Source organism: Actinomadura sp. (assembly GCF_044508335.1).
Lineage (GTDB): Bacteria > Actinomycetota > Actinomycetes > Streptosporangiales > Streptosporangiaceae > Spirillospora.
Map to the genome: position 1 here is coordinate 1 of NZ_JBIQHY010000025.1, position 55,788 is coordinate 55,788.

The window sequence follows — 55,788 nt, forward strand, 5'->3', positions numbered from 1 at the left end:
CCATGACAGCGATCACGCTCGGGCCGAATCAGACCAGCAGACCTGAATAGTCACCCTCGAGTGTCGCCTCGCCTTCCAGATCCATTCCGAGTTCGGCGAAGAAGGCCACGGCGGCTGCGAGGTCGTCGACGACGATGGCTACGTTGTCCATCCGCTGGATCGTTCCGCGCCCAGATCGGCGGCTGCGCTGGCCGGTGTCGCTCATGGGGGTCTCCTTACGAGTCGGCCGCGGGATTCGGGGACGTGTCCGGATCAGATGCGGGACGGTTTCTCAGTCGCGGTGCTGTTGTCTCGCTCAGCGTCCCCGCATCGCTCATTCGTCCGATGACAAAGCTCTGGCCGATTCGTTCATACCGTTGCGCACGCAGGATGTCCCGCCGTTTACGGGATCTTGTGGCGACCGCCGCGGAGCCTCTTCAGCTCCGCCGCGACATCGCCGCCGATCAGTGCTGAACGCCCGCCGATCCGCCGGCGAGCAGGCGACAGCGCCCGCATGGGCGGCGTCGAGCCGGGCATCGCGCCGGGCGGCCGAAGGACGTTGGCACCCCTGGCGCCGGGACGTTGGGCACTGCCCTCGCCGCTCCGCGCAGACCAATGCTGAAGACCGGAGCCGAATCGATGGAGGAGGTGCGCTATGCGAGCGCTGGTGTACCACGGGCCTGGAAGCAAGGCGTGGGAGGAGGTGCCCAAGCCGCGGATCGTCGAGGACGGCGACGCGATCGTGCGCGTGGACGCGGTGACCATCTGCGGGACGGACCTGCACATTCTCAAGGGCGACGTCCCGGCGGTGACCGACGGGCGGATCCTCGGGCACGAGGCGGTCGGGACGGTCGAGGCGGTCGGTGCGGGCGTGCGGACGGTCAAGCCCGGCGACCAGGTGCTGGTGTCGTGCATCACCGCGTGCGGGACGTGCCGGTTCTGCCGCGAGGGCCGCTACGGGCTGTGCGCGGGCGGCGGCGGCTGGATCCTCGGCCACAAGATCGACGGGACGCAGGCCGAGTACGTGCGGGTGCCGTTCGCCGACACCTCGGTGCACCCGCTGCCGGACGGGGTGCCCGCGCAGGACGTGCTGATGCTGGCCGACATCCTGCCGACCGGCTACGAGGTCGGCGTGCTCAACGGCGCCGTGCGCCCCGGCGACACGGTCGCGGTCGTGGGCGCCGGGCCGATCGGGCTGGCGGCGATCATGGGGGCGCGGCTGTTCAGCCCCAGCCGGATCATCGCGATCGACCTGGCCGACAGCCGCCTGGAGGCGGCCGAGCGCTTCGGCGCCGACACCACCGTCAACAACTCCCGCCAGGACCCGCTGGCGGCGGTGCGGGAGCTCACCGGCGGGCTGGGCGCGGACGTGGCCATCGAGGCGGTCGGCGTGCCCGCGACGTTCGAGGCGGCGGTTGCCCTGGCCCGGCCGGGCGGGCGCATCGCCAACATCGGCGTGCACGGCGGCCCCGCCACGCTGCACCTGGAAGAGCAGTGGATCCGCGGCATCACGATCACCACGGGGCTGGTGGACACCTACTCCACGCCGACCCTGCTGCGGCTGGTCGCCGGCGGGCAACTGGACGCGGGGCGGTTCGCCACCCACCACTTCCCGATGGAGGAGTTCATCAAGGCCTACGAGGTCTTCGGCGACGCCGCGCAGTCCGGCGCGCTCAAGGTGGTCCTGACCCGCTGACCCCGCGAACGCGAGGCCGCGGCCCGGAGCGGGGCCGCGGCCTCCGGCCGTGCCCGGGCCGGTGACCGTCGTCCCACGGCCGGCGGGACCTTTGGCCGCTGAATGCCGGAAAGGCGCGGCCTAGCGTCGAAGGTGAACCGAACGGCTCCCCGGGAGGGATGGACGATGCGGACTCCGATCGTCGTGGGAATTGACGGCTCCGCGCACGCGTGGCGGGCGCTGGACTGGGCGGCGGACCGCGCCGTGCGCCATCGGCTGCCGCTGCTCCTCGTGCACGGCTCCCGCGCCCTCCTGGACGACGGGTCGATCCCGCCGGACGCGCTGCGCCGCCTCACCGGGGAGCGGGAGGACCTGCTCGCCGAGGCCCGCCAGTACGCGCTGAAGCTCCATCCGGGGCTGGACGTCGAGACGCGCCTCGTGCCGGCCGATCCGGGCCGGGCGCTGGTGGGGGAGAGCGAGCACGCGGACCTGGTGACGGTCGGGTCGCGCGGGCAGGGCGGCTTCGAGGGCCTGCTGTTCGGCTCCGTCGGCCTGTACACCGCCGCGCACGCCCGCTGCCCGGTGCTGGTGGTGTCGCGGTCGGCGCCGTACCCCACCGACGCGCCGCGGCAGATCGTGATCGGGATCGAGGGGCTGGACGACGAGCGCTCCTTCATCGAATGGGCGTTCGGGGAGGCCGCGTCCCGCGGCGCCAAGATCCTCGCCCTGCACGCGGTGGGCGGGGAGTTCTCCCCGCGCCGCCGGGTGATCGAGCAGCTTGAGCTGTCGGAGTCCCTGGCCGGTTACGGGGAACGGTACCCGGACGTGACGGTTGAGCGGCTGGTGTCCGACCGGACTCCCGCCCAGGCGCTGGTGGAGGCGTCGGGGAACGCGGCACTGGTCGTGGTCGGCGCTCGCCGCCGGCGCGCGCCCCTGGCCGGGATGGCGCTGGGCCGGGTCAACCACACGGTGCTGCACCACGCGCACTGCCCCGTGGTCGTCGTCCCGGACCGGTGAGCCGGGGGACGCCCCAGGAAGAGCGAGAAGAGGAGCTGGCCATGTCCGACCCGATCGTCGTCGGCGCCGACGGCTCGGCGCCGTCCGAGCACGCCGTGGCCTGGGCGGCCGATGAGGCCGCCCGCTACAAGCGCGGTCTGAAGATCGTGCACGCCATAGAGAAATGGCCGTTCGACATCCCGTTGACCCTCGCGCCCGGCGAGGCGGGATCGCTGTCCCGCAGGGGCGGCGAGGTGCTCGCGGGCGCCGAGCGCGTCGCGCACGCCCGCCGGCCCGAGGTTCCGGTGAGCGTCGAACTGGCCTCCGGACGCACCGTCCAGGTGCTGGCCGAGCAGTCCAGGGAGTCGTTCGAGCTGGTGGTGGGGCACCGCGGCCTGGGCGGCTTCGCCGGGCTCCTGCTCGGGTCGGTCGGGCTCGGGGTCGTCCGCAGCGCCGCGTCCCCGGTGGTGCTGGTCCGCGGCGAGCCGAAGGCCGACCGGTCGGAGATCGCCGTGGGCATCGGCCTCGGAGACGATTCCGCGGCCCTGGAGTACGCGTTCGGGGCCGCCGCGGCGCGCAACGCCAGGCTGCGGGTCGTGCACGCCTGGCGGTTCCCCGAGGCGCTGGAGGAGCCCGGAGCGGGAGCCGACCTGAAGCGGATCGAGGAGCGGGCGCGGTGGCGCGTCATCGAGGCGCACGCCCCGATGCGCAAGCGCTACCCGGGCGTGGACGTGGTCGAGGACATCGTCCAGGACAACCCCGCCGCCGCCCTCGTCACCGCGTCCCGCGACGCCGACCTGGTGATCGCGGGCACGCGCCCGCGCACGGGGCTGCCGGTCCCGCGCAGCCACGCGGTGACCCACGCGCTGATCCACCACGCGCACTGCCCGGTCGCGGTCGTCCCCGCCGCGTCCGAGAACGAGACCGAGAGATAGAGAACGAGAGAGATAGAGAACGAGAGAGATAGAGAACGAGAGAGATAGAGAACGAGACCGAGGGATGGCGGTATGCGGAAGAGGCCCGGTCCACCGGGCCTCTTCCGGCGCGTTCACAATATGTCGCTACTTCTCGATGGCGATCCGCTTGGATTCGGCCTTGGCGGCCTCGGGCATCGGCACGCGGACGGTGAGGATGCCCTTGTCGTAGCTCGCCTTGATGTCGTCGACGTCAACGTCGGCGGGGAGAGTGAAGGAGCGGGTGAAGGAGCCGTAGTGGAACTCCGACCGGTGGGCCTCCTTCTTCTCCTCGTGGCGCTCGGCGTGGATCCGCAGGACGCCGCCGGTCACGGTGATCTCGACGTCCTTGTCGGGATCGATGCCGGGCAGCTCGGCGCGGATCACGTGGTCGCCGTTGTCGATGTAGTTCTCGACCCGCATCGTCTGGCCGTTCCCGGTGCGGAACATGGAGAACGGCGACTCGAACCAGTCGAACAGCTCGGGGAAGATGCTGCGCGGCTCGCGCCGCTCCAGTGCGCTCATGATGCCTCCCTTAACCGGATCTGAGCGGCACCCTCCGTAGGGGACGTGGCCGATGCGGATGGCTCCGTTCCCCCAGCGGCGGAGTGCCACCCTTCACGTTTCCTCTGGAACGCACTGCCCCTACGGCCATGGATCACACGTTGCCGAGGCCAAAGACATCCCGGTTTTCCCTCAGTCGGGCGGCAAGGCGCTGTGCCCCGGGTGGGCCTGCGGGGTGCGGGGCAGTACAGGCTCGATCCGGTAAAGGGACGGCATGCCGCCGCTGGGCGGGGCGGCCTCGCGCTCCAGCCCGGCGAGCACGCCGATCAGGTCCCGTGCGGTGATCAGGCCCACCAGGACGCCGCGGTCGTCGGTCACCGGCACGTAGTCGGTGTTCGAATCGAGCATGGCGCGCGCCGCCTCGCGGACGGTGGCCGACGGCCGCACCGCGGCGGGCGGCCGGGGCGGCAGGAGGCTCGTCACGGGCCGGCGGGCGTGCTGCGGGCCGGCCGCGCTCCATGTCGAGGTCAGGGTCTGCGCGTCGACGACGCCCAGGAAGCCGCCCTCGTCGTCGGTGACGGGCAGATGATGCACCTCGGCCTTGCACATCAGCTCCCAGGCCATCAGCACCGACTCGCTCGCGGCGATGGTGAGCAGGTCCCGGGTCATCAGGCCGGCGGCGGGGCGCCCTTCCAGCGGCGGGTGCGCTGTCATGCTCGTTCCTCCCGGTGGTCTCGCCTTCATCGGGCCCGCACGCCGGGTCGCCGCGGCGGCGGTGCGGGTCAGACGCGGACGTCGTGTTCGCGCAGCTTGGCCAGCCGCTCGTCGTACTCCTCGGTGCTGATCTCACCGCGCGCGTAGCGCTCGGCGAGGATCTCGCGGGCGCGGTCCGGCCGCGCCGCGCCGGGGGCCGGCGGGCGCGTGCGGTGCGGCGTCGCGGCACGGGCGACCAGCCATGCCGCCGCACCGATCACGATGACCCAGAACAGCACCATCGCCGCCCCCCACAGCCACATCCAGCCGGACCAGCCGCCGTTTCCCATGTGCCCCCAGCCATCGCCGGGCGCGGCGGCCACGAGGGCGTATCCGATGTCCATGACCGCACCTCCTTCTCATCTCCAGCTTGCGATCGCCCGCCGCGCGCACCCAGGGCCGAAGGTCCTGTGCGCGGGTGGACCCATGCCCCTGCATGCGGTCCCTCCGATAGGTGAGGCTCGAAACCAGGAGGTGACCTCCCATGGACGGATCTGCTGTTCTGGTGGGGTTCGATGCCTCGCCGGCCGCTGAACGGGCAGTGCGCTGGGCGGCCGCCGAGGCGTCCCTGCGGCAGGTTCCCCTGGTGGTCTGCCACGCCTGGACGTGGCCCTACCCGCTGACTCCGCGGGACGCCGACGCGCTGGAGATCGTCCGGCGCATGGGCGCCATGGCCCTCGACGACGGCGCCCGGCTCGCCCGGAAGTCCGCGCCGGGCCTGGACGTCCGGCCGCTGCTGATGAGGGGCACGCCGCCCGGGGCGCTGCTGGACGCCTCGGCGGACGCGGCGCTGATCGTGATCGGCGCCCGCGGCGCGGGCGGCTTCGACAAGCTGCCGATCGGCTCCACCGCCGTGCACGTTCCCGCGCACGCCGATCGCCCGGTGGTCGTGGTGCCCGCCCGCGAACCGCGGCGGACCGCGAAGCGGATCGTGGTGGGCGTCGACGGTTCGCCGGCGAGCGAGGCCGCGCTGCGTTTCGCCCTGCGGGAGGCCCGGAGCCGGGACGCCGCGGTGACGCTCGTGTGCGCGTGGTGGGACCCCGCCGCGCTGCCCGGCCCCGACCGGCTGCCCTTCACCGACCCCGGCGCCGTCCGGAAGCAGGCCGAGGCGTGGTTCGCCGCCGCGGTGGAGCCGTGCCTCGCCGCCCATCCCGGTGTCGCCGCGGAGCGCAGGTTCGTCGTCGAACGCGCCCACCGCGTCCTGGCCGCCGAGGCCGAGGAGGCGATGCTGCTCGTGGTCGGCGACCGCGGCATCGGATCGTCCCCCAGAACCCTGCTCGGCGCGGTCACCCGTGCCGTCCTGCACGAGGCGCCGTGTCCGGTCGCGGTCGTCCACGAGCGCGACCCCAAGATCGAGGAGCCGTCATGATCCGAGTACTGGTGGCGTACGCCTCCGAACGCGGGGGGACCGCCGAGATCGCCGACTGGGTCGGCGCCGCGCTGCGCCGCGAGGGCGTGGAGGCCGAGGTGCGTCCGGCCGGGGACGTCCCCGGGCTGGACGGGTACGACGCCGTCGTCGTCGGCGGCGCCCTGTACGGGGGGCGCTGGCACCGGGAGGCGCGCCGCTTCGTCCGGCGCCACGCCGCCGGGCTGGCGCACCGGCCGGTATGGCTGTTCAGCAGCGGCCCGCTGGACGACACCGCCCGCGAACGCGCCATCGAACCCGTCCCGGGCGTCGCCAAGGCCGCCGCGCGGCTGCACGCCCGCGGACACGCCACCTTCGGCGGGCGCCTCGCCCCGGACGCCGGGGGCTTCCTGGCGTCCAGGATCGCCAAGCGGATGAGCGGCGACCACCGCGACCGCGGGCAGGTGGCGGAGTGGGCCGCCGGCATCGCCCGGGAGCTGCGGAGGGTGCCGGTGTGAACAGGAGCGCCGTGAACAGGATCGTCGTCGGGGCGGACGGGTCGGAGCCGAGCCTGCTCGCGATCGGCTGGGCCGCCGACGAGGCCGCCCGGAGAGGGGCGTCGCTGCACGTCGTGTACGCCGTGGCGCCGTGGCTGTTCGACGCCCCGGACGACCCGGGCGCCGCGCAGGTCAGGGAGCGGATGCTGCGCGACGGCCAGGGCATCGTCGACGCCGCCGTGGCGCGCGCCCGCGAACGGGCGCCCGGCCTGGAGGTCACGGGGGAGCAGACCGGCGGGCAGGCCGCCGAGGTGCTCGTCGAGCGGGCCCGGGACGCGCTCATGCTGGTGGCCGGCTCGCGCGGCGCGGGGGGCCTCGCCGGGCTCGTCCTGGGGTCGGTGGCGATGCAGGTCGCCACGTACGCGCCGTGCCCCGTGGTCGTCGTCCGCGCCGCCGAGCCGTCCGGGCACGGCGAGGTCGTGGTCGGCGTCGACGGGTCGCCGGCCGGAGCCGGCGCCGTCGGGTTCGCCTTCGAGGAGGCGTCCGTGCGCGGGGTCCGGCTGCGCGCCCTGCTGGCCTGGCTGCACCCCGTCTCGGCCGGGCCCGGCGACATGGTCCCGCTGGTCTACGACCGCGAGATCCTCGCCGCCGGCGAGCGGCGCCTGCTCGCCGAGTCGCTCGCCGGATGGCGGGCGAAGTACCCCGACGTCGAGGTCGTGGCCGAGGCCGTCCGCGGCAGGGCCGCCCGCGTCCTGGCCGAGGCGTCCGTGCACGCCGGCCTGCTGGTCGTGGGCTCGCGCGGGCGCGGCGGGTTCGCCGGGCTGCTGCTGGGGTCGGTCGGCCACGCGATGCTGCTGCGCGCGCACTGCCCGGTGGCCATCGTCCCCGGACGCCCCTGAGCGCCCTGCCCGCGAGCGGGTCCGGAGCGGGCGGCACGGAGGTCCCGGCCGCCGCAGACCTTCGCCCCTGCAGGTCGTCCGGTTTTCGGGGGATGACTGGTGACAGGAGACCCGGGAGGGAGCGACCATGCGACACGACAATGCGGCGGGTCCGTCCGAACAGGTGGCGGCCGACGCCCGCGGGGCCGTCGAGGACGCGCTGTGGGCCCCCTCGGTGCACAACACCCAGCCGTGGCGGTTCGTCCTGCACGGGACCCGGATCAGCCTGAGCGCCGACATCGACCGCCGCCTGGACGTGGCGGATCCGGACGGCCGCGAGATGCTGATCAGCTGCGGCGCCGCGCTCTACAACCTGCGCTGCTCGCTGCGCGCGGCGGGATACGCGCCGCGGGTGCGCCTGCTGCCCGACCCCGATCGCCCGTACCTGCTGGCCGACATCGACCTGGAGCCGGGGGAGGACCCCGACCAGCGGACGCTGCGGGAGCACGCGCAGATCCGGCGCCGCCGCACCCACCGGGGCGGCTTCCGCCCGGACCCGGTGCCCGCCGGGGTCCTGTCGGCCATGCGGCACGACGCCGAGCGCGAGGGGGCCCGGCTGGTCGAGGCCGTGGACGCCCACGTCAAGGGGGCGCTGGCGGCCCTGACCGAGGCGGCCGAGCACCTCCAGCAGCGCACGCCCGCGCACAGGGCGGAGATCGCCCGCTGGGCGCCGTCGCCCCGCACATCCCGGGCGGACGGGGTCCAGGAGAGCGCCTACCCGCGGCAGGTCCCGCAGACCACGCCGCACTTCCCGGCCCGCGACTTCGCACGCGGCCACGGATGGGGCGCGCCCCCCGCGCACGGCGCGCCGGACGGCGGGACGGCGCTGGCCGGGTTGACGCTGCTGCTGGTCTCCGGCGGCGACGAGCCCGCCGACTGGCTGCGGGCGGGGCAGGCGATGCAGCGCGTCCTGCTGCTGGCCGCGGAACGCGACCTTGCCGCGGCCTTCCACACCCAGGCCCTTGAGGTCCCCGAGCTGCGCGCCTTCATCAAGGCCCGCTTCTGCAACGGCGCCTACCCGCAGATGCTCCTGCGCCTGGGCGTCCCCGAGGGGGAGGAACTGGAAACGGTCCGCCGCCCCGTCGAAGAGGTGTTCGAGGAGATGTGACCGGCTGGTCGCGCGCGGTGCTACCCGAGCTCGGGGCCGTGCGGCCGGACGACGCCGAGCGCCTGCTCGACGGCGTCGTCCAGCTCCCCGCTCGTGTCGATCGGATGCGACTCGGGCCACGGCGCCGCGTGCGCGCGCATCGCGGCGGCGACGGCGGCGTCCGCGTCGGAGGCGCCTGGCGCGCGGTCGCGGATCCGCTCCGCGGCGAGGGCCTGCGGGGCCTCGCAGCGCAGGGACGTCAGCGGAGCGTGCTCGTGCTCGGCCACCACGGCGGCGAGGTCCCGCTGCTCCTTCGACGTCCAGGACGCGTCCAGGATGACCGTCTCGCCGAGCCGGAGCAGCCTCGCGGCGCGGTCGGCGAGCTCCCGGTAGGTGCGGCGGCTCCATTCCTCGGTGTAGAGGCCGGTGCCGTAGGGTGCGGCGGCGGAGTCGAGGGGAGCGAGCCCGGCGAGCTCCTTGCGGACGCGGTCGCTGCTGAGGACCGCGCAGCCGAGCCGGTCGGCCAGGGCGCCGGCCAGCGTGGACTTGCCGGTGCCGGGCAGGCCGCCCACCAGGATCAGCCCGACCCGTCCGGCGCGCAGGTGGCGCAGGGCGACGCCGGCGTAGGCGCGGGCCTCGGCGGCGGCGTCGGGGCCGTCCTGGGCGTGGCGCAGGCAGGCGACCTTGGCGCGCACGAAGGCCCGGTAGGCGATGTAGTGGTGGCGCAGCGAGGACGGCGCGGGGTCCGCGGCGAAGTCGGTGTAGGTGCGGAGGAAGTAGTCGGCCAGCTCGGGTGCGCCGAGGCGTTCCAGGTCCATGGCCAGGAACGAGGCGTCGTCGAGCCCGTCCAGGCTGCGCAGCGCCCGGTCGAACTCCAGGCAGTCCAGGATGCGGGGGCCGTCGTCCAGGCAGAAGATGTCGCCGGCCAGCAGGTCGCCGTGCCCGTCGAGGACGCGTCCGTCGGCGATGCGCGCGTCGAACAGGGCCTCGCGGCCGTCGAGGAACTCGTCGGTGAGCTCCTCGGTCTCGGCCGCCGCCGCGGCGTCGATCACCTCGCCGTGGAACGGGCGCACCTGGTCGAAGCTGTCGTGCCAGCGGGCCTGGACGGCGTCCCGGGTGCCGTGGGCGCTGATCTCCGGGCCGCGCGGGGCCTGGGCGTGCCAGGCCGCCAGGATGCGCGCGGTGTCGCGCAGCGCGTCCCGGACGGGGGCGCCGGCCCCGACCAGGGCGGCCAGGCGGCGGTCGGCGGGCATCCGGCGCATGACGACCAGGTGGTCGCAGACGCCGCCGCCGGGACCGTGCACATCGGCGACCCCGAGGTAGACGTCGGGGGCGAACCGCCGGTTGAGCCGGACCTCCTCGTGGCAGGCGCGCTCGCGCAGCTCCCGGGTGCTGAAGTCGAGGAAGCCCAGGCTCACCGGCTTCTTGATCTTGTAGGCGCGGTCTCCGGCGAAGAAGACGACACCGATGTGGGTCTCGCTGACGGCGGCGTTGTCCACGGGCCTCACGCTCTCGGATACGGGGCAGGACGTGTGTCGTCGTGGTCGTACCCGAGAGCGTGGACGACATCCACGACGCCTTCGGTGGCGGCGGTCAGCCGGACGATGATGGGGATGAGGCTCTTCTGCTCCACCCGCCCGGTGAGGTGGACGACCCCGTCCTCGACGCGGACGTCGACGTCGGCGGGGTCCTGCCAGAGCTTGGTGATCAGGACGTCGTCGACGATCTCGTCGCGGATCTCGGCGTCGGAGCGCTGGAAGACGCGCAGCAGGTCGCGCCGCGCCACGATGCCGGCGAGCCGCCCGTCGTCGTCCACGACGGGCAGGGCCTTGAACCCGTGGCCGTTCAGCAGCCGCGCGGCCTGGGCGATCGAGGTGTTCGGGGCGACGGAGACGACCGGCGCGCTCATCAGCCCGCGCGCGTCGACGGCGGCGGCCTTGGCCTCCGCTTCGCCGCGGCGCCGGATCCTGTCCAGCACCGGCCTGCGGGCGCCGCCGTCCTTGTACTCCTGCTTGCGGAGCAGGTCGGCCTCGGTGACCATGCCGGTGACGCGGCCCGCGGCGTCCAGGACGGGCACCCCGCTGATGCGGTGCTCGGCCATCGTCTCGGCGATCTCGGCGAACGGGGCGTCCTCGTTCACGGTGACGACCCGTTCGGTCATGACGTCCTGGACCGTCCGGCGTTTCATGTTCTCCTCCTGGGGCTTTCTCCCGGGGCTCACGGAGCCTCGGACGCGGTTCTGTGGTCGGCGCAGATCACGATCGGGCAGCGTGCGAGCTCGCGCACGACCGGGACCGTGTCCCCGCCGAGGGGGTTGCCGTGCTCGGAGTGCAGCCGGGCGCCGACGACCAGCAGTTCCGCGTGCTCCGCCGCCTCGGCGAGCGCCCGGCCGGGCGCGCCGCGGACGACCCGGAGCCGGGTGTTCAGGTGCTGGGCCCGCGGGACGGCGCCGGCGACCAGGCGGCGCAGCCGCAGCCACTCGCGCGCGGTGCGCAGGGGCCGGGGCGCCGCTCCGCCGTCCGCCTCGAGGACGCGGACGACGTCGAGCCGCGCGCGGCGTTCGAGCGCCTCGCGGGCGGCCCGGCGCAGCGCGGCCATGGAGTTGGGGGAACCGTCCACGCCGACGACGACTGAGCGGTGCTCGGGCATGACCCACATCGGCGACCTCCCTGAGTCACCTCCACCATCGCCCCCGGCCGGGCCGGTGATCAGAGGCGACCGTCCCCGCGGGCGCGGGACCTTCGGCCCGTCCGCGCCCGGCCCGGCGCGCCAGGCTCCGTCCGCGTCCGGCGGCGGGAGGTCCCGGGAAAGGGGGTCCTTCGGCCCTGTGCCGGGCAGGTGTCCGGAGATGGGATGGAGCCGGACGACATGAGGAGGCGTCATGAGCCATGTGATCGCGGGCTACGACGGGAGCAGCGAGAGCGAGCGGGCTCTGCGGTGGGCGGTCATGGAGGCGCGGCTGCGGCGGGTGCCGCTGACCGTGTGCCACGCATGGCGCTGGCCGTACCCCATCAGCTACATCGACCACGAGGGCGTGGCCATCGTCCGCCGGATGGGCGAGCACATCCTCGATCAGGGCGCCGCGCTGGCGCGGGATCTGGCGCCCGGCCTGACGGTGCGCAAGCGGCTGAAGGACGGCAGCGCGGCCCCGGCGCTGCTGAGCGAGGCCGTGGACGCCGAGGTGATCGTGGTCGGCTCGCACGCGCCGGAGGAGCTGCCCGCCGGGTCGACGGCGCTGCGGGTGCCGGCCCATGCCGACCGTCCCGTGGTGGTCGTCCGGTCGCCCGCCCCGCGCGACGGCCTGGTCGTCGTCGGCGTGGACGGCTCCGCCGGCGCGGACGCGGCGCTGTCGTTCGGGTTCGAGGAGGCGGCGCTGCGCGGCTGGCGGCTGCGCGCGGTGTACGGCTGCTGGGAGCCGGGCGCGGCCCCCGGCGGGGACCTGTCGCTGTTCGGCGACGAGGACGAGCTGCGCCGCGTGTGCGGCGCCGTGCTGGAGCGCGCCGTGGCGCCCTGGCGGGTGAAGTACCCGCAGGTGCAGGCCACGACCTCGCTGGTGCTCAAGTCGCCGCGCGAGGCGCTGTTCGAGGCGGCCGAGGAGGCGACGCTGGCGGTGGTGGGCGCGCGCGGCACGGGGGTCGTGGAGTCGCTGACCCTCGGGGCGACGAGCGACGCGCTGCTCAAGCACGCTCCGTGCACGGTGGCCGTCGTCCCGGACCGGACCCGGTGAACGCGATCCGGCGGCCCGTGACGACCTCCGGGCGGACGCGGATGTAGGTGTCCCGCTCCACCGGCGCCCATGTGCGCAGCGGCAGGGCGTCCAGCACGGTGATCTCGCGCGGGTCGGTGACGCGCCTGGCGCGGCCGACGGCGACCACGGACCAGCCGGTCCCGGCCCCGGCGTCGTAGTCGTCGATCTCGAACGCCACGACGGTGCCCGCGGCGGCCGTCGCCAGCCGGGACGCCCGCGACACCTTGATCACGATGTCGCCGCCGCTGAGGACGAAGTTGACCGGCTGCACCGCCGGGAGCGCCCGGTGGGTGAAGACGATCCGCCCGACCGCCGCGCCCGCGAGGAGGGCGCGGCACTCGTCCTCGTCCAGGACCTGCGGGCGGCTCTGCTCGGGTTCCATGGCTACGGGTCCGTCCGCGGGTTCGCGGCGATCTTCATCGGTGCCCCTTCAGACGGCCGGTGAGCAGCGCGTACAGGACGGCCTGGACGGCCGGCAGCCGGTTGGCGGCCTGCCGGAAGGCCAGGGAGCGGCCGCCGTCGATGACGCCCGGCGCGACCTCTTCGCCGCGGCGGGCGGGCAGGCAGTGCATGAAGACGGCGTCGCCGCCGGCGAGCGCCATGAGGTGCTCGTCGACCCGGTAGGGGACGAGCGCCTTCCGCCGCCGGGCCCGGTCGTCCTTCGGGCCGCCCGCCGGCGGCCGGCCGCCGGTGTAGACGACGTCGGCGCCCCTGACCGCCTCGACGGGGTCGGTGGTGAGGACGAAGCAGCCGCCGTTCCGGTCGGCCTCGGTGGCGGCGAAGGCGATGGCCTCGTCCGGGGGCTCGTAGCCGAGCGGGGTCGCGGCGGCGATGTGCATGCCGGTGAGCGCCGCCGCCTCCATCAGGCTGCGCGCGACGCTGCCGCCGCCGCCCACGTAGGCGACGCGGCGCCCGCGCAGGTCCCCGAAGTGCTCCTGGACGGTGAGCAGGTCGGCGACGGCCTGCAGCGGATGGTGCCCGTCGGTCAGCGCGTTCACGACCGGGACCGGCGCCGCCGACGCCGCCTCCCGGACGTCGGCGTCGGCGGGCGTGCGGATCACGATCGCGGCGGAGTAGGAGCCCATCACCCGCGCGGTGTCGGCGATCGGCTCGCCGTGCCGCACGTGCAGCTCGTCCGGCCCGACGGTGACGGGGGTCCCGCCGAGCCTGGTCACCGCCGCCGCGGTCGACAGCCGGGTCCGGGTGGAGGGCGTGGCGAAGTACATCGGCACCATGCGGTGGGCGAGCAGGTGGCCCGCCGATCCGGGGTCGTCCTGGAAGCCGGTGGCCAGCTCCAGCAGCAGGGCCAGGTCGTCCGAGGTCAGGTCGGTGATCTGCAGGAGGTCTTTCACAGGGGCACCCGCGGTCACTCGTAGGGGCGGACGACCGCGACGGGGCAGCGGGCGTGGTGGACCGCGCCGTGGCTCACCGAGCCGAGCGGGAACGACCGCCCCCGGGAGCCGACGACGACCAGGCCCGCGCCGGCCGAAGCCCGGCCGAGCGCCTCGACCGGGTGGCCGATGACGACGTCCTCGGCGACCTCGACGCCCGGGTGCCGGCCGCGCCAGGGCGCCAGCGCGGCGGCCAGCCGCTCGCGCAGGGCGTCGGCGGCGATCCGCAGGTCCGCGCCCGATTCGAGGGCGAGCGGCGCGGGACGCCAGGCGTGCAGCGCCCGCAGGCGCGTGCCGCGCGCGGCCGCCGCGGCGAACGCGTAGCCGAGGGCGGCGCCGGGCTCCTCGTCGAGGTCCAGCCCGACCACGACCTCGCCGGCCCCGTCCTCCGCCTGATCGCGGACGACGATCACCGGGCCGGGGTAGTGCCCGGTCAGGCGCAGGGCGGTGGAGCCGAGCAGCAGCCCGGCGAAACCGCCCCGCCCGCGGTGCCCGACCACGATCTCGACGGCGTCGCCGGAGTACTGCCGGAGCCCGGCCGGCACGTTGCGGTCGTGCACGAGCATGGTCTCGACGGTGAGCTCCGGCCGCCGCCGCAGCGCGCGGTCGCGCCCCTCCCGCAGGATCCGGTCCCCCTCGCGGACGAGCTCTTCGGAGATCCCGTCGGTCGTCCGACCCGGCAGGTCCAGGGTGGCGGTCTCCACGACATGGACGAGGTTCAGGTCCTTCCCGAACCGCGCGGCCTCGTCGGCGGCCCAGGTGATGGCGTGGTCGGAAGCGGCCGAGCCGTCGATTCCGGCGAGGACCGTCGCTCGTTCGGCGGACATGTGCGTCTCCTCGGGGTGGGGACCCGTCAATGCGGGTGGTGGCCCGGCGTCAGCGGCGGCAGCAGGAGCAGCTCGTGTGCGCGCCGCGCCGCCGGCGTCCGGTCGTCGTCGGGGGAGTCGAGGGGAGTGCCCTCCAGAGCGGACGCCAGCAGGCGGGCGGCCTCCGTCAGGGCTGCGACCTGGCCTTCCAGGACCGCGACACGCTGCTCCAGCGCCGGGATGGAGGAACCGGGGCCGATCTGCCTCGCCATGGCGGAGCTCCTTCGTGTCGGCGCGCCGCCCGATGGCGGACGCGGGGTGGACGGTTGCGGCGTCAGTGCGGGGCCCGCCGCGGAGCCGGGGCGGCCGCCGCGGCGGCCCGGCGGGTCTCCCAGTACTTGGCCAGGTGCTCCGTCCGGGCGCGCAGGCGCGCGGCGGCCAGCGCGACGGCGTCGGACATCGCGGCCGCCGACGCGTACGCGCTCACCGGGATCCCGTCGAGGTCGATCCGGAGGGAGACCAGGTTCGGTCGCGGCGCGGCGGGGTCCGGCAGGACGTTCAGCGTGGCCGCGGCGTAGTGCACCGGACGCGGCGCGTGCGCCAGCACCCGGCTGACGGCTTCGCGGGCGCGCCGCACGTCGGCCTGCGGAACGTTGCGGACGGTGGTGACCTTCACATCGATCTGGTTGGCGACTGTGCCGGGCAATCTCGACCTCCTACCGCGAAAGGACCAACGCCTCCAGCGTTCTTCGCGGCGGGCGCCGGGAACAGGGACGTTGGTCATCACCGGCGCAGCCATTCGGCCCGCGTTCGCGCATGCATTCCGGCGATGCCGGGCATCCGGGATGCGGCCCTCCGCCGGGGGACGAAGGTCCCGGCCGCTCCGGACCGATGCCCCTCTCGATGGCGAGTCGCCGGAGCGAGGCTGGTGATGGACGGGCCCCAGGGGTACGCATAGGCCGGGGGGTAGACATGAGCACAGGAGCGATCACCGGCGTCGTCGCAGGCTACGACGGTTCGCAGAACGGCATGCGGGCCCTGGACTGGGCCGCCGGCGAGGCGCGGGCCCGCGGCCTGCCGCTGACCGTGATCCACGTGTGGCAGCCCTACATCGGCGGCTCGACGGCCATGCCGATGGTGGACCTGGGGTCCCTGGCGCAGCAGACCTTGGACGTCGGCGTCGAGCACGTCCGCAAGAACGCGCCCGACGTGCCGGTGCAAGGCGTCCTCGAACGAGGGCAGCCGGCCGCCAAGCTGATCGAGGCGGGGGAGAGCGCCGCCCTGATCGTGCTGGGACCGCGGGGCCTCGGCGGGTTCGCCGGCCTCGTGCTCGGATCGGTCGGCGCCCAGGTGGTCGCGCACGCCTCGTGCCCCGTGGTGATCGCCCGGGGCGACCAGGACCAGCGGCCGGGGGCGGAACCGGGACGCGTCGTGGTCGGCGTGGACGGTTCGGCGGCGTCGCGGGCCACCCTGGAGACGGCGTTCGCCGAGGCCGGGCTGCACGGCTGGTCCGTGCACGCGGTGGTGGCCTGGGAGTCGGTGCCGGAGGAGGAGCTCCCTCCGCTGGCCGATGAGGCCGGCATGCGCAAGGCGGCCCTGGCCCGGCTGGACCAGCTGATGATGCCCCTGCGGGAGCTCCACCCCGAGGTGGAGGCACGGGGCGAGATCGTGATCGGCCCGCCCCGCGAAGTCCTGCTGGACGCCGCGCGGGACGCGCGCCTGCTCGTCGTCGGCTCCCGGGGGCTGGGCGGCTTCCGCGGCCTGCTGCTCGGATCGGTCAGCCACGCCCTGGTCCAGCACGCGCCCTGCCCGGTGGCGGTCGTCCACCCGCCGCAGAAGCCCGGCGACTAGCGCGCCGCGGCATCGGCCAGACTGGGGGCGTGTCCGATGCTTGGAGGCGGTATGGGCGGTCCTCGGCGTTTGCCCCGGCGGATCTACGAGCGCGAACTGAGGCGGCTGCAGGAGCAGCTGATGGTGCTGCAGGAGTGGGTGCGCGCGGAGGGCGCGCGCGTCGCCGTGGTGTTCGAAGGGCGGGACGCCGCCGGCAAGGGCAGCACCATCAAGCGCGTCACCGAGTACCTCAACCCCCGCGTCGCGCGGATCGCGGCGCTGCCGGCGCCGAGCGACCGGGAGCGGACCCAGTGGTACTTCCAGCGGTACGTCGAGCACCTGCCCGCCGCCGGCGAGATCGTCCTGTTCGACCGGTCCTGGTACAACCGCGCGGGAGTCGAGCGGGTCATGGGGTTCTGCACGGGGCAGGAGTACCGGCGCTTCCTGCACCAGTGCCCGATCTTCGAGCGGCTGCTGGTCGAGGACGGCGTCCTGCTCCGCAAGTACTGGTTCTCCGTCAGCGACGCCGAGCAGGAGCGCCGCTTCCGCAGCCGGCTGGACGACCCGATGCGGCGGTGGAAACTGTCCGCCATGGACTTGGAGTCGATCTCCCGCTGGGAGGACTATTCGCGCGCCAAGGACGAGATGTTCGTCCACACCGACATCCCCGAGGCCCCGTGGTACGTGGTCGAAAGCGACGACAAGCGCAGTGCCCGCATCAACATGATCTCCCACCTGCTGTCGACCATCCCCTACCGCGAAGTGGAGCGCCCGCCGCTCCGGCTGCCGCAGCGCCCGCCTTCCAAGGGATACGAGCGGCCCCCGCGAGACGTGCAGAACTACGTCCCGGACCACGCGGCGACCTTGCAGAAGTGACGCCGCGGCATGAGCCCGCCGCACCCCATCGCCGCGGCGCCGTCGCCCGCGGCAAGGGACCATGGTCCCGATCGGCGGTGACCTTGGGGCGCTGATTTGCGGCCCGTCCCGTCAGACGCTTGAGCCATGACAGAGGGGCTTTCCGGCGGGCGGGCGTTCGCGCTGCTGACCGACGGCACGCAGATCGAGATCAGGCGGATCGGGCCGGCGGACCTGGACGCGGTCCGCAAGCTCCACGAGGGGCTGTGCGAGGAGAGCCTCTACCTGCGGTTCTTCGGGCTCAACCGGGCCATGGCGGGCGAGGTTGCCGCACGGGTCTGCCGGGCGGACGGCGACGACCACGCGGCGCTCGGCGCCTGGCTGCACGGCGACCTGGTCGGCGTCGCGGAGTACGAGCCGACCGGGGTGCCGGGGGAGGCCGAGATCGCGATGGCGGTCGCCGACCGGATGCACCACCGCGGCGTCGGGACCCTGCTGCTGGAGCACCTCGGGTCGCTGGCCCGCGCGAACGGGGTGGTGGCCTTCCGGGCGGACACGCTGCCGGAGAACAGCGCGATGCTGCGCGTGTTCGCCGACGCCGGGCTGCCGGCCCGGCAGCGGACCTCGCGCGGCGTGGTGGAGCTGACGATCCCGCTGGTCTGCGACGACGGGTACCTGGACGCGGTGGCGGAGCGGGAGCGGCGGGCGGACGTGGCGAGCCTGGAACCGCTGCTGCGGCCCCGGAGCGTCGTGGTCATCGGGGCGTCCCGCAAACGCGGGACGGTCGGCGCCGAACTGCTGCGCAACATCGTCGCGGGCGGCTTCAAGGGCGCCGTGTACGCGGTGAACCCGCACTGCGCGGGCGGCGACCTGCACGGCGTGCCGTGCGTGGCGACGCTCGCCGACCTGCCCGAGGCGGCCGACCTCGCGGTGGTCACCGTGCCCGCTCCGTCGGTGCCGGGCGTGGCCGCGGCGTGCGGGCGGTTCGGGATCTCCGCGCTGGTGGTGGTCAGCGCGGGGCTGTCGGCCGACCAGGGGCGCGGCCTGCTGGCCGCCTGCCGGGAGCACGGCATGCGGCTGGTCGGCCCGAACTGCCTGGGCATCGCCAACACCGGGCACCGGCTGGACGCGACGTTCGCCGCCCGCCCGCCCGCGTTCGGCGGCGCGGGCGTGGCGGTCCAGTCGGGCGGCGTCGGGATCGCCCTGATCGAGGAGCTGTCCCGGCTCGGCGTCGGCGTCTCGACGTTCGCCTCGGTCGGCGACAAGTACGACGTCAGCGTCAACGACCTGCTCATGTGGTGGGAGTCGGACGACACGACCCGGCTCGGCGTCCTGCACGTGGAGTCGTTCGGCAACCCCCGCAAGTTCGCCCGGACGGCGCGCCGGGTCGCCGCGAAGATGCCGCTGCTCACCGTCCTGGCCGGGCGGTCGGCGCCCGGCACGCGGGCGGCGGCCTCGCACACCGCCGCCGCCGCGACCCCCGAGCTGACCCGCCGGGCCCTGTTCGAGCAGGCCGGCATCGTCGCCGTCGACGACCTCGGCGAGCTGGTCGACGCCGCCGCGCTGCTCGCGACGCAGCCGCTGCCGGCCGGGCCGCGGGTGGCGGTGGTGTCCAACGCGGGCGGCGCCGGGGTGCTGGCCGCCGACGCGTGCGCCGACGCCGGGCTGGCCGTCCCCGTCCTGGACGGCGCCACCCGGCGCGTCCTCGCCCGCGTCCTGCCGTCCTGCGCGGCGGTCGGCAACCCCGTCGACACCACCGCCGCGGTCTCCGCCGGCGCGTTCCGCGAGGCCATCGAACTGGCCGCCGCGGACGGCGCGGTGGACGCCGTCCTGGCGCTGGTCGCGCCGACCGCCCTCGGCGACCTGCGCGGCGCGCTGCGCAACTGCCGCAAGCCGATGGCGGCGGTGGTGCTCGGGCAGGCCGAGACGGTCATGATCAACGATGACGCGGTCCCGTGCTACGCCTATCCGGAGAACGCGGCCCGCGCCCTCGCCCGCGCCTGGAGGTACGCGCACGGGCGGGAGGTCCCGCAGGAGCCGCCGGCGGCACCGCCCGGCCTGCTCCCGGACGACGCCGCCGCCGTCATCGGCGGTTTCCTGGCCGGCGAGCCGGACGGCGGCTGGCTGCCGCCCGCCGAGACGTACCGCCTGCTGGAGTCCTACGGGCTGCCGGTGGCCCCCTGGCGCTGGGCCCGGACCGAGGACGAGGCCGCCGCGGCGGCACGCGACCTGGGCGGGGCGGTGGCGCTGAAGGCGCACGTCCCGGCGGTCGTGCACAAGACGGCGGCGGGCGCGCTGGAACTCGGCCTGGACGGGGAGGACGCCGTCCGCGCCGCGTACCGCCGGCTGTCGGAGCGGTTCGGCGACGACATGGAGGGCATGCTCGTCCAGGCCATGGCCGACCCGGGCGTCGAAGTGCTGTGCGGCGCCGTCCAGGAGGAGGTGTTCGGGGCGGTGGTGGTCTTCGGGGCCGGGGGCGTCGACGCCGACGCGCTGGCCGACCGCGCCGCGCGGCTGGCGCCGCTCACCCCCCGCGACGCCGCCGAGCTGATCCGCGCCCCCCGGCTGTCGGCCCTGCTGCTCGGCCACTCGGCCCGCCCGGCCGGCGACACCGAGCGGCTGCGGGACGTGCTGCTGCGGTTGTCGCGGCTGGCGGCCGACCATCCGGAGATCAGCGAACTGGACCTCAACCCCACGATCGTCCGGCCGGACGGGGTCGTGGCCGTCGACGCCCGCGTCCGCCTCGTCCCCCGCCGCACGTGGGACCCCTACCTGCGGCGGCTCCGCTGAGCGCCGCGGCCGCCGCGCGACTCGCGGGCGAAGGGGTTCGCGTGCGCAGGGGTTCGCGTGCGCAGGGTCCGCCGGCCGGGGGTCAGGTAGCCGGGGTCAGGTGGCCGGGGCGGCCTGTGCCGCCTCCTTGAGCAGCTCGTCGATGCCCTCGCGGATGCCCGCGCACAGGGTCTCCAGGTCGGGCACGGCGTCGCGGTCCGCGGTGAGCCCGAACGACAGGGCGCCGTCGTAGGAGACGACGCCGACGGCGACCCGGAGGCCGGCGGCGATCGGGATGTAGGGGTCGATCTCCAGCATCCGCCGCCCCATCGCGTACAGTGGGAAGGCCGGGCCGGGGACGTTGGTGACGATCGTGTGGATCACCGGCTGGCGCAGCCGCAGCGCCGCGCGGGCGGCCGCGGCCAGCAGCGCCGGGGCGCCGCCGAAGAGCTTGACGAAGGCGTCGAGGCCGGCGGCCTGGCCGCGGCTCTTCAGCCCGTCCATCTGCTCCCTGACGAGGTGCAGGCGCCGCAGCGGGTCGGCCTCCCCGCACGGCAGGTCCACCGGCACCGCCGACACCCGGTTCGACGGGACGCCGCGCTCGTCCGCCGACCGGACCGACACCGGCACCATCGCGCGGACGATCGACTCCTCGGCGAGCAGGCCCCGCGCCTCCAGCAGGTCGCGGAAACCGCGGGCGGCCGCCGCCAGGGCGACGTCGTTGACCGATCCGCCGAACGTGCGCCGGATCCGGTCGACCTCGTCCATCGCGGCGCAGGTCCGGGTCCAGCGGCGGCTCGGGCCGGTCGGCCCGTTGAGCGCCGGCGTTCCGGACCCCATGAGCCGCGTCGCGTAGCCGGGCACGGCGCTCGCGACGGCGAACGCGTCGCGCAGGGCGGGCAGGAACAGCCGCCCGGCCTGCCGCCTGAAGCCCGTCAACCCGGCCGCGACGCCGTCGCGCAGGACGGCCGCGGCGGACGGTTCCGGCTCGGGCGTCCACACCCGCGGCTCCGCGGGCGTCCAGTCCGGGGCGGTGTCCAGGAGCACCGCCAGCAGGTCGATGCCGGCCAGCCCGTCCACCATGCAGTGGTGCACCTTGCAGATCAGCGCCCAGCGGCCGTCCGCCAGCCCGTCGACCAGCCACACCTGCCACGGCGACCGGGTGAGGTCGAGCGGCGGGGCCAGCAGGCGGCCGGCCAGCTCGTGCAGCTCCTCCGGGCCGCCGGGCTCGGGCGCGGTGGTGCGCAGGACGTGGTCCCCGATCGAGAAGCGCTGGTCGTCCACCCACACCGGGTGGGCGAGGTTGAACGGGACGGTCCGGACGCGCTGCAGGCAGCGCGGCGCGAGGCGGAGCCGGGCGAACACGTACCGGACGAACTCCGGGTATTCGGGCGCCGGGCCGTCGAAGACGGTCACCGTTCCGATCTGCAACGGGCTCGTGCGGTTCTCGGCGAAGAACATCCCGGCGTCGAGCGCGTTCATCCGTTCCATGTGCACCGCCCTATGAGGTCTCACTCCGAGCCAACCCCGGGGCGTGGCGGCGTCCCATCCGGCATTCGTCCCCGCGCAAGGGGCCGAAGGTCCCTGCCGGAGGCGCCGGGCCGCGGCGAACACTGGGAGCGGAGCGCAACGAAGCGGAAGAGGTGGTCGCGATGCCGGGATCCTCGGTCCTGTTCGGGATGGCGATGATCGTCATCGTCGTGGCCGGTGTCGGGTTCCTGCTCGGGCTCTTCTACCTGGGCGACCGCGGCACCGGGCGCTACGACGACTCCGACGGCAGGTACCGGCGCAGGTACTGACCGCGCGGCCGGCGCGTCCGCAGAACCCGCTCACCCGACCCCGGCAAGAGATAGATCTTCACAGGGACGCGTTCAGAGGTTACGGTCCAGGGAGTTCCCACAGCCCCTGATCCTCCGCCTCTCGCTCCCGGTGGTCGCATGAAGTCGCTTGAGAACTTCCTGTCCGATGTCAGTGCCTTCGTCTGGGGACCTTGGCTGCTGATCCCGCTGCTGCTGCTGACCGGCCTGTACCTGACGATCCTGCTGCGCGGCCTGCAGTTCCGGCACTTCCGGCTGGCCTTCTGGCTGGCGTTCTTCAAACGCAAGGAAGACGACGACGTCGCCGGCGACATCGCGCACTACCAGGCGCTGACGACGGCGCTGGCCGCCACCGTGGGCGTCGGCAACATCGCGGGCGTGGCCACCGCCATCGCGCTCGGCGGTCCGGGCGCGGTGTTCTGGATGTGGTTCACCGGCCTGGTCGGGATGGCCACCAAGTACAGCGAGGCATTCCTGGGCGTGCGGTTCCGGCGCGTCGACGCCGCCGGCGAGCAGAGCGGCGGACCCATGCATTACCTCCGCCGCGGCATCGAGGGGCGCCTCGGCTGGTTCCTCGGCGGGTTCTTCGCGATCGCCGGCGGCATCGCGGCGTTCGGGATCGGGAACATGGTGCAGGCCAACACCGTCGCCGAGAACGTCGAGTCCGAGTGGGGCCTCGCGGCCTGGGCGACCGGGCTGATCGTGACCCTGCTGGCCGCCGCCGTCATCCTGGGCGGCATCAAGAGCATCGGCCGGATCACCAGCGCCTTCGTCCCGGTGATGATCGTGTTCTACATCGTGGGCGCCGCCGCCGTCCTGGCGTACCGGATCGAGGACCTGCCGGGCGCGATCGGGCTCATCTTCACCGACGCGTTCTCGGGCACGTCGGCCACCGGCGGCTTCGTCGGCGCCGGGGTCGCCGCCGCCGTCCGGTACGGCGTCGCGCGGGGCATCTTCTCCAACGAGTCCGGGCTGGGCACCGGCGGCATCGCCGCCGCCGCGGCCAAGACCACGCACCCCGTCCGGCAGGCGCTGGTGTCGATGACGCAGACCTTCATCGACACCCTGGTGGTGGTGAGCTTCACCGCGCTGACGATCGTGGTGACCGGCGTGTGGAAGACCGGCGGCAAGGAGGACGCGGCCACCTTCACCGCGCGCGCGTTCGACGACGGCCTGCCCGGCGACTGGGGCAGCGTCATCGTCACCCTCGGCGTCCTCTTCTTCGCCTTCTCCACCCTGCTCGGCTGGTCCTACTACGGCGAGCGCTGCATGGAGTACCTGTTCGGCAGGCGGGCCGTCCTGCCCTACCGGATCGTCTTCATCGTGGCGATCTACGTCGGCTCGGTCTCGACGCTCACCGCGGTGTGGACCTTCTCGGACGTGATGAACGGGCTGATGGCGCTGCCCAACCTCATCGGCCTGGTGATCCTCGGCCCGCTGGTCTGGCGGGAGACCCGCGCCTACTTCCAGGACCGCCCCAAGGAGGACGAACCCGCGACCGAGGTCAAGGCCTGACGACGGGACGGCCGGGTACGCGGCGAGGGCGCCGGCGGCCGGTCAGGCCGGGGCGGGCGCGTCATGCTGAGCGGCCACGCCGAGGTCGAGCGCCCGGTCGGCCGCCGCCTCGGTGAGTCCCGCTTCGAGCAGGAGCGCCCGGGTGTGCTGGCCGAGCGCGGGGACGTCCCCCATCCGGGCCTCGAAGTCGTCGAACGTCGCCGGGGGGAGCAGCGCGTCGACGCGTGCGAACTCCGTCCCGATGGGGCGCCAGCGCCGCCGCGCCGTGAGCTGCGGGTGCCCGACGACGTCGGCGAGCTGCTTGACCTGGGCGGCGGGGACCCCGGCGGCGGCCAGCCGCGCATCGAGCTCGGCGGTCGTCCACCGGCCGGTCCGCCGGGCGACCTCCGCGTCGCATTCGGCGCGGTGGCGCACCCGCCGGACGTTGGTGGCGAAGCGCTCGTCGTGCGCCAGCTCGGGGGCGTCGAGGACCTTGGTGACGAGGTCGCGCCAGCCGCGGTCGCTCTGCACGCCGATGAGCATCTGGCCGTCGAGCGTCGGGTACGCGTCGTACGGGGCGATGGCGGTGTGGCCGAGCCCCATGCGCGGCGGCTGCCGCCCGGTGTGGAGCTGGGTGTAGACCGCGTGCCCCATCCATTCGACGGTCGCCTCGAGCATCGAGATCTCGATGGTGGCGCCCCCGCCCGTTCTGGCGCGTCGCAGGAGGGCCGCGAGCACGGACTGGGCGGTGTACATGCCGGCGGCGATGTCGGCGGTGGGGATGCCGGTCTTGACGGGCTCGTCGGGGGTGCCGGTGATCGAGATCAGGCCGGCCTCGGCCTGGATGAGCATGTCGTACGCCTTGCGCTCGGCCATCGGGCCGCCGCTCCCGTAGCCGGACAGGTCGGCGACGACCAGGCCGGGGTTCTCCGCGCGCAGCCGGTCGGCGCCGAGACCGAGGCGCGCGGCGGCCCCCGGGGCGAGGTTCTGGACGAAGACGTCGGCCCGGCCGATGAGCCGCCGGACGACGTCGGCCCCCGCCGGGGACTTCAGGTCGACGGCCAGCGACTCCTTCCCGCGGTTGAGCCAGACGAAGTGGGCCCCCGTGCCCTCGACGGCGTTGTCGTAGCCGCGGGCGAGGTCGCCGCCGTCGACCCGTTCGACCTTGATGACCCGCGCTCCGAGGTCGGCCAGGTTCCGCGTGGCGAGCGGCGCCGCGACCGCCTGCTCCAGCGCGACCACCGTGAAGCCGTCGAGGGGCGGCGTCACCGGCCCTCCGCCCGCGCGGCCCTCACCAGCGCCCCGCCGATGATCAACCGCTGGATCTCGCTCGTCCCCTCGTACAGGCGCAGCAGGCGGACGTCGCGGTAGAGCCGCTCGACCGCGACCTCGCGCATGTAGCCCGCGCCTCCGTGCACCTGCACCGCGAGGTCGGCCGCGCGCCCGGCCATCTCGGTGCAGAAGAGCTTCGCGACGCTGGGGCCGACGCGCCGGTCGTCGCCGGTCACGTAGCGGTGTGCGGCATCGCGGACCAGCGCGCGGCCGGCGTCGAGGCCGGCCCTCTGGTCGGCCAGCATCGCCTGCACCAGCTGGAAGTCCCCGATCACCGAGTCGCCCTGCGTCGCGGTCGCGGCGTAGGCGACCGACTCGTCGAGGGCGCGCTGGGCGCAGCCGACGGCGAGCGCGGCGATGTGGACCCGGCCGCGCGCCAGCGACGTCATGGCCGCCCGGTAGCCGTCCTCGCCGTCCCCGCCGACGAGCGCCTCCGGGCCGACCCGGACGCCGCGGAAGAAGACCTCGGCGGTGCTGGACCCCTCCTGGCCCATCTTGGCGTCCTTGGCGCCGACCTCGACGCCCGGGACGCCGGCGGGGACCAGGAGCACCGCGATGCCGGAGCCCTTCTCGGGCGCGGGCCGCAGGCGCGCGAAGACCACGAAGAGGTCGGCGTCCGGGGCGTTGGTGATGAACTGCTTGGCCCCGTCGATCACCCAGCCGTCGCCGTCCGCGGTGGCCGTGGTGCGCAGCCCGGCCGGGTTCGACCCGGCGCCCGGTTCGGTCAGGGCGAAGGACGCCACGACCCTCCCGGCGGCCATGTCCGGCAGCCACCGCTCCTTCTGCTCCCGGGTGCCGAAGGCGACCAGTACCTGTCCCGCGATGCCGCGGCCCGCCGCGCGGGAGGTCCGCGCCGGCGGCGGAGGGGGCGCCGCGGGCGTCCGACACCCGCTCGCCGAGCGCCTTCACGGCGTTGACCTGGCTCACCGGGAGGTCTTCGAGGCGACGCAGGACCACCGCGCCCCCGGCGTCCAGGACGGCCCGCGCCTCCCGCCGCCACGACGGGCGATCCCCGAGGTCGCCGGCGTCCAGCACCAGCGGCTCGGGATGGCCGGCCGAGCGGAGCCACGCGAGGGCGACGTGCAGCTTGCCCGAGCCGCTCGGTCCGAGGACGGACAGCGGCGCGGTGCCCCGCCCGGCCGCGCGCTGCAGCTGGGCGACGAACGGGCCGTGGGACGGCGGGGCGGCGGCGGTCCCGCGCCGGGCCGCGCCGGGGCGCCGCCGGTCCAGGATCTCCACGGCGAAGGCGGGCTCGCCGCCGAGGTCGTCGAGATCATCGAGCCGGTGGGCCAGGACTCGCGCCTGCAGGGCCTGGAGGTCCAGGTCCAGGACGCGCGGCCCGCGGGACCAGTCCTGGGAGAGCAGCGACTCCCACAGGTGCGCGTGGCTCTCGACGTTCAGGAACGACAGGCCGGTGACGTTGGTCATCACGGTGTCGCTGTTGAGCACGATCACCGGGCCCTTGTCCCTGTGCCGCCGGTAGCTGCGCCCGAGGGCGGCCTCGCGCCGTCCGGCGCTCGCGCTCAGGTTGTCGACGATCTGCCGGACGCCCTCGCGGGCGACCGCCAGCATCATCGTCTCGGCCGCGTCCGCCGGCGCGGCCAGGGACAGCGAGCCCACCATCCGCCCCGTGACCGGATGCCGGATGCCCGTACCCGCGCAGGCGAGGCCCTCCAGGGCCTCGTTGAAGTGCTCCGGCCCCCGCACGAAGACCGGGCCCGCCTCCTGCATGGCGGTGCCGAGCCCGTTCGTGCCGATGCTCTCCTCCGAGAAGTCGAACCCCTCGGCGGCGCAGGCGTTGTCGAACCTCGCCCGCTCGCTGCGCCCGGCCACCCGGCGGGCGACGATCTGGCCCGTGCGGTCGGCCAGGAAGATCGCGGTGTTCATGCCCTGCAGCATCGTCTCGAGCCGGTCGAGCACAGGCCGCGCGGCGCGGATCAGCCGGCTGTCGGCGTCGAACTCGTTGACGTAGTGGAAGGAGCCCGCCTTCCGGGCGGCGCCGGCGCTGATCGAGCGGCGCCAGCTCCGGTCGATCTCGCGGGGCAGCCGCGTCCGCGCCGGCCGCTCGCCGCTCCTCCTGAGCCCGAGTGAGATGAGGGTCTCCTTGGCGGAGCGGATCTCGTCCGCTCCCATGGGACCGCGGCGCGAGAGGGTCATCGCAGTCTCCCGGTGCTTCGACTGGCACTCCAGTATGTAACGAATGTCACACGACTGCGACGGTTAGGACACCCACCATTTAGACCATTCGGGCCTGGACCGATACCGCAGCGGTATCAATCGCCCGTGAGTCGCCGTGCGCCGCCGGCCTTCCTCCCGTCCGGAGGGCCGGGAGCGGCGGTGTTCCGAAACGGAACACATCGAATGCGAACCGCGAACCTAGCGTGTCGCCCATCACCCCAGCTCCGGAGGAGCGCGGCCCTGCCCGCCGCCGGAGCCGCCCGACACGATCCGGGCTCGCCCAAGGAGTGCACGATGAACGTTCCGTCGCCTGCCGTCCCGCAGGACCCGCTCAAGGACCTGTACACCGACTGGTCCCAGATCCTCGCCGGGACGCCCGACCTGACGATGCGGCTGTTCCGCAGCATCTTCGACGAGTGGCACCAGCCCACCAGGGAACCCGAGGACGTGACCTACGCCGAGGAGACGGTCGGCGGCGTGCCCGGCATCTGGTGCCGCCCCCTCGGCGCCGACTCCTCGAAGGTCCTCCTCTACACCCACGGCGGCGGGTTCGCCGTCGGGTCGGCCTCCAGCCACCGCAAGCTCGCGGGCCACGTGGCGAAGGCCCTGGGCGTCACCGCCTTCGTCCTGGACTACCGGCGGGCGCCCGAGCACCCGCACCCCGCCGGCCTGGAGGACGCCGTGTCGGCCTTCCTCGCCCTCGCCGACACGGGCGTCGCGCCGGCGGACATCACCACGATCGGCGACTCGGCCGGCGGCAACCTGGCCGTGGCGGCGGCCCTGGCCCTGAAGGAGCGCGGCAAGCCGCTGCCCGGCGGCGTGATCGCGTTCTCGCCGTGGCTCGACATGGAGAACGCCGGCAAGACCCTGCAGACCAACGACGCCACGGACGCGCTGATCACCGTGCCGCTGCTCGAGGGCATGATCTCCGGCGTCCTCGGCGACCGGACGAGCCCCCAGGCTCCGCTCGCCAACCCGCTCTACGCCGACTACGCGGGCTTCCCGCGCCTCTACGTGAACGCCGGCGGGGACGAGTCCCTGCTCGACAACGCCACCCGGCTCGCCCAGCTCGCCGAGGACGCGGGCGTCGACGTGACCCTCTCCGTCGTCGACGGGCAGCAGCACGTCTTCTGCTTCAACGCCGGCCGGACCTCGGCCGCCGACGACGAGATCGCCCGCATCGCCGAGTGGTACCGCGCCTGAGCGCGGCCGGCCGGATCCACCACTGGAGGAACACATGACCCCTCTGAGCACCCCGGGCGCCACCGGCGGCGACTCCCGCACGGACTACGACGCCGTCGTCATCGGAGCCGGGTTCGGCGGCATCTACATGCTGCACAAGCTGCGCAACGAGCTCGGGCTCACCGTCCGGGCCTACGACCGGGCGGGCGGAGTCGGCGGGACGTGGTACTGGAACAGGTACCCCGGCGCCCTGTCCGACACCGAGGGCTTCGTCTACCGCTACTCCTTCGACAAGGACCTGCTCCAGGAGTACGACTGGTCGAGCCGCTACCTCAAGCAGCCGGACATCCTGGCGTACCTCGAGCACGTCGTGGAACGCTTCGACCTGGCCAAGGACATCCAGCTCAACACCGGCGTCACCGCGGCCGCCTTCGACGAGGGCGCCAACTCCTGGACGATCACCACCGACCGGGGCGAGACCGTCACCGCGACGTACCTCGTGACCGCGCTGGGGCTGCTCTCGAAGATCAACATGCCCGACATCCCCGGCATCGACACCTTCCGGGGCGAGATCATCCACACCGGCGCCTGGCCGGAGGAGCACGATCTGCGCGGCAAGAAGGTCGGGGTGATCGGGAACGGCTCGACCGGCCAGCAGGTGATCCCGGCCATCGCCCCGGAGGTCGAGCACCTGACGGTCTTCATCCGCACCCCGCAGTACAGCGTGCCGGCGGGGGACCGGCCCATGACACCGGAGGAGGTGGCGGCCATCAAGGCCGACTTCGACTCCATCTGGGACCAGGTGCGCAACTCCGTGGTCGCCTTCGGGTTCGAGGAGAGCACCGTGCCCGCGATGAGCGTCTCCGAGGAGGAGCGGCAGCGGGTGTTCCAGGAGAACTGGGACATCGGCGGCGGGTTCCGGTTCATGTTCGGGACGTTCAGCGACATCGCGACCGACCCCGAGGCCAACGAGGCCGCCGCGTCCTTCATCCGGTCCAAGATCAAGGAGATCGTCCGGGACCCCGAGAAGGCCCGCATCCTCACTCCCACGGACTACTACGCCCGCCGCCCCCTGTGCGCGAACGACTACTACGAGACCTACAACCGCGACAACGTCTCGGTGGCCGACATCAAGACGCATCCCATCGTCGAGATCACCCCCGGCGGGCTGCGGACGGCCGACGGCAGGACCCACGAGCTCGACGTGATCATCCTGGCCACCGGGTTCGACGCCGTGGACGGCAACTACCACGCCGTGGACCTGCGCGGCCGCGGCGGCCGGTCGATCAGCGAGGCGTGGGAGCAGGCCCCCACGAGCTATCTCGGGATCACGACCGCCGGCTTCCCGAACATGTTCATGATCCTCGGCCCCAACGGCCCCTTCACCAACCTGCCGCCGAGCATCGAGACCCAGGTGGACTGGATCGCCAAGCTCGTCGCCGAGGCGCGGGCGCGGGACGCCGCCGTCGAGGCCGCCGCCGAGGCCGAGCGGGCGTGGACCGAGACCTGCCACACCATCGCCGACATGACCTTGTTCCCCAAGGTGGACTCCTGGATCTTCGGGGCCAACATCCCCGGCAAGACCCAGACGGTCATGTTCTACATCGGCGGGCTCGCCAACTACCGCGCCCAGCTCGCCGAGGTCGAGAACGACGGCTTCCGCGGGTTCGAGTTCACCAAGGCGTCCGAGACCTCCCTGGCCTGAAACGCCGGGGCCGGCCGGCGGCGCCGGCACTCACCGACACCCACTCACATCAAAGCGAGGTACCGATGCGCGCATTCGCGGTCGCCGAGGGCAGCACGGCCCTCTCCGAGATGGAGTTCCCCACTCCGGCGCCCCAGGGCACCGAGGTGCTGCTGCGCGTCACCCGCTCCGGGGTCTGCCACACCGACACCCATCTCCGGGCCGGCTACTACGACCTCGGACGGCGCGGGAAGCTGCGGCTGACCGACCGGGGCATTCCCTATCCGCTCACCATGGGCCACGAGGTCGTCGGCGTCGTCGAGGCCGCAGGGCCGGACGCCGGAGGCGTGGAGACCGGCGGCACCCGGCTGGTCTATCCGTGGATCGGGTGCGGTGAGTGCGGTGCCTGCCTCGCCGGGCGCGAGAACGCGTGCCCCCAGGGGCGCAACCTCGGGGTCGCGCGGCCGGGCGGCTACGCCGACCACATCCTGGTACCGCACCCCCGGTACCTGCTCGACATCGGCGACCTCGACCCCAGCTGGGCCGCCATCATGGCGTGCTCGGGCCTCACCGCGTACGGCGCCGTCTCCAAGGTCCTGCCGCTCCCGCCCGACGCCCCCGTCGTGGTCACCGGCGCGGGAGGCGTCGGGCTGACGGCGGTCGCCACGCTCCGCGCGCTCGGCCATCGCGCGGTCTGCGCCGTGGACAGGGTGGAGGCGAACCTGGCGGTGGCCCGCGACCTGGGCGCCTCGATGACGGTGGCCGCCACGGGCGAGGACCTGGCCGGTGCCGTGCTCGCCGCGACCGGAGGGCCCGTAGCGGCCGTCATCGACTTCGTCAACAACGAGCTGACGGCGCCGGCGGGCTTCGACGTGCTCGCCAAGGGCGGGACCATGGTCCAGGTCGGGCTCTTCGGCGGCGAGCTCACGATCCCGACGGCCCTGCTGGCGCTGAAGATGGTCACGGTCCAGGGCAGCTTCGTCGGGACGCTGCCGGAGCTCGGCGAGGTGCTGGACCTGGCGAAGCGGGGTGTCGTCCCGCGGATCCCGGTCATCGACGGAGAGCTCAGCCTCAAGGGCGTCACCGACTCCCTCGACCGGCTCGCAGCAGGCGGAGTGGCCGGCCGCATCGTTCTGAAAGGCGAATGAAATGGCCGGATACGCGACCGTCGACCCCACCACCGGGGTACTGGTCAAGGAGTTCGACACGATGCCCGACGCCGAGGCGGAGCGCTCAGTGGAGAGAGCCCACACGGCGTTCCGGACATGGCGGCGGACCGGTGTCGCCGACCGGGCGGCGCTCCTGCAGCGCATCGCCGACGGCCACCGCGAGCACTCCGACGAGCTCGCAGCCCTGATGACCCTGGAGATGGGCAAGCCCGTCGCCCAAGCCAGGGGAGAGGTGGCGCTCGCGGCGTCCATCTACGAGTACTACGCCGTCAACGGGCCGGCCCTCCTCGCCGACGAGGAACTCGACGTCGCCGGCCCGGGCAGGGCGGTGGTCCGCACCGAGCCCATCGGCGCGCTGCTCGGCATCATGCCGTGGAACTACCCCTACTACCAGGTGGCCCGGTTCGTCGCCCCGAACCTCCTGCTGGGCAACACGATCCTGCTCAAGCACGCGGGGAACTGCCCGCAGGAGGCACTGCGCATCGCGGACCTCATCACGGGGGCGGGGTGCCCCGACGGCGTCTACCAGAACGTCTTCGCCTCCAACGACCAGATCGCCCGGATGATCGCGCACCCCTTCCTCCAGGGGGTGTCCCTGACCGGCTCCGAACGCGCCGGCCAGGCGGTGGGCGGCGTCGCCGGCGCCAACCTCAAGAAGAGCGTCCTGGAGCTGGGCGGCTCCGACGCGTTCATCGTCCTCGCCGACGCCGACGTCGATCTCGCCGCCCGCGACGCCGCGACCGGGCGCTTCGCCAACGCGGGGCAGGCGTGCACCTCCTCCAAGCGGCTCATCGTCGAGGACGCGGTCTGGGACGACTTCCTCGGAGCGTTCCTGGCCCGCGCGCAGGAGTGGGCGGCCGGCGACCCCCGCGAAGAGACGACCAAGCTCGGGCCGATGTCGTCCCTGGCCGCACGGGCCGACCTCGTCGCGCAGGTGGAGGACGCCGTGGCCAAGGGAGCCGCGGTCCACCTCGGCGGGGTCGTCCCCGACGGGCCGGGAGCCTTCTACCCGGCCACGGTCCTGTCCGGTGTCGACACCACCATGCGCGCTTACCACGAGGAACTCTTCGGACCCGTCGCGGTCATCTACCGCGCGGCCTCGGCCGAGGACGCGGTACGCATCGCCAACGACTCGCCCTACGGCCTCGGCGGTGCGGTGTTCGGCCGCGACGAGGCCCGGGCCGCTCATGTTGCGGACCAGCTCGACGTCGGCATGGTCGGCATCAACACGACCATCAAGAGCGCGCCCGAGCTTCCCTTCGGTGGCGTGAAGAACTCCGGGATCGGCCGGGAACTCGGCAGGTTCGGGCTCGACGAGTTCGCGAACAAGAAACTGGTGCGAACGCGATAGCAAGGCACGGTCGCACTGACACGGTGAATTCACCGAGTTCTGTGAAATAGGGCCTGAGGGCAGCGGTATCCCGTAGGCGGTGGAATTCCACGGGCCAACGGGATACCGCTGCTGCATGCTGCGGTGGCCATTGCCGGCGTGCCGCCTTAACTGTTTTCCGTCGCGCAACAATCGCGTCCCTTTTGGTATTGGACGTGAATCAACGGTCTGTTCAATGATATCCGGAACGAACCGGGAAACTTCGAGCGGAGGCGGAAAATGGAGCACTCACCAGCGCCCGGCGAGTTGGTGGATCAAAGAGCGGGAGCCGGACCGGACAGTTCCGGGCGCCATGCCCTGAAGCGCAGCCTCGGCACCGGCGCGATCATCTTCATGGTCCTCGCGGCCGCCGCGCCCCTGACCGCGACGACGGGGGTCCTTCCCCTGTCCATTCTGTTCTCGGAGAACTCGGCGGCGCCGCTCTACTTCCTCGTGGCGGTAGCCGTTCTCGGACTGTTCAGCGTGGCATACACCGCCATGAGCAAGACCGTGCAGAACGCCGGCGCGTTCTACTCCTACATCGAGGCCGGGCTCGGCCGGACGGTGGGCAACGCCGCGGCGATGCTCGCGCTCGGCGCCTACGCCTTGACCGTGCTCGCCCTGACCACGTACGCGGGCCCCTTCGCGAGCCAACTGGCCGCCAGCTTCACACCGTGGGACGACTCCCCGTGGTGGCTCTGGTCGATCCTCTGCTGGGCCGTGCTCATGTTTCTCGGGTATCGCGAGATCGAGCTCAGCTCGAAGGTCCTGGCCGTCCTGCTGGCGCTGGAGGCGGTGGTCATCCTCATCCTCTCCATGGCCATCCTGGTGCAGGGCGGCGCGGACGGCGTCAGCCTGAGCCCGCTGTCGCCGAAGCAGGCGTTCACCGACGGATCGCCGGCGACCGGGATCATGTGGGCCGCGCTCTGCTTCATCGGTTTCGAAGCCACCGCCGTCTTCCGGCAGGAGGCCCGCGACCCGGAGCGGACGATCCCTCGGGCCACCTACCTCGCGATCCTCCTCATCGGAACCCTTTACGCCTTCACCGCGTGGAGCATCGTGCTCGGCGCCGGCGCCGACGACGTCGTGGGAACGATCGGCTCCGACCCCAGCGGGGTGGTGTTCGGCCTGGCGAACGGGTACGTGGGCACGTGGTTCGCGGACGTGATCAATGTGCTCCTGCTGGGCAGCATCTTCGCTTGCGCCCTGTCGTTCCACAACGTGGTGAACCGCTACCAGATGACGATGAGCCGCGCGGGGGTGCTCCCGCAGCATGTCGGCCGGATCCACCACAGGTACCGGGTGCCCTCGACCGCGTCCGCGGTGCTGTCCGGCCTCGTGTTCGTCGCGCTGGCGGTCGTCGCCGTCATCGGCCTGGACCCCGCCACCCAGGTGTTCGCGCCCCTCGTGGGGATCCTCGGCTTCGCCGTGATCAGCCTCATGAGCCTGGCCTCGCTCTCGGCGGTCTTCTACCTGCGGCGGCAGCGGTCCCGCGCGTCGGCGTTCACGACCACGGTCGCGCCCATCGGTGCCCTGATCGCGCTGATCTGGGTGCTGAGCCTGTCGTTCTCGAACATCGAGATCATCACGGGGTCGGCGACCGGCTCGGCCATCGTGATCAGCCTGATGATCGCATTCCCGGTGATCGGGGCGATCACCTCCTGGGTCGTGCGCCCCGGCGGGGGTTCATCGCCGGCGCCGGAAAGGGCGCCGGCGGACTAGTACCAATGCCGGGAAGTTAAGGGTGACGCCGAAGGTGTCAAGGGTTCTTGGCTGGTGGCCGGACATGAGAACGGAGATCCAGTAGAACGGGTGTTCTCTCACAAACGTCCGGACAGACTGGATCTCCGTTGTCTCAGCAGTCTGACAGGTCCGCGCTGGCCTGCGCTATCAGTACGGTCACGCGGACGGTCCGGGTGGGGGCGGGGGTGTTCGCGCCCGGGCACCTGGGTGAGCTGACCCAGCAGGTGCCGTTCGAGATGGTCGACGAGGTCCTGGTGGCGACCGGTGCGGTGCAGCGGCGGGTGCGGCTGCTGCCCTCGCGGGTGGTGGTGTATCTGCTGCTGGCCGGGGCGTTGTTCGCCGAGCTGGGCTATGTGGGGGTGTGGGGGCGGCTGACCGCCGGGCTCTGCGGATCGCAGCCGGCTCCCAGCGGGACCGCTTTGGCCCAGGCACGGCGGCGGTTGGGCGTCGCGCCGTTGAAGGCGCTGTTTGAGTTGCTGCGCGGCCCGGCCGCCACGCTCGGCGGCGCAGTGCGGTGGCGGGGTCTGCTGGTGTGCGCCGTCGATGGGACCGTGATGAGCGTGGCCGGCAGCCCGGCCAACCGCGCGGCCTATCTCCGGCAGCGCGGGTCGGCTTTCCCGATGCTGCGGCTGGTGGCGGTGGTGGCCTGCGGCACCCGCAGCGTCCTGGACGCGGTGTTCGGGCCGGCCTGCGGGACCGGCAACGGCGAGAGCGCGTATGCGGCCCGGCTGCTGGGCGCGCTGCGGGAGCAGATGATCGTGCTGGCCGACCGGGGCTTTGCCGCCGGATGGCTGGTCGAGCAGATCGCCGATACCGGCGCCCACCTGCTGATCCGGGTCAAGAACGGCCGGTCGGCGCCCAAGCTGCCGGTCCTGCACCGCCTGCGCGACGGCTCGTTCATCTCCCGGCACGGCGGGATCAAGGTCCGCGTCATCGATGCCGCCATCACCGTCTCCACCGCCGCCGGCCAGTCCACCGGCAGCTACCGGCTCATCACCACACTGCTGGACCCTGGCGCCTATCCGGCCGCCGACCTGGTGCGGCTCTACCACCAGCGGTGGGAGATCGAGACCGCCTACCTGGAGCTGAAATCCTCCATCCTGGGCGGCCGTGTCCTGCGGGCCCGGACCCCGGCCGGCACCGACCAGGAGGTCTACGCGCTGCTGATCGCCTACCAGGCGCTGCGCTGATCGCCTACCAGGCGCTGCGCACTGCGATGACCGACGCCACCAACAGCGACCCCCGCATCACCCCCGACCGGGCCGGCTTCAGCACCGCCCTGGCCGCCGCCCGCGACCAGGTCATCCAAGCCGCCGGCGTGATCGCCGACACCACCATCGACCTGACCGGCCGCATCGGACGAGCCGTCCTGGACAACCTGCTGCCCGACCGGCGCATGCGCATCAACGCCCGCACCGTCAAACGCGCGATCTCCAAGTACAACGCCCGCGGCCCGGTCATCGACCGAACCACCTACCAGGCCACCATCGCCATCGACATCCTCACCCCGACCAGCTCGACAGCAGCACAAGACCCTTAACTTCCCGGCATTGGGACTAGGGCCTGTTCGTAGTTCAGATCATGGGATGGCTGGGAGGCTGCGCAGCCAGATGATGCATCCGCGCAGGTGTCTTGTCGTAGCGGGTGGCCGGCCCTCGCCATTCCTTGAACTTGTTGATGCAGCGCCCGACAGCTACAAGGCCGGACTCCACCTCGTTCGACGGTGTTGCGGTCTTTGTAGAGCTCGGTGTCGTGGCTGACCGGGCGGCCGCCGCATCGTCCCTTCTTCTTCCAGTTTGCGGCCTGGTCGATCTTTTCTGGGATGACCGCTTTGATATGGCGTCTGCGCAGGTAGGCGCGGTTGGCGCGGGAGGAGTACGCCTCGTCTGCGGCGGCCGCGGCAGGCCGGGTGCGGGGGCGGCCGACCGGGCCGCGCACCCGGATCTTGTCCAGGACGGGGATGAAGCGGGGGCTGTCGGCGGCCTGCCCTGGGGTGAGCACGAGCGACAGCGGACGGCAGCGCCGGTCGGCCGACAGGTGGATCTTGGTGGTCAGCCCGCCTCGGGACCGGCCCAGATCGGCGGCCTTCAGCCGGGCCTTGCGGCGTCGGCGCACCCCGGCGCCGCCGCTCGGTTTCCGGGGTCGGGTTCGTCGCCGCAGTGCTGGTCTATGGGCCCGGTTTGCCCTTTTGGCGTAGCCCCTTTTCCTCGGCCGCGGCCCGCTGCAGTTCCTGCAGCCGCTGGGGTGCGACCACCATCCCGGCGGCGTGGTGATGCGCGCGGCAGACGCTGGAGTCCACGCTGACCAGGTCCAGGTCGACCTCGCCCCGGGCCGCCGCCACCTCGATGACCGCGTTCATCAGGTTCTCGAAGACCCCCTGGCCTGCCCAGGCCCGGAACCGGTCGTAGATCGTCGACCAGTTGCCGTAGGACAGCGGTATGTCCCGCCACGGGCTGCCGGTCCGGAACCTCCACATCACTGCGTTGAACTGATTGCGCAGGTCAGGGATGGGTCCGGACGCTCCCAGCGGCAGGTGGGGCTCGATCAGCTCCCATTCGGTATCGGTCACATCACCGCGCGTCATGTACTGGTGATACCGTCCGCCCCGCCGCAGCGTGGGTGAATCACTCGATTGTGACCAGCAGCAACTGATCCAGACTTCGAACAGGCCCTAGCCGGCCGCCGGCGAGCCGGACGGGCCTCGTGTTCCAAAACGGGACACCCGTCGGCGCGGCAAAGGTCACAAGGTAGGTAGCCACAGCGTTCGCCTGCTCGGCTCCGGAAAAAGAGCCGGATAGGCCGGTTCATGCAATCACCCGTCATCAAGGAGTGCTCATGAAAAGCCCAACTGACGCCGATGTCATCGTGATCGGGGCCGGGCCTTCCGGCTCCTATGCGGCGAAGCTGCTGAATGACCAGGGCGTCAAGGTCAAATTCGTCGAGGCCAAGGACCGGGTCGGCGGCCGGACGTGGTCGAGCAAGACCGACGCCCCCGGCGGGGCGATCGACTACGGAGGCCAGTGGATCGGCGAGACGCACGTTCTCCTGCCGGAACTCGGCGCCGAACTCGGCCTCGAAACGGTCTCGTCCGTCAAACCGGGCAACGACCTCTTCGTCTTCAACGGGGATGTGGTCGTCGGTGAGGAGGACCAGCCGCCTTCCGGTGCCGGCTGGGCCGAGGAACTGGCCAAGTCCTTCAAGCTGCTGGACGACGCCGGCGCTCGCCTGGGCTGGGCGGCGCCCTGGGCGTCAGAGCACGTCGCCGAGCTGGACGGCATGACGGTCGCGCAGTGGCTGGACCAGAACGTGCACAGCACTGAGGCTCGCCTGATCCACGAGGTCATGGTCAACATCCTGAACGGCGCGAACACGACCGAGGTGTCGATGGCCTACTGGGCCTACTTCGTCCACCAGGGGGAAGGCATCGAGTCGCTCATCGGGACCCGCAGCGGCGCCCAGGTCGCCTGGTTCGTCGGCGGGATGGGGCAGGTGACCGAGCTGATCGCGGAGCGGCTCGGCGACGACGTCCACCTGAACTGGCCGGTGACCAGGATCGAGCAGGGCCGTTCGGGCGTCGCCGTCTACTCGGGCGACCGCAGGCTGACGGCGAAGTACGCCATCCTCGCGACCCCGCCCAGCGCGGGTTCCCGTGTGGTCTTCGATCCGCCCCTGCCCGCCAAGCGCGCCCAGCTGCAGGTGAGAGCCCCGATGGGGCGGCTCTCGAAGTACCAGGTCCGCTACGACGAGCCGTTCTGGCAGGAGCGCGGGCACTCGGGAGCGGTCTTCGAGTGCGGGGACCTCGCGTTCTGGGTGTTCGACGGGAGCAAGCCCAGCGACTCGCTGGCGACGATCGTGGGGTTCATCGGCGGCAGGCATCTCGACGTCTGGCACTCCTACTCGCCCGAGGAGCGCGAGAAGCGGTTCATCGAGATCCTGGTGAACAACTTCGGGGAGAAGGCGCGGGACGTCCGCTGGGTGCACGAGACCGACTGGACCCTCCAGCCCTGGACCGGCGGGGCGCCGGTCACCTTCATGCCCACGGGGCTGCTGAGCAGCGCGGGCTCGGCCCTGCGCGAGCCCGCCGGGCGCATCCATTTCGCCGGCACCGAGGCGGCGCCGATGTGGTCCGGCTACATCGAGGGCGCGCTGCGCGCGGGCAAGATCGCGGCGACCGACGTGCTGGGCCGCCTGGCGTGAGATGCGGACCCGGCGACGGCAGGAGAAGGAGACGATGACCCGGTCACGTGACCGCGGGCGGCCCATCGTGCCCGCGTCGATGCAGGAGAACTACACCGAATACCACTACTCGCCCGGCTTCGACGCGGGCGGGTTCCTGTTCATCTCCGGGCAGATCGGGCTCGACGAGAACGGAGAGGCTCCGGAGGACCCCGCCGAGCAGGCGAGGAACGCGTTCAACGCAATGGGGGAGGTCCTGGCGGAGGCCGGTCTCGGCTTCGGCGACATCGTCAGCCTGACCAGTCACCATGTCGGTGACGTCGAGTCCATGCTCGACTGGTTCCCGAAGGTGAAGGACGACTTCATCGGTGAGCCGTACCCCGCGTGGACCGCGCTCGGAGTGACCGGGCTGGCGATTCCGGGACTCGTGGTCGAGATCGCCGCCATCGCCCGACGCTGAGACCGCACGTGGTGCCGGGCGGGACGGGCGGGGGCCCGGCCCGCCCGGCCCTCAGCGGGCCAGGCCGTGTCGCAGTGCGTCGGCCGCGGCGCTCATCCCCGGGCAGGGAGCATTCACGAGCCCCCACAACTCGGCTGGGGCAGGCCCCCGGGCCGCAGGCGGGTGCTGGGGAGTCGCCTGCGACCCGGTCCCCTTCCAGGCCCCTGCCTTGGCCAGCCGCGGCGAACGGATCCGAGGGAGCGTCGACTCCGGAGGACCCCTTGCCGCGAGCAGGGAGGGATATCGAAGTTAACGCCGGAAGTCAGGAGTGTATAGCGTTTAGAACATTACAGCGTTTCACAACTTTAGTCAGAAAAATAAGGTGATTTATCGCCGTCCGAATCGACGCCCAGCAGTGAGGCCGCACCGCTCAGGGCTCGGCCGGCCCCCTGTGCGGCGGACGCGGGGTCAGGCCGGGGCCAGGCCATGGAACGTCAGGTCCAGCAGCAGGGACAGGTGGTCGGTCGCGCTCTCCGCGCGGTGCTCGGCCCAGTCGCGCATCGCGGCCTCGAAGGTGCGGGCGATCTGTGCGGTGATGAGGGTCGGCGGGACGTCGGTCCGGACGGCGCCCGCCGCGCCGCCCCGCTCGACCAGCTGTTCCACCTGCTCCATGACGGGCGGGCGGGCACCCTCGCCCAGCAGCGCGGCGTGCCGGATCGGGAGCGTGTAGACGAACCTCGCCAGCTGCTCGTCGGAGACCATCCGGGCGGCCGCGGCGGTGAGGAGCTCGCGAACGCGCGGCAGCGCCTCGGTGTCCGGCCCGGGCGGGGTGGGCAGGGGGTCGTCCTGGACGAGCCGGTCGAACAGTTCGGCCAGGATCTCCTCGCGTTCGGCGAAGTGCTTGTAGAAGGTCGCCCGGGAGACCCCGGCCTCCTTGGCGATGTCCTCCACCCGGACGCCGATGTAGCCGTGCTCGCTGAAGAGCCGCAGCGCGGTGTCGAGCAGCTGGGCGCGGACGCGCCGTCGTCCGTCCTGACGGGGCCGGCGGAAGCCGGGCGACCGTACCGTCATCTGCTCCTCCGGGTCGGGATGCGCGTCCGGCTATGAATCTACGCCACACCGCGGGGTGGAACACGTGTCTACACTTCTGTGTTACATGCGTCTAAACATGTGTCTTCTCCGTAGGAGGTGGTGGCGTGCTCTCCGCTCTCGGCCGTTTCTCGGCCAGGCACCGGTGGTGGGTGCTGGCCGCGTGGGCTCTGCTGGTCGTCGGCGCGATGGCGGGCGTTCGCGCCGCGGGGGAGTCGTTCAGCAACGACCTCACCCTGGCCGGGACCGACTCGCAGTCCGCCTACGACACACTCCGGGCGCGCTACCCCGACATGGCCGGGGACGGCATGCAGGTCGTGGTCCACAGCGAGCGCGGCGCGATCTCGCCCGACGTCCGGCGGAAGGTGCAGGCGGCGGTGTCCGACGTCCGCGCCCAGCCGGACGTGGCGTCGGCCCAGTCGCCGTTCGGGCCGGCCCGGCACATGGTGTCCGCGGACGGCCGGACCGCGATCGCGAGCGTCCAGTTCACGGAGCGCGCCAAGGACATCCCCCGGGAGTCGGTGCAGAAGGCGCAGGCGGCGTTCGACCCCGTGCGCGGGCCGGGCGTCGAGGTCGCCTTCGGCGGTCCGGCGGTGCAGGCCGAGACGGGGCCGTCCGGGCAGGAGGTCTACGGCCTGGTCGCGGCGGTCCTGGTGCTGCTGCTCGCGTTCGGGTCGTTCGCGGCCATGCTGGTCCCCATCGTCACCGCACTGGCCGGCGTGGGCGCCGGGCTGTCGCTGATCACGATGCTGTCCGGCGTGCTGACCATCGGGACGTCCGGGCCGGTGGTCGCGGCCATGATCGGCTTGGGGGTGGGGATCGACTACGCCCTGCTGGTCGTCACCCGGCATCGCGAGGAGATGGCGCGCGGCCTCGCCCCGGCGGACGCGATCGCCGCCGCGATGGGCACGGCGGGGCGTTCGGTGCTGGTCGCCGGCACCACCGTGATCGTCGCCATCCTCAGCCTGTACTCGATCGGCGTCCCGTTCGTCGCGGCGCTCGGGCTGGCCAGCGCGATCACGGTCGCGCTCACGCTGCTCGCCTCGGTGACGCTGCTGCCCGCGCTGCTGGGGGCGTTCGGCCGCAACCTGGACCGGCTGCGCATCGGCCGCCGCAGGCCGCCGCACGGCGCCGCGAGCGGCTCGGCCCGCGCGGTGGTCCGGTTCCGGTGGGCCGCGATCGTGTTCGCCGTCGGCGCGTTCGTGCTGCTGGGGCTGCCGCTCGGGTCGCTGCGGCTCGGCACCGCCGACGGCGGTTCGCAGCCGCCCGGCTCCACGCAGCGGCAGGCGTACGAGATGGTCGACGCGGCCTTCGGGCCCGGCTGGACGGGGCCGCTGCTCGTCACCGTCGACTACGGGCGGCACGGCCGCGCACCGCAGCGGGCGATGGCCGTGCGGGACGCCATCGCGCAGACCGGCGGCGTGCGGGACGTGCTCCCGCCGCGGCCCGACCCGCAGGGCCGCACGGCGGTGCTGACGGTGATCCCGGAGGGGGCGCCCGACTCGGCCGCCACCGAGGACCTGGTGCACACGCTGCGCTCGGACGTCCTGCCGGACGCGGCGCCCGGCGCCGAGGCGCACATCGGCGGGGCCACCGCGACCGGCATCGACCTGGCCGACCGGCTCGGCGCCAGGATGGGCTGGTTCGTGCTGCTCGTCGCCGGCCTGGCGTTCCTGCTGCTCCTGGCCGAGTTCAGATCGCTCGCCGTGCCCGTCGTCGCGGTGCTGATGAACCTGCTCGCCGTGGGCGCCGCCTACGGGCCCGTGGTCGCGGTGTTCCAGTGGGGCTGGTGGCCGGCGGGGCTGATCGGCGCGCAGCCCGGCCCGGTGGAGTCGTTCGCCCCGGTCATGCTGTTCGCGGTGCTGTTCGGCCTTTCCACCGACTACGCGGTCTTCCTGCTCGGCCGGATCCACGAGGAGTTCCGCCGGGACGGGGATGCCAGGCGCGCGGTGATCGAAGGGGTGGCGTCCACCTCACGGGTGATCCTCGCGGCGGCCTCGGTGATGGTGGTCGTCTTCACCTCGTTCGTCTTCAACGACCAGCGGGTCGTCAACCTCTTCGGCTTCGGGCTGGCGACCGCTATCGCTCTGTATGCGGTGCTGGCGATGCTCGTGCTCGTCCCTGCGGTGCTGGCCGTCCTCGGCCGGGCGGCCTGGTGGCGGCCGGGACGGCCCGCGCGGCGCGTGCGCGCCGGTTCCAGCGGACCCGAAGCGCAGGAGGTGCGATGACGCCGCGACCCGCCGCGCGTCCTTTCCAAGGCGCTGGTCGTGCACGCCAGAGGCCGGTCCGGCGCGCAGGCGTCACTTGACGTGTCTCCCGCACTATGGTGGATTGGTTGAACCAATGGGCCAATAAGCGTGGTCGTGCCGGCGAGCAGGCCCGAGCTGAAAAATGGAGGTCCCGCGTGAAAGCCGCATGGTACGACCGCAACGGCATGGCCGATGAAGTACTGGTCGTCGGCGAGATGCCCGACCCCGAGCCCGGACCCGGCGAGGTGCGCGTCAGGATCGAAGTGGCCGGGGTCAACCCGGCTGACGTCAAGCGGCGGGCCGGAGTCGGCGGGCGTGCCATCCGAACGCCCCGGGTCATCCCCGGTGACGACGGAGCCGGGGTCATCGACCGGGTCGGAGCCGGCGTACCGGCCGAGCGGATCGGCCAGCGGGTCTGGGTGCATTCGGCCAACCACGAGCGGCCCTTTGGCACCGCCGCCGAGTTCGTCGTGGTGCCCGCCGCTCAGGCGATCGGCATGCCGTCGAACACGCCGTTCGAAGCGGGAGCGTGCCTGGGCGTGCCGGCGCTGACCGCACACCGCTGCGTCTTCGCCGACGGCCCCGTCGATGGCCTGACCGTGCTGGTCACCGGGGGAGCGGGCGCGGTCTCGCACTACGCCATCGAACTCGCCAGATGGGGTGGCGCCACGGTGATCGCCACCGCCGGTGCCCCGGAAAAGCAGGAGGCCGCGCGGCGTTCCGGCGCCGATCACGTTGTGGACCACAGGCGGCCTGACGCCGTTGAAGCGATCCTGGGCTTCACGGGAGGCCGTCGTGTGGATCGGGTCGTCGATGTGGCCTTCGGCGCCAACCTTTCGCTCACCGAGGCCATCATCGCCACCGGCGGGACCATCGCGACCTATGCCTCCGACGCCGTTCCGGAGCCGGCTTTCCCCTTCTACTCGTTCATGCGCCGCTGCGTCACGATCCGTACGGTTCTCGTCTTCGCCATGCCGGCGCAGGCGATGCGCTCGGCGATCGACGATGTCACCAGTCTGCTGCTTCGCGGCGCGCTCACTCACCCCATCGCCGCCCGGTATCGGCTCCTCGACATCGCCGCCGCTCACAGGGCCGTCGAACGGCGAACCGGGATCGGCAAGACGCTCGTCACCGTGGCCGGCGATGGGCCTCAAGCACCGGGATGAGATCAGCTCCGGGCGGCGTGCCAGGGCGAGGCCGGGCCGGCGTCCGGCAGGCCGGACCGGCGACGGCGCCCGGGTCGGCTCCGGGCCGAGCCGGACGACGCCGACCGGATGCCCCCGTTCCCCAGCGGAGGAACGCGGGACGATCGCCGCGGCCCGCCCGACGCTCGCCATGGCCCGCGAGCGCCACCGCGATCCTTGCCGCCGTGCGGCGGTCAGCGGGCGGGGTCGTCGCGCATGATCGTGTTGCTGCTGTCCACGAATCGATCGATGTGGCCGAGCATCGCGCGATGGGCCGCCTCGGGGTCCTGGCTTTCGACGGCGTCGAGGATCTGCTGGTGCTCCCGATGGCTGGCGCTGATGACGCGCTGCTCTGCCACAAGGCGGCGGCGCACGTCTTCCAGCAAGCTCAGCGTCGGGGTGATCAGCACGGAGAACACCGGATTGTGCGAGGCGACCGCGAGGAGCGCGTGGAAGTCGGAGTCGGCCTGGAGATAGGACTCGCTGTCGGTGGTCGACTGCATGGCGGTGATACATGCGCGGAGCGCCGTGATCTGCTCGTCCGTCCGGTGCCGTGCCGCGCTCGCCGCGATCGGCGGCTCCACGGCGCGACGGGCTTCAAACAATTGATCGAATGTGACGTCCTCCAGGCTGAGATAGGTGGCGAGGTTGGCGGCCACTATCTCACCGGACGGCTGGATGACCCATCCGGCGCCCTGGCGGCCGCTCAGTATCCCCTGTTCGGCGAGCGACTGCAGTGCGCTGCGCAGCGTCGAGCGATTCACCCCGAGGCGTTCGGCGAGCTGGCGTTCGGGCGGGAGGCGGTCCCCGGCTGCCAAACGGCCCGCGTGTATCAGTTCCTTGAGGTGCTGCTCGACCCCGGACGCCGCTGAGCGAGGACGCTCCACCGCCCTGAAGATCTCTGTCACCGCGACTCCAGTTGGATGGTTGGTTCATCCAACCATCCACTGCCGGGGCGCTGATGTCAAGGACCAGTGCCCCGGCGACCGAACCCGCACCGGCCCGGGACCTCAATGCGGGGAAACATTCGCGGCGGCGCTTTGGCCTGACCGCCGGATGTCATCCTCCGGCGCGTTCACCCCGGAGGCGAACGACGTACTTGCCCTCGCCGCGGCCTTCGGCGAGCGACTGGTGGACGGCGGGGACGTCGGCGAGGGACTCGACCTCATTGATCGCGAGGTTCAAACGGCCATCGGCGAGCAGCGTGAGGGCGCGGAGCAGTCCGGCGGACGCGCGGCCTGGCGCCGAGGCCCACAGGCCCCTGATGCTGAACCCGCCGATCGAGAGGTTCCCGCCGATCAGCCGCCCCACCGGGGGGAGCGGCCCCGGCTGTCCGCCCTCCGCGTTGCCGAACAGCACGACCCGGCCGCCGGGCGCGGTGACCGCCAGATCGGTCTCCAGCATGGCCGTGCCCAGCGGGTCCAGGACGATGTCCACCCCCGCGCCGTCGGTGGCCTCCCGAATCGCCCTGACCAGATCGCCGTCGCGGGCGATGACCACGTCGTATCCGCTCTTGAGCGCCGATGCGGCCTTCTCCGGGCGGCCCACCGTGCCGATGAGCCGCCCTCCGCCGAGGACGGGCACGAGTTGCGCGAAGGCGTTGCCCATGCCGCCGCTCGCCGAATGGACCAGAACCGTCCTGTCCGGTCGCAGGCCCGCGGCGTCTTCCAGGAGGATCAGCGCGGCGGTGAGCATGAGGGGAGCCGCCGCGGCGAGCCGGGCCGGGACCTCGTCCGGCACCGGCACCACGTACGCGGCATCCACCAGGACCACCTCGGCGAGGCCCCCGGCCCCGGTGAACGCGGCCACCCGCTGCCCGGCGGTCAGGCTCGACACGCCTGGGCCGATCTCCCGGACGGTGCCGGACACCTCCAAGCCCGGGGTGTACGGCCAGGCGGCGGCATAGCCGGCGTCGCCGCGGCGGGCCATGACGTCGAGGAAGTTGATCCCGGCGTAGCCGACGTCGATGGTCACCTCGCCCGGGCCCGGTCGTGGCGTCCGAATCTCGCGGACCTCGGTGCGGTCCGTTCCGTGTGAGGGCTCGGTCATGACAAGGGCGTCCACGGCAAACTCCTTCGATGTTCGTAGTACGTCGAACATCGTACATAGCTTGTACGATAGATGTCGAACGAGAGGTGGGGAGATGCCGAGATCGCAGCGGCGCCGCGCGGCGCTCTTTCATCCGGATCCGGACCAGTTCGATGTGCTGGACGTGCTGCACGCGCTGTCGGATCCCACTCGGATGACGATCGTGCGGACTTTGCGCGCCTCACCCGAGCGCGCCTGCGGCACCTTCCCCGTGGACGTCGCCCCCTCCACGCTCACCCACCACTTCCGGGTACTGCGCGAGGCCGGAATCATCCGCCAGCGCGAGGAAGGCACGCGCCGCTGGACCACCCTGCGGGAGAGCGATCTCCAAGAGCGCTTCCCCGGCCTCCTGGAGGCGGTCATGTCCGCCTATGAGGAGCAATCGGGTCGTGCTTGACGGACGTCCGTGATCTTTTGCCGGCCGCCGTCTCCGCGGCGCCGGTCCATGTCGTGCACGCGGACGTGTTGACAGGACTGCCTCGGCAGTGGTTCTTTGGTTGAGCCAATCCACCAATCACCCAATCGGTGGCATTGTCGCGATGGCGATGCCGTCGCGACGGGAACCCCCTGCCTTCCGCCCAGCCGCGAAGGACGCCGGTTCCGTCCACCGCCGGGCGGACCCGAGAAGCCACCCCGACGGCGCGGGCCGTACACCTCGGAAGGACACGCGATGCTCTTCGCGGAAGCCAGTCAGGTCAACGAACAGGTCGTTGAGATGAAGGTGGCCGGAGGCGAGCTGCGGACCAAGCAGGTCCTCGGCCAGAACTCCAGCATGATGATCGCCGCTCGTTCGGGCGGCTACCACTCCGAGCCGCACGCCCACGACTGCGAGCAGCTCAACTATGTGCAGTCCGGAGAGATCTGGGTGTTCATCGAGGACACCGCCTATCACCTGCGGACGGGCGACTTCCTGCGCATTCCGCCGAACGCGGTGCACTGGGCGTGGAACCGGTCCGACGCTTCCTGCGAGCTCATCGAGATGCACACGCCCGGCCTGATCCTCGACGGGATCGACGCTCCGCGGCTCGTCGCCGACGGGGAGACCTGCACGGCCCCGGTCCCGAGCCGCTGGCACGACAAGAGCTACTGGGACAGCGAGGCCGAGGCCCTGGCGGCGCATGGGGTGACCCGATGACCGGGGCGGCGGGGCGCCGGCCGGATCGGCCGCGTCGCCACCGGCGGACCGCCGTGACGGCCGCGCTGTCGGCGGTGGCGCTGGCCGCCGCCGGATGCGGCGTCGACGCCTCGAACGGCGGCGGCGGAGCGAGCGACTCGGCCGGCATCACCAAGACCGAGATCCGCATCGGCACCTCCAACGCGCTCACCGGTCCCGTCTCGTCGGTCTGCCTGCCGACCTCCGCCGGTGCCGAGGCATGGTTCGCGCAGGTCAACGCATCCGGAGGGGTGCACGGCCGCAAGATCGCGAACACCGTTCTCGACGACGGGTACCAAGCCCCCCGGGCGGCCGCCAACGTGCGGACGCTGCGCTCGGACAACGTGTTCGCCCTCTTCGGGGGGTGCGGCACGGTCACCGCGGCGACGATCGCCACCACCCTCAAGGGAACCGGCCTGCCGTACCTGTTCCCGTACGCCGCACTTCCCGCGCTCGTGCGGCCGACGCAGCCGGACGTCTACTCCCTGCTGCCGCTGTACAGCGACCAGGCCCGCTCGCTCATCCCGTTCGCGCTCAAGCAGGAGGGCAAGGGGTCGGTGTACGCGGTGACATCGCAGATCCCCGGCTACGAGGACGATGTCGCCGGCGCGAAGGCGGGAACCGCCGCGGCGGAGGCGCGCTTCCTGGACTCGGCCCTGCTGCCCGCCGCGAACGCGCCGTTCCAGCAGGCCGCCCTCAAGGCCGCCGCCGCCAAGCCCGACTATCTGATGCTCACCGTGCTCGCGCCGGACGCGGCCCGGATGCTCAACGCCATGGCCTCGGCCGGTCACCTGCCCGCGAAGGGCGTCCTCGGCGTCTCCGTGCTGGCCTCCCAGAGCTTCGCCGACGCACTCAGCCCCAAGGCCGCCGAACTGCTGCTGACCGCCTCGCCCACCGTCCCGGTCAACGACCCGCGGGCGGCCGAGTGCCTGGCGGCGCTGCGCAAGTACAAGCCCAAGACGGCTCCGGACGCGTTCGCCCTCTACGGATGCGCCGCGGCGCAGGTGTTCGTCGCGGCGATGGAGCAGGCGGGCGCGCAGCCGACCCGGACCAAGCTGAAGCAGGCGCTCGAGGCGATGCACGGCGCCGAGGTCTCCGCGCTGCTGCCGCCGGTCGGATTCTCCGCCGGCGACCACATGGGATTGCGCAGCATGTTCCTGCTCGGTCTCAAGGACGGCCGCTTCACGGTGAAGGGCACACTGCCGATCCGCACGGACAGGTAGTGACCGCACGCGCCCGAGGAGGCGACCCATGCTGGATGTACTGACGACGGCGATCGCTACCGGCCTGCTCTACGGGATGCTCGGGTTCGCCATCGTCGTCCTGTTCAAGATGACCGGAGTCCCCAACTTCGCGGCGGGGAGCCTCGCCACCCTCGGCGCGGTCGCCGTCTACGAGCTCGCCGTCCGGCACCATCTCAATCTCGCACTGGCGATCACTTTGGGCCTGGTCGGCCTGGGCGTCCTGGGAACCGTGATCTACACGGTCGTCATGCGGTACCGCGACGATGCCGGGGTGCCGAACCTCACGGTGCGCACGCTCGGGCTCTACCTGCTGTTGTTCGCGCTCACGGACAAGGGCCTGGGGGAGGGGCAGCCGTTCTCCTTCCCCCGGCTCTTCCCGGCCCGGGCGCTCACCCTGGGGCCGCTGCGCCTCACCGTGGCCGACCTGGGCGTCCTGGCCATCGCCTTCATCCTGACCGCCGCGTTCGCGTGGGCGTTCCGGTTCACCCGGGCCGGGCTGCTGCTGCGCGGCGTCGCCGCCGACCGCGAGACGGCGCGGCTGCTGGGCGCCAACGTCCGCCGCCTCGAAGCGGCGTCGTGGGCGCTCACCGCCGTCCTGGCCGCCGTCGTCGGCATCCTCGCCGCGCCGACCACCCTGGTCTCGGCCGGGATGATGGACGAGTCCCTGCTGTACGTATTCGCGGCCGTCGTGATCGGCGGCCTCACCAGCCTCGGCGGCGCATTCGCTGGCGGGGTCACCGTCGGCGTCGTGCAGGGCTTCGTGCATTACTACGGCAATGCCGACCTCTCACTGCTCGCCGTCTTCGGGCTCTTCCTCCTCACCCTTCTGGTGCGCCCCTACGGCATGTTCGGCGAACCCACCCCCGAGCGTCTCTGACGCCCTCTCAGGAGGCCCTTGATGCTGACACCACTCGCGCGCGGGCACACCCGGCCCGCCGCCCTGGCCCTGGTCGCGGTCTTCGCCGTCGCCGGACTGCTGCCCATCAGCCCGACGCTGCAGTTCCTCATGGCCACCACGATGGCCTGGGCCATCGCGGCGATCGGCCTCGACATCTTCAGCGGCTACCTCGGCCAGCCTTCGTTCGGCCACTGCGGATTCGTCGGCCTCGGCGCCTACGGCTACGCCATCCTCGCCGGCCAGGCGCAAATGCCGCCGGCGGCAGCGGCGGTCTGCTCCGTCGCACTCGTCACCGCGATCAGCGCGATCATCGGCCTGCCCTTCATCCGGCTCCGCGCGTTCGGACTCGTCCTCGGCACGTTCTTCCTCTCCTACGCCGTGACCACGGTGCTGTCCGGGACGACGTTCGCCTCGATCACGAAGGGGGCGTCCGGGCTCCAGGTCCCGGCGATGGCCCTGGGGTCGGTGAACCTGAGCCAGGGCACCGGCTACTACTACCTGTGCGCATCAGTGCTCCTCATCGCCGTCGTGCTCAGCTGCAACTACAGCGACTCGCACGCCGGCCGCGCGTTGCGGCTCGTGAAGCGCAGCGAGACCGTGTCGGTGACCCTGGGCGTGTCACCGGGCCGGACCAAGCTGGCCGCCTTCGCGTACTCGTCGGCGCTCGCCGCCACCGCCGGGGTGGTGCTCGCGCTGGGAGCCGGGTACATCGCTCCGGAGAGCTTCGGCGCGCAGCAGTCGATCATCCTGTTCGGAATGGCGGCCGTCGGCGGGCTCGGCAGCATCGCCGGCCCGATCGCCGGTGCGGCCGTGTTCACGCTCACTCCCGACTACCTGCAGATCGCCGAGTCCTACCAGCAGATCCTCTTCGCCGCCCTGCTGCTCGGCGCCCTCGTCCTCTTTCGCGACGGCCTGTTCGGCCTGGTCGAGACGCCGTTCCGGGCCCTGTGGCGTCGGACGGGTCTGCGACGAGCCACCGCGGGCCGCTCCGGCGGCCAGAGCCTTGCAGGCCGCCACTCCGGCGACGACGGTGCCGGCGATGCGCCCCCCGATCCTCTGCTGTCGGCCGGGCCGGACACCACCCCCGAGGGAGTCATGAGCGCCGACCCGGAGGGGAACCGGCAGGACGCCCTGAAGGTCGACGACCTCGTGATCGACTATGGCGGCGTCCGGGCGCTCGACGGCGCCGGCCTCACGGTCAAGCCGGGCCATGTGCACGCCCTCGTCGGCCCGAACGGGGCCGGAAAGACCACGCTTCTCAACTGCGTCAGCGGACTGGAGCCGGTATCCGCCGGACACATCACCGTCGGCGGTGAACCTGTCGCGGCCTCCGGCCGGCCGGGGAGCAGGCGGGGCCGGCGGCCGGGCGTCAGCCGCACATTCCAGAATCCGTCGCTGGTGCCGGACCTGTCCTGCCTGGAGAACGTCACGCTGGGGCTGCGCCGGGAGCAGCGGACCGGGCTGCTCGGCGACCTGCTCGGCCTTCACCGCCGCGCTGAACGCGCCGAACGGCGCAAAGCCGCCCAGGCGCTGGCCTTCGTCGGCGTCCCGCAGCACCGCCACGGCACACCGGCGAGCGCGCTCAGCCTGGCCGAGGCCAAGCTCGTCGACATCGCGCGCGCGGTGGCGATGAACGGCTCCGTCCTGGTGATGGACGAACCCACGGCGGGGCTGAGCGGTGCGGAGATGACGGCGGTCTCGGCGCTGATCGCCAGACTCCGCGCACGGCTCACGGTCCTGGTCGTCTCCCACCACGTCGGCTGGGTCAAAGAGGTCGCGCAGGAGGTGACGGTCCTGGCGGCGGGGCGGGTCATCGCCGCGGGGGACCCCGAGGAGGTGTTCGACCGCCCGCTGGTGCGCGAGGTGTTCGTCGGGGACGGTGCACCGTCCGCCCAGACCCCCGTCCCGGGAGCGATCCAATGAGCACGCAGACGATCCTGGAGGTGAGCGGGCTGCGCGCGGGCTACGGCGGGGTTCCCGTCCTGCACGGTTGCGACCTGGAGATCCGGGAAGGCGAGACCGTCGGCATCGCCGGGCTGAACGGGGCGGGCAAGACCACCCTGCTGCGCGCGCTGTCCGGAGCCATCCCGCGCTCTTGCGACCGTGCGCTGCTGCGCGGCGACCGCCTGCCCTCCCGCCCGGACGCCGTCGCGCGGCTCGGCCTGGTCCACGTCCCCGAGGGGCGAAAGGTCTTCCCGACCCTCACGGTCCGGGAGAACCTGCGGTACGGGGCGGTGGCGGCCGGGAAGGCGGGCGGCGCGGCACGGGAGGAAAGGCGCGTCCTCGACGCCTTCCCGCGCCTGGCCGAGCTGGCCGACCGCAGGGCGGCCCTGCTCAGCGGCGGCGAGCAGCAGATGCTGGCCGTCGCCCGCGGGCTCATGGCCCGGCCGGTGCTGCTGATGGTGGACGAGCTGAGCCTCGGCCTGTCTCCCAAGGCCGCACTGGACATCTCGGCCGTGCTCGCGCGGGTGGCCCGGACGCAGAACCTGTCGGTGCTGCTCGTCGACCAGAACACCACGCTGCTCGGTGCCCGATGCGACCGCGGGTACATCATGCGCGACGGCCTGGCCGAGCCGATCGATGACGCCTTCGGCCACGACACGCTCAGCGCCGCCTACTTCTAACCATCCGTCCGCCCTGCGGATCGGACAGGAGCCATCCATGGACTATCAGATACACCGCCTGAACTTCGGCTCGGTCATCATCGACGCCTCCCAGCAGGTCCGGGGGCGCGCCCCGGGCACCACCGTCGCGGTGCCCGCACAGGGATACCTGATCGTCGGCGGCCCGGCGCCCATCCTCGTCGACGCGGGCTACCGGGACCCTTCCGTCCTCGGGCGGGGCGGGCGGGTCGCCGAGGGCCAGGGGTTCGAAGAGCAACTGGCCCGGTACGGGACCACGCCTTCCGACCTGAGCTGCGTGGTCGTGACCCACCTGCACCGCGATCACGCCGGCCACCTCGACAAGGTGCCGATGTCGGTGCCGGTCGTCGTCAACCGCAGTGAGATGTCGTGCGCCTTCAGCGGGGTCCAGGGCCTGGCCTACGCCAAGCAGGATCTGGCCCACATCCTGGAGCGGATGTACACCCCTGGAGCCCTGCGGTACCTCGACCTGGACCATTCCGGCCCGGTCGAGCTGCAACCCGGGATCAGCTGCCACGCCTCACGCGGGCACACCGCCGGATCGCTGAGCGTGGTGGTCGACACCGCCGACGGGCAGGCCTGCCTCTGCGGCGACCTGATCTACGACCTCGAGGCCAGCCTGCTGCGCCACCCGGACGAGACGGCGATGGCCCAGCTGCAATCCTGCGCCTTCGCGGTCGGCGAGCCGGCGCTGACCAACAACTTCACCACCTCCGTCCTGGAGGAGATCGGGGCCATCAAGAAGATCACCCGGTACCGGTACATCCTTCCCGCGCACGACACTCCCGGCGTCCTCCAGAACGGAACCCTCGTCGGACGCGTCGCCGGCCCCACCATCCCCGGCCCGATCTCACCGATCACTGGCGCATGACCGCGCCACCGACCGAAAGGCCCCAGCCGTGCCCGCGTATGTGATCTCAGAAGTGACCATCCTCGACAAGGAGGCGGTCGCCGCCTACAAGCCGCTCGCGAAGAGGTCGGTCGAGGAATTCGGCGGCACCTACCTGGCGCGCGACGCCATCCCCGAGACGCTCGAAGGATCGTTCGACGAGGGGGAGCGGCTGGTCGTCATCCGTTTCGAAACGGTCGACGACGCACGTCGCTGGTATGCCTCCGCGTCCTACGCCGAGGCGATCAAGGCCTCCCGCGGCGGACTGGACCGGCGGCTCTTCATCGTCGACGGCCTCTGACCCGGGCCGGCGCCCGAGCGGACCCCACCCGCACGTTCAAGGCCGCCGCGGCGGCCAGGCATGCCCGCACCGAGTTGATCCAGGAGACCGTCCGTGCCCATCGCCGAAGGTGACCTGCTGTGGGAGCCGTCCGAGGCCGTCCAGCGCACCGCCCACGTCGCCCGCTTCATGGCCGCCCAGGGCTTCGACTCCTACGACGAGTTGTGGCGCTGGTCGGTCACGGACACCGCCGGTTTCTGGGACGCGATCTGGTCCGCCTTCGGTGTGCTCGGCGAACGCGGTGGCGGGCCGGTCCAGGTACCGGATCCCTCAGCCGTGCCGGGAGTCCGATGGTTCCCGGGCGCGACGCTCAACTACGCGCGCAACGTCCTGCGACCCGACCACGACCCGGACGCCTGCGCGGTGATCTTCCGCACCGAGGGCCGGCGGGACGAGCGGAGGCTGACCTACGGCGAACTGGCCCGCCGGGTCGCGGAAGTCCGTGCGGGGCTCGCGGAACTGGGCGTCACCAGGGGAGACCGCGTCGCGGCATATCTGCCGAACATCCCCGAAGCCCTGATCGCCTTCCTGGCGACCGCGTCGCTCGGCGCGATCTGGTCGTCCTGCCCGCCCGAGTTCGGAGCGCCCAGCGTGATCGACCGATTCGCCCAGATCGAACCGAAGGTGCTCTTCGCGGTGGACGGCTACGCCTACAACGGAAGGGAGCACGACCGGCGCGACGTCGTCGGCGCGATCGAAAGGGCCCTGCCGACCCTTCGGACCACCGTCCTGATCCCCTACCTCGACCCCGCGGCCTTCCCGGCCGGTGACGGCCTGCTGTTCGCGGACCTGGCCAGGCCCGGGGCGGCGCTCGACTTCGACGAGGTCCCGTTCGAGCACCCGCTGTGGATCCTGTACTCCTCCGGCACCACCGGGCTGCCCAAGCCGATCGTCCACGGCCACGGCGGCATCGTGGTGGAGCACCTGAAGGCGCTCTCCTTCCACCAGGACATCGGCCGCGGCGATGTGTTCTTCTGGTTCACCACCACCGGCTGGATGATGTGGAACTACCTGGTCGGCGGCCTGCTGCTCGGCGCGACAGTGGTGCTGTACGACGGCGCGCCGAACGGCGACGCCCTCTGGCGGCTTGCCGCGGAGACGGGCGTGACCTACTTCGGCGTCGGCGCGCCGTACATTCTGGCGTCCATGAAGGCCGGCCTGGAGCCCGGCACGACCCACGACCTGTCCCGCCTGCGGGGCATCGGCTCGACCGGCTCCCCCCTGCCGCCCGAGGGATTCGGCTGGCTGTACGAACACGTGGGACGTGACCTGCTCGTCGGCTCCTTCTCCGGCGGCACCGACGTGGCCACCGGCTTCGTGGGCCCCTGCCCCCTGCTGCCGCTGCACGCCGGTGTCATCCAGTGCCGCAGCCTCGGCGCGAAAGTGGAGGCATACGACGAGGCGGGCGTACCTGTGGTCGACCGGGTCGGCGAACTCGTGCTCACCGAGCCGATGCCGTCCATGCCCGTCTCCTTCTGGAAGGATCCGGACGGAGACCGCTACCGCGGTTCCTACTTCGCGAGGTACCCCGGCATCTGGCGGCACGGTGACTGGATCAGAATCCGGCCGGACGGCGGATGCGTGATCGAGGGCCGCTCCGACTCCACCCTCAACCGCGGCGGCGTGCGCATGGGCACCGCGGACTTCTACCGCGTGGTCGAGGCGTTCGACGAGGTCGCCGACTCCCTCGTGGTGGACACCGGGCAACTGGGCGAGCAGGGCCGACTGCTGCTGTTCGTCCAGCTCACGCACGGCGCCGCGCTGACGGGCGAACTGAGCGGACGGCTTCGCTCGGCACTGCGATCGGCCCTGTCCCCCCGGCACGTCCCAGACGAGATCACTGCCGTCCCCGGCATCCCGCGCACGCTGTCGGGCAAGAAACTCGAAGTGCCGGTCCGCAGAATCCTCCTCGGCACCCCGGTGGCCCAGGCCGCCGACCCGGACGCCATGGCCAATCCGGAAGTACTGCCGTACTTCACACCGGCCAAGCGGCCGGCACACCCGCACGGCGCCTGACATCTATAGATCGTGTGTTCAGTGGTCGTAGGCGATCAGTGACCGTCTGACCGGAGCGCCGATCAGCCAGTTGTGCCAGATCGCGGCGTTGAGTGCGCGGATGCGCTGGCAGGCGGCTGGACGTGCAGCAGGTGCACCGGCTGCTTGCTCTCGTCCGCGCGACGGCCAAATCTCCGGGCTGGCCCTGGCGGGAGTGGGCGTGCGCGTGCCGCACGGTGCACGCGACCGGGACGTCAACGCCGCGCGCAACATCCTGGCCGCCGGGCGGACAGGCTGAACGCCTGCGGAGGGACCGCAAGCCCCTCCGCTTAGAAGCCATCGCCTGCGCCGCACACGCGGCGCAGGCGGAATCCCCGGCCGCCAAACCGGGAAGCGCGTCAATTGACCGGGACGCCCTTCATGCGGAGGCCTTCCTGACCGGACCAGGGGAAGTCGATGTCCACGGTCTGGGCCTCGGCGGGAAGCCGGTAGACACCGGAGTAGGTCACGCTCTCTCCCGGGTTGAGGTCGCCCTTGGCGTCCGGACGGGACATGGACATGCACACGCATTCCTTGCTGGAGGCGCGCAGCGGGTAGTACCAGACCCTGGTGGCGGTATCGAGGATCGAGATGCCGTCGGTGCTCTGGGGACGCGGGCTGAAGAAGCCGTTGTACTGGGCGTCCAGCTCGAACGCCGAGCGGACGGCGACCTTGGACTGCCCGTCGTTGCGGAGCGTCCACACGAAGGTCGTCAGGCCCGCCGCGTCGCGGTGGACGGAGTTCACCTCGGCGGTCAGGCCCTTGGCCTCCGCCGCGGTGAACGGGGCGGTCTTCACCGAGGTCGGCTTCCCGGGAGCCCAGCGGTACGGCTTGCCGCTCGCCGGAGCGGCCGGGGGAGGCGGCATGGTGAAGCTCACGGTGACCCGCCGGTTCTTGCGGCGGCCGCTCTCGCTGCTGTTGGACGCCACGGGGTCGGCCGATCCGTGCCCGGCGGTCTGGAAGGTGACGCCGGTGCGGGTGGCCAGTTGCTTGAGCCGGTCCGCCACGGCCTTGGCGCGGCGCTCCGACAGCGGCTGGTTGATGGCGTCGTTGCCGCTGGAGTCGGTGTAACCGTCGACCTTGACCGCGCTGCCGCGGGAGCCGTCGATCTGCTCGGCCACTCCGCGCAGGAGATTGTCGGCCCTCGGGGTCAGGTCGGCCTTGTTCAGGGCGAACAGCACGTCGGCGGACAGCCGGACCGCGCGGTTCCCGCCGTCGTCGTCCACGGACTGCTCGTCGCCCTCGGCCCTGCCCGCGACGGTGTAGATG

Annotated in this window: 52 protein-coding genes and 2 pseudogenes (1 of these 54 only partly in view); 33 read left to right on the top strand and 21 right to left on the bottom strand. The window is 72.6% G+C overall.

All coding sequences use genetic code 11. The annotated features are described in order from the left end of the window. Positions 1 to 28: 28 nt before the first annotated feature. A complete protein-coding gene (locus tag ACIWVC_RS12005; protein ID WP_396454141.1) occupies positions 29 to 205 on the bottom strand; it encodes a hypothetical protein in 177 nt (58 codons plus the stop codon). 429 nt (positions 206 to 634) lie between these two features. On the opposite strand from ACIWVC_RS12005, the gene ACIWVC_RS12010 reads away from it, so the two are divergent. From ACIWVC_RS12010 to ACIWVC_RS12020, 3 genes are all read left to right on the top strand, one after another. Then, positions 635 to 1,675, top strand: a complete 1,041-nt coding sequence (locus ACIWVC_RS12010; RefSeq protein WP_396453192.1) for a zinc-dependent alcohol dehydrogenase family protein — start codon at positions 635 to 637, stop codon at positions 1,673 to 1,675. A gap of 165 nt (positions 1,676 to 1,840) precedes the next feature. Next, positions 1,841 to 2,671 (top strand): universal stress protein, encoded by an 831-nt coding sequence (locus ACIWVC_RS12015; protein WP_396453190.1) that lies wholly within the window; start codon positions 1,841 to 1,843, stop codon positions 2,669 to 2,671. Between the two features lie 41 nt (positions 2,672 to 2,712). Then, positions 2,713 to 3,585 (top strand): universal stress protein, encoded by an 873-nt coding sequence (locus ACIWVC_RS12020; RefSeq protein WP_396453188.1) that lies wholly within the window; start codon positions 2,713 to 2,715, stop codon positions 3,583 to 3,585. Between the two features lie 126 nt (positions 3,586 to 3,711). On the opposite strand, the gene ACIWVC_RS12025 is transcribed toward ACIWVC_RS12020, so the two are convergent. From ACIWVC_RS12025 to ACIWVC_RS12035, 3 genes are all read right to left on the bottom strand, one after another. Next, positions 3,712 to 4,128, bottom strand: coding sequence for an Hsp20/alpha crystallin family protein (locus ACIWVC_RS12025; protein WP_396451219.1), 417 nt, complete (start codon positions 4,126 to 4,128; stop codon positions 3,712 to 3,714). Positions 4,129 to 4,299: 171 nt separating this feature from the next. Beyond that, positions 4,300 to 4,821 carry an HPP family protein gene (locus ACIWVC_RS12030; protein WP_396451217.1) on the bottom strand — a complete coding sequence of 174 codons (522 nt, stop codon included), beginning with the start codon at positions 4,819 to 4,821 and terminating at the stop codon, positions 4,300 to 4,302. Positions 4,822 to 4,889: 68 nt separating this feature from the next. After that, complete coding sequence (locus ACIWVC_RS12035; RefSeq protein WP_396451215.1) at positions 4,890 to 5,204, bottom strand: SHOCT domain-containing protein; 315 nt, start codon at positions 5,202 to 5,204, stop codon at positions 4,890 to 4,892. A 140-nt stretch (positions 5,205 to 5,344) separates the two neighbouring features. On the opposite strand from ACIWVC_RS12035, the gene ACIWVC_RS12040 reads away from it, so the two are divergent. From ACIWVC_RS12040 to ACIWVC_RS12055, 4 genes are all read left to right on the top strand, one after another. After that, positions 5,345 to 6,229 carry a universal stress protein gene (locus ACIWVC_RS12040; RefSeq protein ID WP_396451213.1) on the top strand — a complete coding sequence of 295 codons (885 nt, stop codon included), beginning with the start codon at positions 5,345 to 5,347 and terminating at the stop codon, positions 6,227 to 6,229. After that, positions 6,226 to 6,723: a flavodoxin domain-containing protein gene (locus tag ACIWVC_RS12045; protein ID WP_396451211.1), complete on the top strand. Its 498-nt coding sequence runs from the start codon at positions 6,226 to 6,228 to the stop codon at positions 6,721 to 6,723. Before ACIWVC_RS12040 ends, ACIWVC_RS12045 begins: the two co-directional genes overlap by 4 nt. Positions 6,724 to 6,734: 11 nt before the next feature. Continuing rightward, positions 6,735 to 7,601, top strand: a complete 867-nt coding sequence (locus ACIWVC_RS12050; protein WP_396451209.1) for a universal stress protein — start codon at positions 6,735 to 6,737, stop codon at positions 7,599 to 7,601. Between the two features lie 127 nt (positions 7,602 to 7,728). After that, the gene (locus ACIWVC_RS12055) at positions 7,729 to 8,748 is read left to right on the top strand and encodes an Acg family FMN-binding oxidoreductase (RefSeq protein ID WP_396451207.1); all 1,020 of its coding nucleotides are present in this window, start codon (positions 7,729 to 7,731) and stop codon (positions 8,746 to 8,748) included. Positions 8,749 to 8,768: 20 nt separating this feature from the next. Here ACIWVC_RS12055 and ACIWVC_RS12060 read toward each other — a convergent pair whose 3' ends face one another. Genes ACIWVC_RS12060 through ACIWVC_RS12070 form a run of 3 tightly spaced genes read right to left on the bottom strand, consistent with a single transcriptional unit; the run spans position 8,769 to position 11,385 of the window. Continuing rightward, on the bottom strand, positions 8,769 to 10,226 hold the full coding sequence (locus tag ACIWVC_RS12060; protein ID WP_396454142.1) for an AAA family ATPase: 1,458 nt from the start codon (positions 10,224 to 10,226) through the stop codon (positions 8,769 to 8,771). Positions 10,227 to 10,231: 5 nt separating this feature from the next. Continuing rightward, positions 10,232 to 10,915, bottom strand: coding sequence for a CBS domain-containing protein (locus tag ACIWVC_RS12065; RefSeq protein WP_396454143.1), 684 nt, complete (start codon positions 10,913 to 10,915; stop codon positions 10,232 to 10,234). 29 nt (positions 10,916 to 10,944) lie between these two features. Continuing rightward, entirely contained in the window at positions 10,945 to 11,385 is a 441-nt protein-coding gene (locus ACIWVC_RS12070; RefSeq protein ID WP_396451201.1) for a universal stress protein, read from the bottom strand. A gap of 223 nt (positions 11,386 to 11,608) precedes the next feature. Here ACIWVC_RS12070 and ACIWVC_RS12075 point away from each other — a divergent pair, with 223 nt between their 5' ends. Further along, positions 11,609 to 12,454: a universal stress protein gene (locus ACIWVC_RS12075; protein ID WP_396451199.1), complete on the top strand. Its 846-nt coding sequence runs from the start codon at positions 11,609 to 11,611 to the stop codon at positions 12,452 to 12,454. Here ACIWVC_RS12075 and ACIWVC_RS12080 read toward each other — a convergent pair. The 5 genes from ACIWVC_RS12080 to ACIWVC_RS12100 all read right to left on the bottom strand — a co-directional run bounded on the left by ACIWVC_RS12080 (position 12,405) and on the right by ACIWVC_RS12100 (position 15,378). Beyond that, positions 12,405 to 12,857, bottom strand: coding sequence for a pyridoxamine 5'-phosphate oxidase family protein (locus ACIWVC_RS12080; protein ID WP_396451197.1), 453 nt, complete (start codon positions 12,855 to 12,857; stop codon positions 12,405 to 12,407). The two genes, ACIWVC_RS12075 and ACIWVC_RS12080, sit on opposite strands and share 50 nt — an antisense overlap. 34 nt (positions 12,858 to 12,891) lie before the next feature. Then, positions 12,892 to 13,827, bottom strand: a complete 936-nt coding sequence (argF, locus tag ACIWVC_RS12085) for an ornithine carbamoyltransferase (protein ID WP_396454144.1) — start codon at positions 13,825 to 13,827, stop codon at positions 12,892 to 12,894. Between the two features lie 14 nt (positions 13,828 to 13,841). Further along, the gene (locus ACIWVC_RS12090; RefSeq protein ID WP_396451193.1) at positions 13,842 to 14,693 is read right to left on the bottom strand and encodes a universal stress protein; all 852 of its coding nucleotides are present in this window, start codon (positions 14,691 to 14,693) and stop codon (positions 13,842 to 13,844) included. 26 nt (positions 14,694 to 14,719) lie between these two features. After that, positions 14,720 to 14,944, bottom strand: a complete 225-nt coding sequence (locus ACIWVC_RS12095; protein ID WP_396451191.1) for a hypothetical protein — start codon at positions 14,942 to 14,944, stop codon at positions 14,720 to 14,722. A gap of 62 nt (positions 14,945 to 15,006) precedes the next feature. After that, positions 15,007 to 15,378, bottom strand: a complete 372-nt coding sequence (locus ACIWVC_RS12100; protein ID WP_396451189.1) for a hypothetical protein — start codon at positions 15,376 to 15,378, stop codon at positions 15,007 to 15,009. Positions 15,379 to 15,644: 266 nt separating this feature from the next. On the opposite strand from ACIWVC_RS12100, the gene ACIWVC_RS12105 reads away from it, so the two are divergent. From ACIWVC_RS12105 to ACIWVC_RS12115, 3 genes are all read left to right on the top strand, one after another. Continuing rightward, entirely contained in the window at positions 15,645 to 16,523 is an 879-nt protein-coding gene (locus ACIWVC_RS12105) for a universal stress protein (RefSeq protein WP_396451187.1), read from the top strand. Positions 16,524 to 16,574: 51 nt separating this feature from the next. Beyond that, positions 16,575 to 17,378 (top strand): polyphosphate kinase 2, encoded by an 804-nt coding sequence (gene ppk2 / locus ACIWVC_RS12110; protein ID WP_396451185.1) that lies wholly within the window; start codon positions 16,575 to 16,577, stop codon positions 17,376 to 17,378. Positions 17,379 to 17,504: 126 nt separating this feature from the next. Continuing rightward, positions 17,505 to 20,147 (top strand): GNAT family N-acetyltransferase, encoded by a 2,643-nt coding sequence (locus ACIWVC_RS12115; RefSeq protein ID WP_396451183.1) that lies wholly within the window; start codon positions 17,505 to 17,507, stop codon positions 20,145 to 20,147. Between the two features lie 96 nt (positions 20,148 to 20,243). Here the strand turns inward: ACIWVC_RS12115 and ACIWVC_RS12120 are convergent, their stop codons facing one another. Beyond that, complete coding sequence (locus ACIWVC_RS12120) at positions 20,244 to 21,617, bottom strand: wax ester/triacylglycerol synthase family O-acyltransferase (protein ID WP_396451181.1); 1,374 nt, start codon at positions 21,615 to 21,617, stop codon at positions 20,244 to 20,246. Positions 21,618 to 21,778: 161 nt separating this feature from the next. On the opposite strand from ACIWVC_RS12120, the gene ACIWVC_RS12125 reads away from it, so the two are divergent. Next, on the top strand, positions 21,779 to 21,925 hold the full coding sequence (locus tag ACIWVC_RS12125) for a hypothetical protein (protein WP_396451180.1): 147 nt from the start codon (positions 21,779 to 21,781) through the stop codon (positions 21,923 to 21,925). Between the two features lie 138 nt (positions 21,926 to 22,063). Further along, complete coding sequence (locus ACIWVC_RS12130; RefSeq protein WP_396451178.1) at positions 22,064 to 23,458, top strand: alanine/glycine:cation symporter family protein; 1,395 nt, start codon at positions 22,064 to 22,066, stop codon at positions 23,456 to 23,458. 42 nt (positions 23,459 to 23,500) lie between these two features. Here the strand turns inward: ACIWVC_RS12130 and ACIWVC_RS12135 are convergent, their stop codons facing one another. From ACIWVC_RS12135 to ACIWVC_RS12145, 3 genes and pseudogenes are all read right to left on the bottom strand, one after another. Next, positions 23,501 to 24,706 carry a CaiB/BaiF CoA transferase family protein gene (locus tag ACIWVC_RS12135; RefSeq protein ID WP_396451177.1) on the bottom strand — a complete coding sequence of 402 codons (1,206 nt, stop codon included), beginning with the start codon at positions 24,704 to 24,706 and terminating at the stop codon, positions 23,501 to 23,503. Next, positions 24,703 to 25,530, bottom strand: coding sequence for an acyl-CoA dehydrogenase family protein (locus ACIWVC_RS12140; protein WP_396454145.1), 828 nt, complete (start codon positions 25,528 to 25,530; stop codon positions 24,703 to 24,705). Before ACIWVC_RS12140 ends, ACIWVC_RS12135 begins: the two co-directional genes overlap by 4 nt. A gap of 886 nt (positions 25,531 to 26,416) precedes the next feature. Continuing rightward, positions 26,417 to 26,926, bottom strand: a pseudogene (locus tag ACIWVC_RS12145) (hypothetical protein); the annotation flags it as partial. 315 nt (positions 26,927 to 27,241) lie between these two features. Here ACIWVC_RS12145 and ACIWVC_RS12150 point away from each other — a divergent pair. The 7 genes from ACIWVC_RS12150 to ACIWVC_RS12180 all read left to right on the top strand — a co-directional run bounded on the left by ACIWVC_RS12150 (position 27,242) and on the right by ACIWVC_RS12180 (position 35,634). Next, complete coding sequence (locus tag ACIWVC_RS12150) at positions 27,242 to 28,150, top strand: alpha/beta hydrolase (RefSeq protein WP_396452932.1); 909 nt, start codon at positions 27,242 to 27,244, stop codon at positions 28,148 to 28,150. A gap of 34 nt (positions 28,151 to 28,184) precedes the next feature. Beyond that, a complete protein-coding gene (locus tag ACIWVC_RS12155) occupies positions 28,185 to 29,834 on the top strand; it encodes a flavin-containing monooxygenase (protein WP_396452933.1) in 1,650 nt (549 codons plus the stop codon). A gap of 65 nt (positions 29,835 to 29,899) precedes the next feature. Continuing rightward, positions 29,900 to 30,961 (top strand): alcohol dehydrogenase, encoded by a 1,062-nt coding sequence (locus tag ACIWVC_RS12160; protein ID WP_396452935.1) that lies wholly within the window; start codon positions 29,900 to 29,902, stop codon positions 30,959 to 30,961. Between the two features lies 1 nt (position 30,962). Next, positions 30,963 to 32,333, top strand: a complete 1,371-nt coding sequence (locus ACIWVC_RS12165) for an NAD-dependent succinate-semialdehyde dehydrogenase (RefSeq protein WP_396454146.1) — start codon at positions 30,963 to 30,965, stop codon at positions 32,331 to 32,333. 258 nt (positions 32,334 to 32,591) lie between these two features. Then, a complete protein-coding gene (locus tag ACIWVC_RS12170; RefSeq protein WP_396454147.1) occupies positions 32,592 to 34,073 on the top strand; it encodes an APC family permease in 1,482 nt (493 codons plus the stop codon). Between the two features lie 206 nt (positions 34,074 to 34,279). Then, on the top strand, positions 34,280 to 35,284 hold the full coding sequence (locus ACIWVC_RS12175; RefSeq protein ID WP_396454148.1) for an IS4 family transposase: 1,005 nt from the start codon (positions 34,280 to 34,282) through the stop codon (positions 35,282 to 35,284). A 26-nt stretch (positions 35,285 to 35,310) separates the two neighbouring features. Beyond that, positions 35,311 to 35,634 (top strand): hypothetical protein, encoded by a 324-nt coding sequence (locus ACIWVC_RS12180; protein WP_396446163.1) that lies wholly within the window; start codon positions 35,311 to 35,313, stop codon positions 35,632 to 35,634. Between the two features lie 85 nt (positions 35,635 to 35,719). Here the strand turns inward: ACIWVC_RS12180 and ACIWVC_RS12185 are convergent. Then, a pseudogene (locus tag ACIWVC_RS12185) lies at positions 35,720 to 36,678 on the bottom strand (transposase); the annotation flags it as partial. Positions 36,679 to 36,905: 227 nt separating this feature from the next. Between ACIWVC_RS12185 and ACIWVC_RS12190 the strand changes: the two are divergent. Together ACIWVC_RS12190 and ACIWVC_RS12195 are read left to right on the top strand one after the other, a co-directional pair. Continuing rightward, positions 36,906 to 38,291 carry a flavin monoamine oxidase family protein gene (locus ACIWVC_RS12190; RefSeq protein ID WP_396446256.1) on the top strand — a complete coding sequence of 462 codons (1,386 nt, stop codon included), beginning with the start codon at positions 36,906 to 36,908 and terminating at the stop codon, positions 38,289 to 38,291. 34 nt (positions 38,292 to 38,325) lie between these two features. Beyond that, positions 38,326 to 38,730, top strand: coding sequence for a RidA family protein (locus tag ACIWVC_RS12195; RefSeq protein WP_396446164.1), 405 nt, complete (start codon positions 38,326 to 38,328; stop codon positions 38,728 to 38,730). Between the two features lie 447 nt (positions 38,731 to 39,177). Here the strand turns inward: ACIWVC_RS12195 and ACIWVC_RS12200 are convergent, their stop codons facing one another. Then, the gene (locus tag ACIWVC_RS12200) at positions 39,178 to 39,780 is read right to left on the bottom strand and encodes a TetR/AcrR family transcriptional regulator (RefSeq protein WP_396446165.1); all 603 of its coding nucleotides are present in this window, start codon (positions 39,778 to 39,780) and stop codon (positions 39,178 to 39,180) included. A gap of 125 nt (positions 39,781 to 39,905) precedes the next feature. Here ACIWVC_RS12200 and ACIWVC_RS12205 point away from each other — a divergent pair, with 125 nt between their 5' ends. Together ACIWVC_RS12205 and ACIWVC_RS12210 are read left to right on the top strand one after the other, a co-directional pair. Continuing rightward, positions 39,906 to 42,026 (top strand): MMPL family transporter, encoded by a 2,121-nt coding sequence (locus ACIWVC_RS12205; protein ID WP_396454149.1) that lies wholly within the window; start codon positions 39,906 to 39,908, stop codon positions 42,024 to 42,026. Between the two features lie 176 nt (positions 42,027 to 42,202). After that, a complete protein-coding gene (locus tag ACIWVC_RS12210; protein WP_396446167.1) occupies positions 42,203 to 43,213 on the top strand; it encodes an NADPH:quinone reductase in 1,011 nt (336 codons plus the stop codon). Positions 43,214 to 43,425: 212 nt separating this feature from the next. Here the strand turns inward: ACIWVC_RS12210 and ACIWVC_RS12215 are convergent, their stop codons facing one another. After that, on the bottom strand, positions 43,426 to 44,139 hold the full coding sequence (locus tag ACIWVC_RS12215; protein ID WP_396446168.1) for a FadR/GntR family transcriptional regulator: 714 nt from the start codon (positions 44,137 to 44,139) through the stop codon (positions 43,426 to 43,428). Positions 44,140 to 44,290: 151 nt separating this feature from the next. Next, entirely contained in the window at positions 44,291 to 45,295 is a 1,005-nt protein-coding gene (locus tag ACIWVC_RS12220) for a zinc-binding alcohol dehydrogenase family protein (RefSeq protein WP_396446169.1), read from the bottom strand. Positions 45,296 to 45,374: 79 nt separating this feature from the next. On the opposite strand from ACIWVC_RS12220, the gene ACIWVC_RS12225 reads away from it, so the two are divergent. The 9 genes from ACIWVC_RS12225 (at position 45,375) to ACIWVC_RS12265 (ending at position 54,501) form a co-directional block, all read left to right on the top strand. Further along, positions 45,375 to 45,716 carry an ArsR/SmtB family transcription factor gene (locus ACIWVC_RS12225; protein WP_396446170.1) on the top strand — a complete coding sequence of 114 codons (342 nt, stop codon included), beginning with the start codon at positions 45,375 to 45,377 and terminating at the stop codon, positions 45,714 to 45,716. 273 nt (positions 45,717 to 45,989) lie between these two features. Continuing rightward, positions 45,990 to 46,454, top strand: coding sequence for a cupin domain-containing protein (locus tag ACIWVC_RS12230; protein WP_396446171.1), 465 nt, complete (start codon positions 45,990 to 45,992; stop codon positions 46,452 to 46,454). A 53-nt stretch (positions 46,455 to 46,507) separates the two neighbouring features. Then, positions 46,508 to 47,695, top strand: a complete 1,188-nt coding sequence (locus ACIWVC_RS12235) for an ABC transporter substrate-binding protein (protein WP_396446172.1) — start codon at positions 46,508 to 46,510, stop codon at positions 47,693 to 47,695. A 28-nt stretch (positions 47,696 to 47,723) separates the two neighbouring features. Continuing rightward, positions 47,724 to 48,593 (top strand): branched-chain amino acid ABC transporter permease, encoded by an 870-nt coding sequence (locus ACIWVC_RS12240; protein ID WP_396446173.1) that lies wholly within the window; start codon positions 47,724 to 47,726, stop codon positions 48,591 to 48,593. A gap of 21 nt (positions 48,594 to 48,614) precedes the next feature. Further along, the gene (locus ACIWVC_RS12245) at positions 48,615 to 50,537 is read left to right on the top strand and encodes an ATP-binding cassette domain-containing protein (RefSeq protein ID WP_396446174.1); all 1,923 of its coding nucleotides are present in this window, start codon (positions 48,615 to 48,617) and stop codon (positions 50,535 to 50,537) included. Then, positions 50,534 to 51,238 carry an ABC transporter ATP-binding protein gene (locus tag ACIWVC_RS12250; RefSeq protein WP_396446175.1) on the top strand — a complete coding sequence of 235 codons (705 nt, stop codon included), beginning with the start codon at positions 50,534 to 50,536 and terminating at the stop codon, positions 51,236 to 51,238. The genes ACIWVC_RS12245 and ACIWVC_RS12250 overlap by 4 nt, the downstream gene beginning before the upstream one ends. Before the next feature lie 37 nt (positions 51,239 to 51,275). Then, the gene (locus ACIWVC_RS12255) at positions 51,276 to 52,127 is read left to right on the top strand and encodes an MBL fold metallo-hydrolase (RefSeq protein WP_396446176.1); all 852 of its coding nucleotides are present in this window, start codon (positions 51,276 to 51,278) and stop codon (positions 52,125 to 52,127) included. Between the two features lie 40 nt (positions 52,128 to 52,167). Beyond that, positions 52,168 to 52,446, top strand: a complete 279-nt coding sequence (locus tag ACIWVC_RS12260) for a DUF1330 domain-containing protein (protein ID WP_396446257.1) — start codon at positions 52,168 to 52,170, stop codon at positions 52,444 to 52,446. 93 nt (positions 52,447 to 52,539) lie between these two features. Continuing rightward, on the top strand, positions 52,540 to 54,501 hold the full coding sequence (locus tag ACIWVC_RS12265) for an acetoacetate--CoA ligase (RefSeq protein ID WP_396446177.1): 1,962 nt from the start codon (positions 52,540 to 52,542) through the stop codon (positions 54,499 to 54,501). A 377-nt stretch (positions 54,502 to 54,878) separates the two neighbouring features. Here ACIWVC_RS12265 and ACIWVC_RS12270 read toward each other — a convergent pair whose 3' ends face one another. Then, positions 54,879 to 55,788, bottom strand: partial view of an OmpA family protein gene (locus tag ACIWVC_RS12270; RefSeq protein ID WP_396454150.1) — the 3' portion only. The gene runs 572 nt beyond the window's last position; only the last 910 of its 1,482 coding nucleotides appear in the window; the start codon falls outside the window, past its right edge — the gene reads right to left on this strand; it ends in the stop codon at positions 54,879 to 54,881.

Coding starts and splice junctions, on each gene's coding strand:
- ACIWVC_RS12005 (WP_396454141.1), bottom strand. CDS start 205: ATGAGCGACACCGGCCAGCGCAGCCGCCGATCTGGGCGCGGAACGATC.
- ACIWVC_RS12010 (WP_396453192.1), top strand. CDS start 635: ATGCGAGCGCTGGTGTACCACGGGCCTGGAAGCAAGGCGTGGGAGGAG.
- ACIWVC_RS12015 (WP_396453190.1), top strand. CDS start 1,841: ATGCGGACTCCGATCGTCGTGGGAATTGACGGCTCCGCGCACGCGTGG.
- ACIWVC_RS12020 (WP_396453188.1), top strand. CDS start 2,713: ATGTCCGACCCGATCGTCGTCGGCGCCGACGGCTCGGCGCCGTCCGAG.
- ACIWVC_RS12025 (WP_396451219.1), bottom strand. CDS start 4,128: ATGAGCGCACTGGAGCGGCGCGAGCCGCGCAGCATCTTCCCCGAGCTG.
- ACIWVC_RS12030 (WP_396451217.1), bottom strand. CDS start 4,821: ATGACAGCGCACCCGCCGCTGGAAGGGCGCCCCGCCGCCGGCCTGATG.
- ACIWVC_RS12035 (WP_396451215.1), bottom strand. CDS start 5,204: ATGGACATCGGATACGCCCTCGTGGCCGCCGCGCCCGGCGATGGCTGG.
- ACIWVC_RS12040 (WP_396451213.1), top strand. CDS start 5,345: ATGGACGGATCTGCTGTTCTGGTGGGGTTCGATGCCTCGCCGGCCGCT.
- ACIWVC_RS12045 (WP_396451211.1), top strand. CDS start 6,226: ATGATCCGAGTACTGGTGGCGTACGCCTCCGAACGCGGGGGGACCGCC.
- ACIWVC_RS12055 (WP_396451207.1), top strand. CDS start 7,729: ATGCGACACGACAATGCGGCGGGTCCGTCCGAACAGGTGGCGGCCGAC.
- ACIWVC_RS12065 (WP_396454143.1), bottom strand. CDS start 10,915: ATGAAACGCCGGACGGTCCAGGACGTCATGACCGAACGGGTCGTCACC.
- ACIWVC_RS12070 (WP_396451201.1), bottom strand. CDS start 11,385: ATGTGGGTCATGCCCGAGCACCGCTCAGTCGTCGTCGGCGTGGACGGT.
- ACIWVC_RS12075 (WP_396451199.1), top strand. CDS start 11,609: ATGAGCCATGTGATCGCGGGCTACGACGGGAGCAGCGAGAGCGAGCGG.
- ACIWVC_RS12080 (WP_396451197.1), bottom strand. CDS start 12,857: ATGGAACCCGAGCAGAGCCGCCCGCAGGTCCTGGACGAGGACGAGTGC.
- ACIWVC_RS12090 (WP_396451193.1), bottom strand. CDS start 14,693: ATGTCCGCCGAACGAGCGACGGTCCTCGCCGGAATCGACGGCTCGGCC.
- ACIWVC_RS12095 (WP_396451191.1), bottom strand. CDS start 14,944: ATGGCGAGGCAGATCGGCCCCGGTTCCTCCATCCCGGCGCTGGAGCAG.
- ACIWVC_RS12105 (WP_396451187.1), top strand. CDS start 15,645: ATGAGCACAGGAGCGATCACCGGCGTCGTCGCAGGCTACGACGGTTCG.
- ppk2 (WP_396451185.1), top strand. CDS start 16,575: ATGGGCGGTCCTCGGCGTTTGCCCCGGCGGATCTACGAGCGCGAACTG.
- ACIWVC_RS12115 (WP_396451183.1), top strand. CDS start 17,505: ATGACAGAGGGGCTTTCCGGCGGGCGGGCGTTCGCGCTGCTGACCGAC.
- ACIWVC_RS12120 (WP_396451181.1), bottom strand. CDS start 21,617: ATGGAACGGATGAACGCGCTCGACGCCGGGATGTTCTTCGCCGAGAAC.
- ACIWVC_RS12125 (WP_396451180.1), top strand. CDS start 21,779: ATGCCGGGATCCTCGGTCCTGTTCGGGATGGCGATGATCGTCATCGTC.
- ACIWVC_RS12130 (WP_396451178.1), top strand. CDS start 22,064: ATGAAGTCGCTTGAGAACTTCCTGTCCGATGTCAGTGCCTTCGTCTGG.
- ACIWVC_RS12140 (WP_396454145.1), bottom strand. CDS start 25,530: ATGGCCGCCGGGAGGGTCGTGGCGTCCTTCGCCCTGACCGAACCGGGC.
- ACIWVC_RS12150 (WP_396452932.1), top strand. CDS start 27,242: ATGAACGTTCCGTCGCCTGCCGTCCCGCAGGACCCGCTCAAGGACCTG.
- ACIWVC_RS12155 (WP_396452933.1), top strand. CDS start 28,185: ATGACCCCTCTGAGCACCCCGGGCGCCACCGGCGGCGACTCCCGCACG.
- ACIWVC_RS12160 (WP_396452935.1), top strand. CDS start 29,900: ATGCGCGCATTCGCGGTCGCCGAGGGCAGCACGGCCCTCTCCGAGATG.
- ACIWVC_RS12165 (WP_396454146.1), top strand. CDS start 30,963: ATGGCCGGATACGCGACCGTCGACCCCACCACCGGGGTACTGGTCAAG.
- ACIWVC_RS12170 (WP_396454147.1), top strand. CDS start 32,592: ATGGAGCACTCACCAGCGCCCGGCGAGTTGGTGGATCAAAGAGCGGGA.
- ACIWVC_RS12180 (WP_396446163.1), top strand. CDS start 35,311: ATGACCGACGCCACCAACAGCGACCCCCGCATCACCCCCGACCGGGCC.
- ACIWVC_RS12195 (WP_396446164.1), top strand. CDS start 38,326: ATGACCCGGTCACGTGACCGCGGGCGGCCCATCGTGCCCGCGTCGATG.
- ACIWVC_RS12200 (WP_396446165.1), bottom strand. CDS start 39,780: ATGACGGTACGGTCGCCCGGCTTCCGCCGGCCCCGTCAGGACGGACGA.
- ACIWVC_RS12225 (WP_396446170.1), top strand. CDS start 45,375: ATGCCGAGATCGCAGCGGCGCCGCGCGGCGCTCTTTCATCCGGATCCG.
- ACIWVC_RS12230 (WP_396446171.1), top strand. CDS start 45,990: ATGCTCTTCGCGGAAGCCAGTCAGGTCAACGAACAGGTCGTTGAGATG.
- ACIWVC_RS12240 (WP_396446173.1), top strand. CDS start 47,724: ATGCTGGATGTACTGACGACGGCGATCGCTACCGGCCTGCTCTACGGG.
- ACIWVC_RS12245 (WP_396446174.1), top strand. CDS start 48,615: ATGCTGACACCACTCGCGCGCGGGCACACCCGGCCCGCCGCCCTGGCC.
- ACIWVC_RS12250 (WP_396446175.1), top strand. CDS start 50,534: ATGAGCACGCAGACGATCCTGGAGGTGAGCGGGCTGCGCGCGGGCTAC.
- ACIWVC_RS12255 (WP_396446176.1), top strand. CDS start 51,276: ATGGACTATCAGATACACCGCCTGAACTTCGGCTCGGTCATCATCGAC.